This is a genomic window from Proteus hauseri, assembly GCF_040139125.1.
Classification (GTDB): Bacteria; Pseudomonadota; Gammaproteobacteria; order Enterobacterales; family Enterobacteriaceae; genus Proteus; species Proteus hauseri_B.
In genome coordinates this window covers 230686-288356 of record NZ_JBEEUB010000003.1, presented here as the reverse complement: position 1 = coordinate 288356, position 57671 = coordinate 230686, and the positions used below count along the sequence as shown (strand labels likewise).

The window sequence follows — 57671 nt, the reverse complement described above, 5'->3', positions numbered from 1 at the left end:
TGTGCTCTCATTTTTAGTTTTATTGATTATGCAAATAGCTAATTATCTGCAATAAAACACACCCCATCGTTAATTAACGTATGGGGTGCAATTCATTTTGCCGATTACTATCGTTTAAGTCTTACTCTTTGCTAGTCGAGTTAGAAAAACTTGGCATATTTCCTTGTTTATCTATCTTCGTCAGAATGCCATTACTGTCAAAAGTCAAAGTGAGCGTTTCTTGACGCACTTTTTCATGACCAGGCTCTTCACGGAAAACATAATACCAAATTTGGCTTCCGAAAGGATCTCTAAGCATTGGAGTGCCAAGGGCAAATTGAACTTGCTGCTGTGTCATTCCTTGCTGAACTTTTGCGACTTCAGCTGGCGTTAAATAATTTCCCTGATTGATATCTGGGTGATAAACCAGTCTCTCGAACATAGAGCAACCTGAAGTCATTACGACTAAAGATAAGGCGGCAACTTTTAACAGTTTAAAACGCATGGTTATTACATTCCTTTTAGGGTCATAGTGACGATGATAATCGACAACGCAGCAATTGAAAACCTTTCACGCTCTGCCTATGACCTTAAATATCAATAAAAGTTTGTTAATCGTTATGCCGCCAACAAATCTTTTGCATTTGCTAAGGTATTTTTTGTTACTTCGCTGCCCGCTAATAAACGTGCTAACTCTTGAAGACGCTCTTTTTTAGATAGTAGCTTCATCGAGGTTTCAGTTTCTTCGCCATTTGTCTCTTTATTGACAAAATAGTGTTGGTGACCGCAACCTGCGACTTGAGGTAAATGGGTTACACACATAACTTGTGTTGATTCACCAAGTTCACGTAGTAGTTTGCCAACAATAGCCGCAGTAGGACCACTAATACCAACATCAACTTCATCAAAAATAAGTGCTGGTGTATCCATTTTTTTAGCAGTAATAACTTGAATAGCTAATGCGATACGTGAAAGCTCACCACCAGACGCCACTTTTGAAAGCGCTTGATGTGGCTGTCCTGGGTTTGTTGTGACATTAAATTCAACTTTAGTTGCACCATCAATTTGCAGCGATGTGTCATCAAAAAGCGTATCGACGGTAAAATAACCATGAGGCATTGATAGTTGGTGCATACTACTAGTAATTAATTGACTTAATTCATTGGCATATTGTTGGCGTACTTGGTGTAGTTCTTTAGCAACTTCTAGTGCCGCAAGATGATCTTGTTTTACTTGCTCAATTAATGTTTCACAATCATCGTGCTGACGTAATAGTGCATTTTTTTCTTCAATAAGTTGCTGATGAAGTTCATATAGCTCTTCTGGTGTGACTCTATGTTTACGAGACAAACTAATATATTTGGCAATACGTTTTTCAAGTTCAAATAAGCGATTAGGATCCATTTCTAATTTATCACTGTAATGGCGTAACTCATCGCTTACTTCGCTAATTTGAATAGTGGCATCTTCTAACATATCAAGTAGAGAACTGAACTGACTCTCCATTGAAGTAAGTTCTGTTATTTCGTGTTTAACGAGATTAAGCATACTAAGAATATTTTGATCTTCATTTTCGCTTAAAATTTGTAAGCTATTTTGGCTTAAACTCAAGAATTGCCCACAGTTGGATAAGCGTTTGTACTCTTGGTCTAATTCTGGGTATTCACCTTGAATAGGCTGAAATTCATTAAGCTCTTTTAAATGGTAATCAATAAGCTGTTGTCTGGCTTCTCGCTCTAATGACTGTTGTTGAAATGCAGCTAACGTTTGGCAACTTTGGTGCCACGTTTGGTAAGCCGCTTTCATTTTTTTCAGCAATGCGGGTTCATGGGCATAAATATCAAGAAGATGTTTTTGATAACGAGGCTCTAATAGTTGTTGATGCGCATGTTGACCATGAATTTGAATAAGTAATGAACCGAGCTCTCGTAATTGAGATAGTGGCACGGATGTACCATTAATAAAACCACGAGAGCGACCATCAGTAGAGATAGTTCGTCTTAGTAGGCATTCGTTATGATCATCAAGATGATGTTCTTCTAGCCACTGCTGGGCGGATGGCGTATCGGAGAGTGAAAAACGTGCGCATAAATCGGCTCTAGTCGCACCAGAACGCACCATATTGGCATCACCACGGTTTCCTAGACATAAACCTAACGCATCGATAGCAATAGACTTACCTGCGCCAGTTTCACCTGTAATAGTGGTCATTCCACCAGAGAAATCGATTTCAAGTTCACGGACTATGGCAAAATGACTAATGGTTAGTTGAGTCAGCATAGTGCCTCTCCTGTGTATAAAAACATAACTGTGATTGCATACAGTATAAACTGGTTTTTTATACAGTAAAGTAGTGAGGCACAAAAATCAGAACATTTTTTTCGACCAACCTAATTTTGAACTGAGTGTATTAAAATAGTTATAGTCATTAGGGTGTACTAAATTTAATTTTTGTCGGCTACGTTTAATAATCACTTCATCGCCTTCTTTTATAGGCAAAACTAATTGACTGTCGCAGCTGACTTCATAATCAATATTGGTTTGTGAAAATTTCAACTTAATTTGGCTATCGCTGCTAATGACTAAAGGACGCGCTGATAAGGTATGCGGAAACATCGGTACTAAGGCAATGGCATCGAGATTTGGTGTAAGAATTGGACCACCCGCTGAAAGAGAGTAGGCAGTGGAACCCGTTGGTGTGGCAATAATTAAGCCATCCGAGCGTTGTGAAAAGGCAAAGCGGTCATCAATATAGACCTCAAACTCAATCATATGAGCGACTTTTCCTGGATGAAGAACAACTTCGTTGATCGCGGTACCAATGCGCGTTCTTTCACCTGATGCACAAACGCGGGCCTCAAGTAAAAAGCGTTTTTCCTCACGGTAATGACCCGCTAAAACATTAGTGAGTTGCTGTAGTGCATTATCAGGATCGAGATCAGTAAGAAACCCTAAATTACCACGGTTAACACCAATAACTTTGATATTATAGCGTGACAATACGCGAGCAGCGCCTAACATATTGCCATCACCACCAACAACGATAACGAGGTCTGCGGCTTTGCCAACTTGAGTTAAGTCGCCCATCAATGCATTTTCAAGTTTTAGCTCTTGAGCAACTTGAGTATCGATAATGACTTCATAGCCTTTATCTTTTAGCCAATGATAAAGCATTTCATGAGTTGAAAGTGCTTCAGGATGGCGGGGATGTCCGACAATGCCAATGCATTTAAATTGTTTTTCTTCCGTTACGGTATTATCTGGCATTTTTTTACCCTCGTTTTTGCGCCAATTCCTTGAAACCCGTTTATTGATCCCCATAATAAACTAAATATGAAGATGAATACTAAAACTACGCGGAGATGTTCATGAGTAGTAAAGAACAAAATGTACATGAAGAGCAAGTCTCAAAAGAAAAAGAAGGAATGGAATCTGCAATGAATGAGCCTAAAGAGCAAGTAACAACAGAAGAAACTCAGGCAGACTTTGATGCTCAAGCTGAGTTAGTTGTAGCGTTAGCGCGAGTTGCTGAGTTAGAAGAGCAACTACAACAATCGCAAAAAACAGAACGTGAAGCGATGATCCGTGCTCAAGCTGAAGTAGAAAATATTCGTCGCCGTACACTACTGGATGTTGAAAAAGCACATAAATTTGCGCTTGAGAAGTTTTCTAATGAGTTACTGCCAGTACTAGACAACTTAGAGCGTGCTTTATCAGCAGCAGATCATGAGAATGAACAGTTAAAACCGATGATTGAAGGTTTAGAATTAACCTTAAAATCATTCTTAGATGCTGTTCATAAGTTTGGCATTGAAGTGGTTGATGAAAAAAATGTAGTCTTCAACCCGGAAGTTCACCAAGCCATGACATTAATTGATAGCCCGGCTCATGATGCTAATCATGTTGTTGATGTAATGCAGAAAGGATATACCCTAAACGGTCGTTTATTACGTCCAGCGATGGTTATTGTTTCTAAATAATATCAATGAGTAAAGCCGCGTAATATTGATGATGTAAATATTGCGCGGCTTATCGCTATTAAGCGATAGGATCTAAATACCAATTAATGGGTGTTCGCCCCTGTTGCTGCAAAATGTCATTTGTTTGTTTAAAATGACCGCACCCTAAAAAACCTCGATGAGCTGATAATGGCGACGGATGTGGTGCTTTTAAGACAAAATGTTTGTCTGTATCAATAAAGCGACCTTTTTTCTGCGCATGAGCACCCCAAAGTAAGAAAATAACACCTTCTCTGCGCTGATTTATCTGTTCAATAACCGCATCGGTAAAGATTTCCCAACCAAAATTAGCATGTGAATGAGCTTGACCTTTCTCAACGGTTAATACGGTATTGAGTAACAAAACACCTTGCTGTGCCCAACTTTCTAAATAACCGTGGTTAGGGCGTTTGAAATCGGGATATTCTTTTTCTAACTCTTTATACATATTGACTAATGAAGGCGGTGCCGGCACGCCAGGGCGTACAGAAAAAGAGAGCCCATGAGCTTGATTAGGACCATGGTAAGGATCTTGTCCTAAAATAACCACATTAACGTTATCAAAAGGTGTGAAACGAAAAGCGTTAAAAATATCTTCTTGTGGTGGATAAACAATCTTTCCAGCATCTCGTTGTTGTGAGACCTGTGCCAATATTTGTAGGAAATACGGTTTTTCTTTTTCTGTTCCTATAACATCGTGCCAGGTTAGTGGTGTAGTCATAATATAAAGTCCTTATTGATATCTTACTGCTAAGCTTACCGACTTCAGAAGTGGAAAGAAAATAATCCCGCATAAAAATTGAAACTTATTGGTTTTTCAACTTTTCTTTAGAAATTTACAAAAAAAATTGCAAATACACAGAAAGTGATTGTTGATTTAAAACAAGCCTTTGCACCAATAGGATGAAAACACTTATGAATTTTATTGATATTTATCAAAGAATGACGCCATTTATACTGGTATATAAGTAAGCAGAAACATTGGTTAGACCAAATACCCAAGTTCTGATACAAGATCGGAATTTGATTTTGTGCCCATGATGGAGGTCGAAATGATTACTGGTATCCAAATTACTAAAGCAGATAACGATGATTTATTACATTCTTTCTGGTTATTAGACGATGAAAACGGCGAAGCTCGTTGCATCTGTGCTAAAAAAGGCTTTGAAGAAGGTCAAGTCATTAACCGTAAAGAGTTAGGTGATATCGAGTACCGTGAAGTGCCGGTTGAATCTAAACCTGTTGTACGTGTAGAAGGTGGTCAGCACCTTAACGTTAACGTATTAAGCCGTGAAACACTGGAAGATGCAGTTAATAATCCTGAGAAATATCCTCAGTTAACTATTCGTGTTTCTGGTTACGCAGTACGTTTTAACTCACTGACTCCAGAACAACAACGTGATGTAATTACTCGTACTTTCACTGAAAGTCTGTAATTTACAACACTAAAATAGTAAATAACTAATCAGTCGATAGTGAAACCCGATATGAATAATATCGGGTTTTTTACGTTTGAAATAGGTTAGCTAATTAATTTAGTTTTAATTTTATTAAAATTATTTTTTTAATAAAAAGTAATAAAAAAGCCGTAGCTAGTAAAATAGTTACGGCTTTTAACGTTTAATATGAGGTGATCAATCTCTTGGTCGCAAATTACTCTTTTTCACTATTTTGAGTAGTGACGACTGAAACTTCTTTTGCTGCACCTTCGTTGACTGCTTTACGGCGCTTACCAACATTTTTACGATCACGAGTACGTACTTTAACTTTAGGGGCTTTTTTCTCTTCGTCTTTTTTCGCTTTACGTTTTGCAAGTACTTTTTTAGACGGTTTGAACGTTGACTTTTCAGCCGGTGCTTTAGTTTCTGGACGTAACTCTGCTACAACACGGTATTTAATTGGCTCTTGAACATAGCGACCAATCTTACCAAGTAATGGATGGTCGTGAGCTTCTACTAACGAAATTGCAATACCTTTACGTCCTGCACGTGCTGTTCGACCGATACGGTGCAAATAAACATCGGCTGTACGTGGTAAGTCGAAGTTGAATACGTGGGTGATATCGTCTAAGTCTAATCCACGGGATGCAACATCGGTTGCAACAAGTACATTCATTTGACCAGATTCTAAACGCTTAATGGCATCATTACGTTGAGTTTGTGCCATTTCACCTTCAAGGTAGCTTGATTTAATACCTTGTTTTTCTAACGCAGTAACAAGTTCTCTTACACGCTCTCTTTTACGAACAAAAACGATGGATTTTTTTACATCTTCTTGTTTGAGTAAGTGAGCAAGTAATGCTGTTTTATGTTCAACGTTATCAGCATGATAATAGAACTGTTGAATTTTTTTACGTTCACGACGTGATGGATCAGCGTTTAATTCAATCGGCTCATTAAGAATGCGTTGTGCAAAATCAACAATCGCATTACCTTCAAGCGTTGCTGAAAACAGTAATGTTTGTTTACGCCAGCGAGTTTCACCCGCGATAGTTTCAATATCGTTAGCAAAACCCATATCTAGCATACGGTCTGCTTCATCTAAAATCAGCATTTCGACAGCGCGGCAATCAAAGTTTTCTTCTTTGATGTATTGCAATAAACGCCCCGTTGTCGCAACAACGATATCTTGGTTTTCGCTAAATACTTCTGCGTGATTCATATAAGCAACACCGCCAGTAATAGTGGCAATGTCTAAATGTGTATGCGCACATAACTCTTTTGCCTGAGTGGCAACTTGCATTGCAAGTTCGCGTGTTGGCGTCAAAATAAGAATTCGTGGCGGGCCTGATTTCTTACGAGGATAATCAAGCAAGTGTTGAATTGCTGGTAGTAAAAATGCCGCAGTTTTGCCTGTACCTGTTGGTGCAGAACCTAAAATATCACGACCGTCCATTGCTGCTGGAATAGCACTTGCCTGAATTACGGTAGGACGGTGATATCCTTTTTCTTCTAGTGCGGTCAATAAACTCTCATCAAGTTCAAGACTGGAAAATGTAGTGGCTGTCATTGTATACCTCTGTTTAGGGCGCGGATTTTGACATTATCCCCCGCTAAAAGCCAGAGGATTTACCGCTATCACATTATATAATAGAGATTGCTAATGGTATTCGATGTTTTTTGGCTTAATGTAAATAACCTGACACGTATACAAAAATATTAATGTTAAGATAGCGACAACATAAAGGGCTATCTTACCATATATCTCTTTTCCAATAACATGGAATGACAAGGAAGGATAAAGAGATGGTTATAGGATTAAACAGAGCAAATAGATGAATCATAAGAAAGTAAAGAAAGCAGGGCTACGCAAAGGTGGTTTTACCTTTAAACAATTTTTTGTTGCTCATGATAAATGTGCCATGAAAGTGGGCACTGATGGTGTTTTGCTAGGTACATGGGCACCTGTTGAAAGCGTAAAATCAATATTGGATATTGGAACAGGTAGTGGGCTTATTGCCTTGATGCTTGCTCAACGAGCTGTTCCACCAGTACTTATCGACGCAATTGAACTTGATGAACAAGCCGCTTTGCAGGCGACTGAAAATGCACAGGGATCATCGTGGCATTCTCTTATTCATATTCATCATTGTGATATTCATCATTATGCTCTGCAAACAGAGAGAAGTTATGATTTAATAGTAAGTAATCCTCCTTATTTTGAACCGGCGGTTGCTTGTCGTGATGATATACGAGAGCAAGCTCGTTATACCAAAACATTGACTCATGAAGGATTGCTCGACAGCGCTCAAGTACTTATTGCCGAAAATGGCGTTTTTTGTGTGGTGTTACCGTATTTTATTGGTGAGCAATTTATTGAAATCGCACAAGAAAAAGAGTGGGTTTTAGTTAATCGAGTAAATGTTAAAGATAGTGCGGATAAACCTTATCATCGTATCTTGTTAGCATTTCAGCGACAAAACCAAGAGACAGTAAACTGTAATGTTGATGAACTTATTATCCGTAATAGTGAAGGTCATTACACTGATAAGTTTCAATTATTGGTAACAGATTTTTATTTATATTACTAAACTGTACTGAATATTACATTGCTTAAGATTTTATATATTGTTGTAAATAAAAGTATATTTTTAAATTATATCATTGTGTTGTCGTGTTTTTATTGGCAAATTGGATTTTGGTTGGTGATTACAACAACGATTTTTTTGTGATTCATCTCTTATAATTATGATTGGATTGAACTTCATACTATTTTCATGCTCTAAGTCTTGTAGCTCATAAAAACGAGAAGGAATAACGAGAGTAACATGACGGAGTCATCAATAAATAGTACGAAGCTTGACTTCGGGAGAGTCCATCTCTAATGAGCGAGCAGTTAACGGACCAAATGTTGGTTGAACGGGTACAAAAAGGTGACCAAAATTCATTTAATTTGTTGGTTATCCGCTATCAGCACAAGGTAGCAAGCCTGATTTCTCGTTATGTACCTCAGGGTGATGTACCAGACGTTTCGCAAGAAGCCTTTATTAAAGCCTATCGCGCTATTGGTTCTTTTCGTGGCGACAGTGCTTTTTATACATGGCTTTATCGTATTGCAGTAAATACGGCAAAAAATTATCTGGTCGCACAAGGGCGTCGTCCGCCTTCAAATGATCTCGATGCGAGTGATGTTGAAAATTTTGAAACATCGAATGCATTAAAAGAAATTTCGAACCCTGAGAACTTAATGTTGTCTGAAGAGTTACGGAGAGTAGTTTTTCACACCATAGAGTCATTACCTGAAGATTTACGGGTTGCTATAACACTTCGGGAACTTGACGGACTGAGCTATGAAGAGATAGCCGTCATTATGGATTGCCCTGTAGGAACAGTACGTTCGCGTATCTTTAGGGCGAGAGAAGCTATTGATAATAAGGTTCAACCATTGATACAAGATTTATAATCATGGGTGAACCATCATTGACTGAAGGGTACTTTTACATGCAAAAAGAGAAACTTTCTGCATTTATGGATGGCGAAGTTCTTGATAAAGAATTAATAGGTTCGATTGCTCATGATGATTCAATGCAAGAGACATGGCAACGCTACCATTTAGTTCGAGACACAATGCGTGGTGATGTCGGTGAAGTTATCCACTTTGATATTGCAAGTCGCGTTGCTTTAGCGCTTGAAAATGAGCCTGTCCGCATAAGTCCTGAACAACCGCGAGAGCAGCAACCTGCGCCGTCACAATGGCGTCAGCACTCTTTCTTACAGACGTTACGTCCTTGGGCAAGTCAGTTGACCCAAATTGGGGTCGCAGCTTGTGTATCATTGGCTGTTATTGTTGGGGTTCAGCAATATAACGGAAATAGTAGCTCTGAAGATTTCCAAGTTGATTCGCCAGTATTTAACACTCAACCTATCATGGGTGCTGGTGCGCCAGTGAGTTTAAATCTGCAAAATGATAACCTTGGTCGTGAGCAACAAGCACGTTTACAAGAGCGTAATCAACGCCTTGGTTTGATGTTGCAACAATATGAGTTGGATCGTCGTATTTATAATGCACCACAAGATGAAGCGACAGCAGAAGTGCCTGCATCTACTCAGCAACAGCAGTAAAAATAACAGTGTGAATAAATCCTAACGCGTAGGAATTGAACAGTCGTAATGAAAATATCATGGTTATCCACCACATTGCTGGTGGGCAGCCTATCGATGTCGATACAAGCCTTGGCTCAACCTCAAACAGGTAGTGTCGAGGCTTTGTTGCAAAAGATGGGTAATACAGCTCAAACCTCTACCTATGAATTATCTTTTATCAATATCAATTCTCAAGGTATTGTTCCAATCCGTTATCGTCATACATTGCTTGATGGCAAACCCCTTGCACAATTAATGCAAATGGATAGCACTCGACGTGAGATAGTTCAGCGTGGCGATGAAATCAGCTATTTTGAACCAGGCTTAGATGCTTTTAGTTTAAGAAATGATCATATTGTTGATTATATTCCGGCAATTATTTATCAAAATTTTAATGAGCTATCTGAATATTATAATTTTATCGATGCAGGTAGAACTCATATTGGCGATATTTCTAGTCGGGTTGTGCGAGTACTCTCAAAAAATAATGATCGTTATGACTATGTTTTATTTATTGATGAAACCAGATACCTACCACTTCGAATTGATTTGCTAGATAAAAATAATGATGTTATTGAACAGTTTAGAGTGATTACTGCCAATCAAAATAATAAAGATATTGCAACAGCACTAAGTTCACTACGCACGGTTAATATGCCACCATTACTTCTTGTGCCTAAAGCAAAAGAAGTCACTTATAGCTGGTCTGTCACTATGTTGCCTGAAGGGTTTAAAGAGGTGAAACGCAGCAATCACCAAATTTCTGAAACTGAATTTAGCGAGTCAATTTTATATAGTGATGGCTTATTTGATTTCTCAATTTATGTGAATAAAAACGGGCAACAAGCAAATTCCCCCGAACGTGATAAATTATTAAGGTATGGTCGTAATACTATTTATACCTATGACAAAGAAGGTAAGGAAATAACCTTTATTGGTCAACTACCGTTCGCTACAGCGCAAAATATAGTCAATAGCGTTGTTTTTACGAAAAAGTAAAGGGTATAAATTATGGTTAAAGAGTGGGCAACCGTCATACATTGGCATGAAGGAAGGGCTTTATTACGCTATGGTTCTTCTTCGGGCTGCGGTAGTTGTCAGGCTCGCGCTGCTTGCGGCTCCTATTTACTTAATAAAATTGGACCTGAAACTGTTCATCAACTAGAACTTCCCGTAGAACAACCTTTAGTTGAAGGTCAAAAAGTAGAAGTCGGTATTCCTGAAAATAATTTATTACTCTCTGCAATGTTAGTTTATTTAACGCCATTAATTGGATTGTTTATTGTTGCAGGAATTTCAACGTTTTGGTTTTCTAGTGAATTTGCTATTTTTTGTAGTGGGCTTGTTGGTGGTGTCATTGGCTTTTTGCTTGCAAAGAGAGTGGCAACATTGTGGAGTAAAGATGAAGGCTTTGAACCTGTTATTCTACAAATAGGGCTTCCACCAAATGAGTTAAGAATTCAATTTCAAGAATCATAATCGTTTTTTAATATAAAATGAAAAGCGGGGCTGTTGCCCCTTTTTTATTTGGTTTTCTACTATTTCTTATAAAGTAACCATTCTTTATATCAATAAAACACACACAAAAAACTACAAATTAATGTAACTCTTAGCGTAAATGTTTGTGTTTGATGAACGTTTCTTTGAGTATAATGTCTCTAGTGTGTAGAATGCGTCATCAATCATAACTCATCTGCAATATAGAGTTTTCGCTTTGTGTTCATGAATGTGTCCAAAGCTAGATTTATAGAGCAAGGCAACAGAGAAAAATAATTTCAGAATGAAAAACATACGTAACTTTTCCATTATCGCACATATTGACCACGGTAAATCGACATTATCAGATCGAATTATTCAAATTTGTGGTGGCTTAACAGATCGTGAAATGGCTGCGCAGGTTCTTGATTCTATGGATCTTGAGCGTGAACGTGGTATCACTATTAAAGCGCAAAGTGTCACACTGAATTTTACAGCTGAAGACGGCGAAGTTTATCAACTTAACTTTATCGATACCCCAGGCCACGTTGACTTCTCTTATGAAGTTTCTCGTTCTCTTGCTGCTTGTGAAGGCGCTTTACTGGTTGTTGATGCAGGGCAAGGGGTTGAAGCTCAAACCTTAGCTAACTGTTATACAGCGATGGATATGGATTTAACTGTTGTACCAGTATTAAACAAAATTGACTTACCTGCTGCAGAGCCTGAACGTGTCGCTGAAGAAATCGAAGATATCGTTGGTATTGATGCAACAGATGCTGTGCGTTGCTCGGCAAAAACGGGTGTTGGTGTTAAAGAAGTTATTGAACGCCTAGTTAAAGAGATCCCTGCACCAGAAGGTGATCCTGACGGACCATTACAAGCACTGATTATTGACTCTTGGTTTGATAACTATCTTGGTGTTGTTTCACTTATCCGTATTAAAAACGGTAAAGTTGCCAAAGGTGATAAAATCAAAGTGATGAGTACTGGTCAAGTTTACAATATTGACCGTATTGGTATTTTCACACCAAAACAAGTGGATACCACAGCATTAAATTGTGGCGAAGTTGGTTGGGTTGTATGTGGTATTAAAGATATTTTAGGGGCACCAGTTGGTGACACTTTAACTTCCGCACTAAAATCAGCAGATAAACCGCTGCCAGGCTTTAAAAAAGTAAAACCTCAGGTTTATGCAGGATTGTTCCCGATTAGTTCTGATGACTATGAATCTTTCCGTGATGCATTAGGTAAATTAAGTCTTAACGATGCATCACTGTTTTATGAGCCAGAAAGCTCTACAGCACTAGGATTTGGTTTCCGTTGTGGTTTCTTGGGTCTCTTACATATGGAGATCATTCAAGAACGTTTAGAGCGTGAATATGATCTCGATCTTATTACAACCGCACCAACGGTCGTTTATGAAGTTGAACTGACCAGTGGCGAAATTGTATTAGTAGATAGCCCATCTAAGCTGCCACCACTGAATAATATTGAAGAGATCAGAGAACCTATTGCTGAGTGCCATATGTTACTGCCGCAAGAATACCTAGGTAATGTTATTACCTTATGTATCGAAAAACGCGGTATTCAAACAAATATGGTCTATCATGGTAATCAAGTTTCATTAACTTACGAAATTCCGATGGCTGAAGTGGTACTTGATTTCTTTGACCGCTTAAAATCAACCTCTCGTGGTTATGCTTCTTTAGACTATAACTTTATTCGTTTCCAAGGCTCAAACATGGTTCGTGTTGATGTCTTGATTAATGGTGATCGAGTTGATGCTTTAGCACTTATCACCCATAGCGATAACGCGCCTTATCGTGGTCGTGATTTAGTGGAAAAAATGAAAGAGTTTATTCCACGCCAGCAGTTTGATATCGCAATTCAAGCCGCTATTGGTAACCACATTATTGCTCGTTCGACGGTTAAGCAGTTACGTAAAAACGTATTAGCTAAATGTTATGGTGGTGATGTTAGCCGTAAGAAAAAACTATTACAGAAACAGAAAGATGGTAAAAAACGTATGAAGCAAATAGGTAACGTAGAGTTACCACAAGAAGCGTTTTTAGCCATTCTTCATGTTGGTAAAGATAAATAATTTAAGGAGAAAACATGGCTAACACGTTTGCCTTGATCCTAACACTGGCAACACTGATTACGGGTATTCTTTGGGGAATTGAGCGCTTTAAGCTTAAGCCTGCTCGTATAGCAAAATTGAAACATTTTCAAGAGATGGCCGCAGGCGGTGGGGATCAGCAAGAGTTAGCAAAATCAATCAATAAACCAAGCTGGATTGAGACACTTGCTTCTCTTTTCCCTGTGTTGATTATTGTTTTGATTCTGCGTTCATTTGTGTATGAGCCGTTTCAGATACCTTCTCGTTCAATGATGCCAACTCTATTGGTTGGCGATTTCATTTTGGTTGAAAAGTTTGCTTATGGGCTAAAAGATCCGATCACACAAACAACCTTAATTAATACAGGGAAGCCAAAACGTGGTGATATTGCTGTTTTCAAATATCCACGCGATCCTTCTACTGATTTTATTAAGCGTGTGATTGGTCTGCCGGGTGATAAAATTGTTTATGACATGATGTCTAAAAAAGTTCATATTTATCCAAACTGTGACAAAGCAATTTGTAACGATGAGATTTCAGTGACTTATGGCACTGCTTATCCAAGTGAGTGGACTCTGCTTTTACAAAATGTTCCTGGTGGTCAGCGTATTAATGGTATGAAGTCTATTCCAATTGAAGATCCTATTTCTACCGCAACTCAATTCCGTCAAGAAGAGCGAGTAGAAACCATTGGTAAAGTCTCACACCGTATTATGACTATTCCTGGCGATATGACGATGCCTGAATTTATTCAACCGGGCTTGCCAGTAGGAACTTGGATAGTACCAGATGGTCATTATTTTATGATGGGTGACAACCGAGATGGCAGTTCTGATAGCCGTTTTTGGGGATTTGTTCCTGAGCAAAACCTAGTAGGTAAAGCAACAACTATCTGGATGAGCTTTGAAAAACAAGAGAATGAATGGCCAACGGGTATTCGTTTTAGCCGTATCGGTGGCATAAAGTAATTATTAACAAAATAGCTACAGCATTCCGATTTATCTCAGTGTAGAATATGTCACTTCTTTAAACACGATTGGCTCCTGTAATAAACAGGGGCCAGTGCAAACGCAACAGTTCTGTTATCCAACCCGATAATTTCCCGTTGACTTAAACAGATTTGTTGCGTGTGCTTCAAATTAAGTAATGGAAATTTATCGCACATGAATACTTTATTAGTAAACCAGTTACAAAAAAAACTGGGTTATACTTTTACGCAAAATGAATTATTACTACAGGCATTAACGCATCGTAGTGCTAGCAGTAAACATAATGAACGTTTAGAATTTTTAGGTGATTCAATTCTAAGCTATGTTATTGCAAATGCGCTCTATCATCGTTTTCCTCGCGTTGATGAAGGTGATATGAGCCGTATGAGAGCAACCCTTGTTCGTGGAAATACACTTGCTGAATTAGCGCGTGAATTTGAACTGGGTGAATGTTTACGTTTAGGCCCTGGTGAATTAAAAAGCGGTGGTTATCGCCGTGAATCAATTCTTGCTGATACGGTTGAAGCATTAATTGGTGCAATTTTCCTCGATAGTGATATTCAAAACATCGAAAATATCATTTTACAATGGTATGAGAATCGCTTGGCTGAAATCAGCCCAGGCGATAAGCAAAAAGATCCTAAAACTCGTTTGCAGGAATACCTGCAAGGGCGTCACTTACCATTACCTGCCTATATTGTGGTACAGGTTCGTGGTGAAGCCCATGATCAAGAGTTTACGATCCATTGTCAGATAAGCGGTATCGAGCAACCTGTAAAGGGGATGGGTACAAGCCGTCGTAAAGCTGAGCAAGCCGCTGCTGAACAGGCATTAATACAACTGGAGCTTGAATGAGCGAAGAACAAACCTATTGCGGATTTATTGCGATAGTTGGTCGCCCAAATGTGGGAAAATCAACACTACTGAACCAATTATTGGGGCAGAAAGTTTCTATTACGTCACGTAAACCTCAAACCACACGTCACCGTATCATGGGTATTGATACCGATGGCGCGTATCAGGCAATTTACGTTGATACACCGGGATTGCACATTGAAGAGAAGCGTGCAATTAACCGTTTAATGAATCGTGCGGCAAGTAGCTCCATCGGTGATGTGGAACTGGTTATCTTTGTTGTTGAAGGAACTAACTGGACTGCTGACGATGAGATGGTAGTAAACAAGCTGAAATCATTACGTTGTCCTGTTTTATTGGCTATCAATAAAGTTGATAACGTGGTTGATAAAACCAAGTTACTTCCACATATTGGCTTTTTAAGTCAACAGATGGATTTTCTTGATGTAGTACCAATCAGTGCCGAAAAAGATATGAACGTTGATACTATTGCAAAAATAGTACGTAAATGTCTTCCTGAAGCGGCACATCATTTTCCTGAAGATTATATTACTGATCGTTCTCAGCGTTTTATGGCATCAGAAATTATTCGTGAAAAACTGATGCGCTTTTTAGGTGAAGAATTACCTTATTCTGTCACTGTTGAGATTGAACAATTTGTTACCAATGCTCGTGGTGGCTATGATATTCATGGATTAATTCTGGTTGAACGTGAAGGCCAGAAAAAAATGGTTATCGGTAATAAAGGCGTTAAAATCAAGAAAATCGGTACTGAAGCCCGTATGGATATGGAAAATTTATTTGAAAACAAAGTGCATTTAGAACTTTGGGTGAAAGTAAAAGCGGGCTGGGCTGATGATGAACGTGCGTTACGTAGCCTTGGCTATGTGGACGACTTAAAATAGGTAACTGAAGTGGATGGCTGGCAACGTGCATTTGTTATCCATGCTCGTCCTTACAGTGAAACCAGTCTGTTACTGGATTTTTTTACTGAAAATGAAGGGCGAGTTCGCATTTTGTCAAAAGGTGCGCGTGGTAAACGTTCACCTTTAAAAGGCGCACTTCAACCTTTTACTCCTTTGCTCATTCGTTGGAGTGGGCGAGGAGAAGTAAAAACCCTGCGTGATGCAGAGCCAATCTCTTTAGCATTACCACTATCAGGCACTGTACTCTACAGTGGTCTGTATCTTAATGAGTTACTCTCTCGCGTATTAGAAAATGGCACTTCTTATAGTGTCCTTTTTTTTGAATATCTCTCTTGCTTACAAATTCTTGCTGCCAGTGAAATCACCCCTGAAGCCGCGTTAAGGCGTTTTGAACTCGCATTACTTGCACAACTTGGTTATGGTCTAGATTTTCTTCATTGTGCCGGAAGTGGTGAGGCTGTTGCCGATACCATGACGTATCGTTATCGCGAAGAGAAAGGTTTTATTGCGAGTTTAGTGGTTGATCATAATAGTTTTACTGGATTTGAATTAAAATCCTTGGCAAGTCGTGAATTTCCAACTCCAGGCACATTAAAAGCGGCTAAACGATTTACACGTATGGCATTAAAGCCTTATTTAGGTGGAAAACCATTAAAAAGTAGAGAACTTTTTAGACAATTTGCCATTAAAAAAACAGCGAAAAAAAAGGTGTAGATCGCGGTTCAATAATATTGTCTTTTTCTTCTCTATAGAATGTGTAAACTATGGTAATGCAACGTTATTTTTCAGGAGAAGAGCATGTCTGATATTCTACTTGGCGTTAATATAGACCATATCGCCACCCTTCGTAATGCCCGTGGCACAACGTATCCCGATCCAGTACAAGCGGCTTTTATTGCGGAACAAGCGGGTGCAGATGGTATCACTATTCACTTACGTGAAGACAGACGCCACATCACCGATCGTGACTTAATGTTGATAAGCCAAACTGTTCAGACAAGATTAAATCTAGAAATGGCAGTAACAGAAGAGATGATCGAAATTGCTTGTCAAACGCAACCTGATTTTTGCTGCTTAGTGCCCGAAAAACGTCAAGAAGTCACAACGGAAGGTGGTTTAGATGTTGTGGGCAATGAAGCTAAAATTGCTGATGCTATTAAACGTTTATCACTTGCAGAAATCAAAGTTTCTCTTTTTATCGATCCTGACCACGAACAAATCAATGCGGCTTCTCGCGTTGGTGCACCTTTTATTGAGATCCATACTGGTGCTTATGCAGATGCAGAAGATGAAATGGAACAAGAAAAAGAGTTTATGCGTATTCGTGACGCCGTGGCTTATGCTGCATCTAAAGGCTTAAAAGTAAATGCAGGGCATGGTTTGCACTATCATAACGTACAGCGTATTGCCGCATTACCAGAACTTTATGAATTGAATATTGGTCATGCCATTATTGCGAGAGCGGTATTTAGTGGGTTAGCACCTGCAGTTGAAGAGATGAAACGCTTAATGCGAGAAGCGCGTCGTTAATGGCTATTGTTGGCATTGGTATGGATATTGTTGAGATATCCCGTATTGAAGAGATAATAGGGCGTTCAGGTGAACGCCTTGCTCGCCGTATTCTGACTAAAAGTGAATGGGATATTTATCAGTCGCATAAGCAACCCACTCGTTTTCTTGCTAAGCGTTTTGCAGTTAAAGAAGCCGCGGCAAAGGCATTAGGTACAGGAATTCGCTTAGGTTTAGCCTTTAATCATTTTGAAGTGCGTAATGATGAATTAGGAAAACCCACACTGCATTTTTTAGCGGTAGCGAAAGAGATGGCAGATAAAGCGGGGATAAATTCTATTCACGTAACGCTTGCTGATGAACAACGTTATGCTTGTGCAACGGTTATTTTAGAAAAATAACACTCTTAAATTTATCACCCATAATTATCATTTGTATATATGACGGGTTAGATTTTGTCTGCGTGATGAATTAAAACAAACTTCTCCCATAGCTCATCTTGAGTTTCAGTATGAGTAGGATCAGTAATAATTGTATTGGTAATCGGGCAAACTGATTGGCAAGTCGGTTTATCGTAATGACCTACACATTCTGTGCAAAGATCAGGATTAATTTCATAAATCTCATCACCCATTGAAATGGCATCATTAGGACACTCGGGTTCACACATATCGCAGTTGATACATTTCTTCGTAATTAGTAAAGCCATATCAGTCACTCAGTATATAAATTATTAAATTTCAGTAACTTATATCTTGCACTTATATGTTACTCTTAATCTGTTGCTTGTGTTATCTATGTTGTATAACGACTCTCTCTATAGAGAATAGAGTATTTACATATAAAATAAATACACAATCATATACAAAAGAAAGTGAGACTATCATATACACCGAATATTCTAAACATATGGATTTAAAAGTTCGAAAATTAAATTTTATTTTGAGGAACAAAATATTCCACCTTTACTTGGTTAAGCAAAAGGTGGAATAAATTTAGTTTGAAATAAGCTCGTGACGTGCGGCTTCTGCAATAAAATGGCTACGGTCGCGGTACTTAGATGGATGTTCTTTCACTTGATTGTCAATTCGTTTAATTAATGTATCTGGTAATGCGATATTGATCCTCTGCTGTTTACCTTCAAAATTAGATAAATCGATATCAATGACAAACCAAGTATCAAAGTCTGAATATTCAGGATTCATTGAATATACAAGATGACCTGCATCTTGGATCTGTTCTACTGAAAAATTGCCACTCAGTACCATATCTTCAACAGTCAGCATAATGGCTTCACGAACCATTGAAGAAATTTCTTTTTGGGTGTCTGCAGCAGAAAAACAACTATAACCGTATGCTTCAAAAGCCGGAATGACCATGCCATATGCTGTATTTTCATTATGTGGTGTTTCTACACCAACTGAAAAAAACATATAAACCTCCGTTAAGTGGCGGGGAGATTATATCCCCGCCGATTTTTTTATGGATTTAACAGTGCCAATCGGTAAGTCTTTTTTAGGATGAGGAACAGGAAATGTTTTTCCTGTTATTGGAGACCACCAGATCTGATGACTTCCTCCATTATGCCGTTTTAACTCGCAATTTGCGGCTATTAACTCCTTTATCAGGTCAGCTGATCTCATATAACCTCCTAACCTGAAACTCATTATACACACGCATACACACAGATAAAGTTTTTTGTGATGGATTATCAATTAAAAAATTAACAAAAGATATTTATTCTCTACCTGCGATATCTATAAAAAATAATGTATTTTGTGGTAGAAAACACACATATAACTCTGTTATTGATGTTAAATAATGGCAATAACATAAGGGGATATCTATGCCAACACTGTTTAATATGTGGGCTTTTGCGTTGTTATCATTGGGATTGGTGCTAACACCAGGTCCAAATATGATTTACTTGATCTCTCGTTCAATATCGCAAGGGAAAAAGGCGGGGTTTATCTCTTTATTGGGTGTCGCTGTTGGCTACGTCTTCTATATGTTATTGGCGGCATTTGGTATTACTGCAATTTTTATGGCGGTACCTTATGCTTATGACACATTAAAAATTTGTGGTGCTATTTATCTACTTTATATTGCTTGGCAATCTATTAAGCCCGGCGGTCGTTCTATCTTCCATCCTAAACAGTTACTTTCTGGCAATACAACCAAACTCTTTGTTATGGGATTCGTTACTAACTTACTGAATCCTAAAATCGCACTTATGTATTTATCATTACTGCCTCAATTTATTACTATTGGCAATGATAGTGTATTAAATCAATCACTTATACTAGGCAGTATTCAAATTGTTATCAGTATTGCTGTGAATGCGTTGATTGTTGTTGCCGCTGGTTCTATTGCGAGTTTCTTTATTCAAAGACCTCGCTGGGCGCTAATTCAACGCTGGTTTATGGCAACTATTTTAGGCGGATTGGCAATTAAATTAGCCACAGAATCTAGGGTGAGTTAAGGTTAAATAGTCGTATCATCACAATAAAGAAATCAATGTGATATCTTTAGTTATCAATAGAAAACAGGGTACAATACGCTGCTATACGATAATAAAGAGATATCCTTGTGAAAGAAATTAAAGATGATATTTATTGGATGAATAAAGCGATTGAGCAAGCCCAAAAAGCCCAAGAGATAGGCGAGATCCCGGTTGGTGCTGTATTAGTCGTTGATAATAAAATCATTGCTAAAGGATGGAATCGCTCGATAGTGGATAACGACCCTACGGCACATGCCGAAATCATGGCATTGCGTAAGGGTGGAAAACATTTAGAAAATTATCGCTTACTTGATGCAACACTTTATATTACGTTAGAACCTTGTGTTATGTGTGCTGGTGCAATTATACATAGTCGAGTAAAAAGAGTGGTTTATGGTGCCTCAGATTTAAAAACAGGTGCGGCAGGTTCATTTATTGATATTCTACAGCATCCGGGAATGAACCATAAGGTTGAGATAACATCTGGTGTATTAGCTGAACAATGTTCTCAACAATTAAGCCAATTTTTCAAGATGAGAAGAGCACAAAATAAACAGCTGAAATCACAAAAAACAGTAGCACCAATTTTTAGTATTAAAGATAAAATATCGCAAGAAGATAAGTAAGCTGGTTTTAGTGTTTATTATTGATAATTCAAAGTATAGGTTGCTTGTGCTTGAAAAGGTCCCGTTAAGACAGTCTGATTTTTAATCGCGCTGGGTGAGGCTTCAACGTAAGCCATAAAGTTAAATTGAATACGCTGGTGATTAAGAAGTCGAGTTGAACTCGGCTTTTTTAATTGGATGATATTGCGATAAGCATCAGTAAATACAATACCAATACTTTTGGGATCTTCAGATCCTGTTCCCACTACCGCTAAATGGTTTGACATTGTTGAATGTTCTTTGCCATCGAGTGTAATAGTCACACTTTTATAAATATCTTGGCTGCAATTTTCTAGGCTAATGCTAAAAGGTATTGGTTCTGATTTTTTAAAAGAATAAAGTTCACTGGCTGAAATCTGTTTGAAATCTACCATTTTATTTTCATCGCCAGCAACAATAGTGCACCCATGAGCGACAACCACACCTTTAAATTCCATATCACCACCAATTAATTCTGTTGCAGAATAGGTTGATGGGGATAACAGTAATAGAAACGATGTAATAGTACTTGTTATTGATATTCTTATTGTTTTTTTCATCACATAAATTCCGCAACAAGTGTGGCATGAGCAGAAAACTCACCTTCAGTAATTTTGCTGCCGGCTTTTGCAATTGGTGCCGCAGTCACTTCCCAATTACCTGTAAAATTATTTAATTTTCCCACAGAAAAATATTTATTAGGCGCAACAATAGCACCTGATTTATCTCTTAAAACAATACCTAGGTTTGTTCTATCTACAGGACCCGTTGTGCCTAAATAATCAGCGTTAAAACTGGCAACGCCAGAACTTCCGGTTTGAACTTTAAACATAATTCGGCTGTTTGGGTTGGTAAAACTACCCCCTTCGCACTTTATTGGAATATTTCGGGTAATTTTGTAGTTTTGACCATTTAAATACTCAGAAGTATTACCCACATTGCCAAAATCAAAAGTAATAGGTGAGCCGTTATTAAAGGTACATTTATCTTCAGTCGTTAATATGCCTGAACTAATCACTAATTTTGATATGGGTTCTGGACCATATTCTTGATACAAACCATTACCTACACGGGCATACATCTGTGCAACGGCTTGACCAGTTAAAGAAACCCCATTAATAATCGGTTTTTTCAAACGAAAGACTAAAACACCACTACCACCAGAGTACATATTGGGTTTTGGTGATTCAGGCACTCGGCACCCTTGTTGCCAGTTTACGTGGTTGGGTTTTTCAATAAATGGAACGGTAGGAAGAGAGTCAGGCCCCCAAATCGAAAATTTAATTTGCACATCAACATATTCGTTGAGTTCATAAAAATTTCGACCTAAATAACGCAGATCTGAATCTGCTTTAAAGTATGTTCTTGATTGAGGGACTAAAGGATCTTTAGGGCAATAAACCGTTGCAACATAAAGTTCATTCAAAGAAAACTTCACCGTAGCGGTTTCGCCAGGACGATTACGTGGAAATGTCGTGTTATCTAAGTGAACTTGAAAAATATTAGGTCCTCCTATTGTGCGTACTTCACCATGAATATATGCATAAGCCGCAAGAGGGGGACACAACAGCGCGCCAGTAAAAAATATTTTTAGTGTATTGAAATAAAAATTACAGTGATTTGATTTCATTTTATTCCTACCGGCGTTGAGTTAATTAATATTTAGGTTGCTGTTCTTTTGGTGCCACTTTACAGCTGTCTTGCTGACATAAAAATTTCAATTCAGGGTGTCCACCGTAGTCGTTTACATACATCATATAAAATTGATTAACGTTACTGGTTTTAACCGGAATATCTAATGAAGCTTTAGGTGCAACCATTAAGCCAGGAAAAGTGGTTAATTTATCGTTATCTTCACCATTTAACTTATTAGAAAGACCAATAATGGTGATGTAATAAGGTGTTGGGTTTTCAGCAACAAACTTATTACCTTGTTTTTTAAATATTAATTGATCTTGCCAAACCATACCCGGTTTTTCAGGCGTTATAGCCGTTGGGCGATAAAAGAGTTTTATGCGTGATTGCATCGCCATCTGTAATACGTTGGCTTGTTTTGGTGCCGGTGGAATTTCACGAACATTAAGATAAAACAGTGATTCTCTATCTTGTGGTAACAGACCAATTTCTGCTGTTTTAGTTATCCTTACTACACCTTTTTGATCGCCATCAAGACGTTGTAAAGGAGGTAAAGCAACTAAAGGTGATGAAATCTTTTGTCCATTCTCATTTTCAACCCATGATTGAGCTAAAAAAGGAATATCTGGACTGGTGTTTTTTAGGTTTACACTTGCCGAGTTTTCATTACCCGTTAAAACAATACGCGTTCTGTCTAATGACACTCCCGCTTGAGTAGCGCTAACCACACTTAATGCGAATAGTGATCCACAAAATAAAGTTTTCAGTATATTGAATGAGTTCATACAATTATCTCTGTTATTCATTTTATTCATTAATGTCCCTGACATAAAAGTGATTCACGTTTCAGTGGATCTGTAATTTGAGCTGGCATCGTAATCGAGCATTGAGTTTTACCATCCCAAATTACGTTTAATGATTCATTTAAGCTAACACCTGCAATATAAACTAAGCCATCTTCCATCACCATGCCCATATTTTCACCCTCTGTATTGGTTACTTCAGCACCAAATGGTGGATATTTATGGTCTGTGGTTTGTAAAATCGCCATTAAACGTTCACCTTTACGAACAGGGAAAACGTAATAACCAATGGCACCTTCGGTTAACGTTGCTGATGTTATTGCTTTACGTGTTTCAATATCTGAATCCATTTTATCAACATCGATTCGAGCATCAATATTGTTATAACTTGTTAGGTCAGTTAACACACCAATTCCAAATAAGTTGGTAGTGGTACTACGATTATTAAATGGCACACCAGCTACACCATCAGTATCAACCATCATGCGAGCAGTACTTGATGTCATACTACTACTGTGTAACGCAGCACCATGGCGAGTTGCTGTAAATCCACCCTTGATGGTTGCACCAACTGCCGTATAGTTATCTTGTTGATAGCTGGCATTAGCATTAATTTCTGCATATTGGGAACGATGCTGATAATAACCATCAGTACTGGCTTTATTATCAGAACTTAGCCCAGCACGTACACGCCATAAATTATTATAATTGCTATTATCGGAATAAGACGCCATCTGGCTCACTTTTCCATTACTGTCTTGTAGGTTGTAACCTAAGCTTTTTCCACCGCCTAATGGCAGTGAAATATTAAATGAAATATTGTCGTCGGTATCGCCTTTATGTTGAGTTCGAAATGCGGATAAACTCGTATTAATTTGGTCAATACCCATAATAGAAAAGTTGCGACTAATGGTAGCGCCAAATTGCTCTTGTGTATTTTTATCCCAATAGTTTTGATGGCGATAAGAGAGGTAAAGGGTTGTCGATTTTTCAATGTCATCAGCCCAAAAAGTTTTATTACCTGTTATGGTATACATCTCTTTTTCGTAGCCATTATTATTAATATCGTTATAACGTTCATCAATATATTGAGAGAAAGATCGGAATGTTTTTTCTGAAAAACGATAGCCTGCAAAGGTAATGGTACTGTGGTACTCATCGAATGTTTTTGCATAGTTGAGTTTAAATGACATCCCGTTAATATTTTCACTATTAAGTGTCTTACTGTAAGACTGTGTCATATCACCTGATAATGTGCCAAATCTGCCCATATCATGCCCTAACCCCATAGACCAAGCATTATAGTCTTTTGCTGTTAATAACATACCACCATAAAGTGACCATGTATTATTCATCCCCCATGAGAAATCCCCTTGATAAAAAAGAGGACCTTCCATTTTATGGTTTATCAGAGATGATTGACCAATGGATGTATTGAAACGAATAGCTCCTGGTCGAGTCATATAAGGTAAATTTGCGGTTTGTACTTGAAACTCATTTACTTTGCCGTTTTGCTCTTCAACTCTAACATCTAGTTGACCTTGCACTGTATCTTGTAGGTGTTTGATAGTAAAAGGTCCAGCAGGTACTGTGGTTTCGTAAATCAAACGACCATTTTGGGTAACGGTTACTTTGGCGTTGGTATTGGCAATACCATGAATTTCAGGTGCATAACCTTGTAACGAAGGCGGCAACATACGCTCATCACTTTGCAAATTAATCCCTGTAAAGCGAAAACTATCAAAAATCTGAGAGTTCAGATAAGTTTCCCCTAACGTCAGTTTTGCTGCGTAATCAGGTAGCGGTCTATAAGCGTAGATTTGATTCCAGTCGAAACTATTATTTGATGAATACTCAGAAGAGTAATTTCCCTGATATTCAGCGCGTAAGCGCCAATTTCCAAGATTGATACCTGTTTGGCCATAGCCTGTTAGCGAATTATTGTTATTGCCTTGATTTGGATGTGTTGAAGTCCCCGTGATAGTGTAATCAATCAGCAATCCTGAAATACCAGAATCCCAAAGTTCTGGTGGTGTCCAGTCTGTATCTTCATATTTCATTAAAGAGCGAGGAAGTGTTATGTCTAAAACACCACCATCATTCTTCACAGAGATACCCGGTAATTGGCTAATATCAAAACAATCCGGCGTTATTTCTTTGATATATTTTTGATTTTCTTCTGAAATAGTTAATTTATTTAACAATGCAGGGTCTATACAGACAGTCGAAAGATTTTTACCAACTTCAATATAATTGATGTTTTGTCTCGGGAAGTCTCTGCCATTTAGACGAATATCTAAATAGTACATACCAGGAATAACGTAATTAGAGGTAGCAAAACGAGAGAGATCAACGTTATCTCTATCTTCGGCGTCTAGCATATGAATGTTAAATTCCACAGAGTCGTCTTGCTCTGCTTGAGCGAAAAACGCTAAGCAAAATAGCAAAAGGGCACAACTGTATTTCCATATTGTGCTATGTGAAAAAGAAATTAACATAAACAAACGCCTAATTTATTATTTTTAATAAAAAGTAATTAAATAATAAATATTTATTTAATTACTTTTTCATTTTTATATTTAATTAATTTAAGAGTTTTATTGAATTTAACGCAGAGGGATCCCTCTGCGTTATTGCAGTAATTAATCTTTATTTATTTAATTAAATAAAAGTATTACTGATAATCAACTTGGAAGTTAATTACGGCTTGGAATTCACCTGGTGTTACAGCGGCATCAGCTGCTTCTGCTTGTACGTAAGCAACGAATGGAATTTTAGAAACACCATTAACTAATTGTACAGGTGTTGTTGCTGTATTCCATTTTACCGCTTTGCTTGATGCATCCATTAAACCGATACCCGCGCCAGAAGCTGAGCCTGATACAAAAGAAGCTAAGTCTTTATTCGCTGGGTTTACAACACTTGGGGTGTAGCTAACAGTAGCGGTTTTTGCTACGGTAGTATCACAGTCTTGTAATTCGATATCTTTTTTGATGTTACCCGCTTTTTGCATATTTGCTAATGCAGACGTTGGTATTTCACTGAAGTCAACAATAACTGGGCTTGATGATGCTGCTAATCCACAAGCTGAATTAACAATTTCACCTTTTAATTGAATTTCGCCTTTAGTAGCACCAACTTTTGGCGCAGGAGTTTCAGCTGTTGCAACAGAATTAATACCAAAAACTAAAGCCGCAGCTAAAGCAATTTTACTCAGTTTCATTATAGATAATCCCTTGAAGATCGTATGTGTTATTATTAATAAGCAATAATATTTGTTACTGAATACAAAAATTGATTTGCATTATATTTCGAGTTGTTTCGAATAATGACTGGTTTATATGATATCAATAAACTCATCTGATTTGATATAACGTTTTGTCAGTTTCCTCAATTTTCATATTTAATCTTGCCTATTCCATATTAATAGAGTTTTCTATAAGTTTATTCTTTTTATTACTCAATTTATGGGTGAAAAAGTTCATCGGGCAGATAAACTTAATAGATATAATAATTAACATTATATTAACTTTACAAAGAGTAATGTTATTAACATAACGTTAAGAAAATTAATAAAACAAATAATAGAATATCATAAAGTATATATTTCAATAATTTAGATGTTAATAGTATAGTGGCTAGGTTAATTTTTACTTTGAAATAAGTTTTTCATAGAAAAGCAATCATAAAAGGAACAATAACAGATGAGATAATTCCTACGTATTTAAGTTCATTTTTTCTTATATATTGCTTATTCTGATGCTCTTAAAAAGACTTGTTAGGTGATTTTTAGTCCATGTTACTCATAGGATGAGTGATTTTAAGCAAAAAATGTTACATTTTTTAACATGACTTTTGGCACTAACATATAAAATAAAAGATAAAAAATGTAACAAATTTTGACTTGAAAATAGTGTAACGGTGTCTATTCAACAAAAGGTTTTTTGATAGAAAAAAGGGAACAGTTTGGATTGAAAATTAGATTGATAAATAGCCTCTATAAAAGAGGCTCTTATACTAAGGATTACTTGCGGCAGTTTCTTGTACTAACGAAGATACGGTTTCTGTTTGTTCTTCGTTTTCATCTTTATTTTTATCTTTAGATAGAATTTTATTTTTACTCTCTTTAGCCTGTAAATAACCCACAAGACTAAGTTGGTAGCGACGAATATTTTCTACATAGCGGTAAGCTTCGTGTCCTCTTGCGTAACCATAAGGAAGATCAACGTAATATTTCTTTTGGCTAAGTAATGGTAAGCGAGATTTAACATCCAACCAGCTATTAGGATCGGCACCTTGTTGCTCGGTAAGCCGTCTAGCATCCAACATATGACCAAAACCAATATTATATGCAGCGAGCGCAAACCAGATTTTTTCGTCTTCAGGTATTGTTTCAGGTAGGCGTGATAACAGATATTTAAGGTATTGTGCTCCACCTCGAACACTCTCTTCAGGATCTAGCCTATCACTTACTCCCATGCTTGATGCTGTTGGTCGTGTTAGCATCATTAAGCCTCTAACGCCTGTTGGAGAGGTTGCGTGAGGATCCCAATGTGATTCTTGCCAAGCAATAGCAGCGAGTAATCGCCAATCAAATGTATCAGCATATTTTTCAAATAATGGTTGATAATTTGGTAAAACGGAATCAATTGCAGTGATAAAAGAGATAGTATCAAAATAATCAAATGAGCCAACATGACCAAAGTATTTCTCTTCAAGCCTTGCGAGTACATCTTCTTGAGAAAGCTGATTGAAGTAATCTAACATAGCTGCATATAGGCTATTATCATCGCTATCAGGAAGATACCACGTTAAAGGTTGACTCTCTGTGACTTCAAATCCAACAGCCACATTGGGGTGGATCCGTTGTTGAACAGCAACACTGATAGAATCAGCTAATACATAGGTAATTTTACCTTCAGAGAGCGCTTCTAAAAGCTGAGAGGTCGTTTGTGTTTGTGACTCTTCCCATTCGAGTTCAGGATATTGTGTCTCTTTTAGCGTTCGTAATAAGCTGGCATGAGCGGATCCCGCACTGACAACGAGTCGACCATTTAAAGTATCAAAACTTCGTGGTCGTAATGTGCCTTTACGGTAAATAAGTTGTTGAGAGACAGAAAAATAAGCCGGACCGCTTCGAGTCGTGTCTAATCTCTCCTTATTATAAAGTAATCCGGCTGCAATAAAGTCGGCTTTGTTATTCTCCAGATCATCAAAGATTTGGTTGATATTTGTCCGCATATTAACGACAAGCTTCACGCCTAAGTAATCAGCAAAGCGTTTCACTAATTCATAATCGAAACCTACGGGGTCCTTTTTGTCATTCATCGTTATCAATGGTGAAGGCATAGTACTAATTCGCAGCTCACCACGAGATAAAATCTTATTTATCTGCGCTTTTTGCCTATCAGGCCATGTGATGTTCAGGGCGATAATTGCCGCTGAAAAAAGCGCGATGATAACGATAACGAAATAGTTAATCCTTATATTATTCAATAGGTTGTTTCTCGTTAACGTTGTTTATTATTGTGTGTAAAGTAGTCATTTTAACATGGATAAATTTCCAGTAATTGAGCATTCTGCTTAACATATTGCTAAGACGCAACTTGATTACACCAATTAATCATTAAAACACTCTAAGTTAAATGCCGTTATTTTGTTCACGCAAACGGTTTCGTCTGAGCGGTTATTCTATTATACTAGGCGCGTTTCCCCTGAATGACCGTTCAGATTAGCTGCTAAAAGAGAGAACTCAATACTATGGAAATCCTGCGTGGCTCCCCGGCTTTGTCCGCATTTCGTATTAATAAACTATTAACACAATGTCAGGAAAATCATCTTCCTGTCCGAGGTATTTATGCGGAGTTTGTCCATTTCGCCAAAGTGGAAGGGCAGTTATCTGAAGATGACCAAATTAAATTAAGCCAATTATTGCATTATGGACCTTCATTAACAGAGCATGAACTTGTTGGGGAAATGCGAGTGGTTACGCCTCGCCCTGGAACTATTTCACCATGGTCTTCTAAAGCGACAGATATTGCGCATAACTGCGGATTAGCAAGTATTGTTAGAATTGAACGAGGCATGGCTTACTTTATTGATTGCGATGCAATGACTGAAGCACAGTGGCAGCTGTTTTATGGTTTGATTCATGACCGTATGATGGAAACCATCTTCTTAAATTATCAAGATGCACACGCACTTTTTTCAGTGCAAACCCCCGCGCCATTCAAAACGATTGATGTTTTGGCAAAAGGTAAAGAAGCACTGGTACGTGCAAATATAGCAATGGGGCTCGCACTTGCTGACGACGAAGTCGATTATTTAGTCGATGCTTTTAAGCGATTACAACGCAACCCAACAGATGTTGAGCTTTATATGTTTGCACAAGCCAACTCAGAGCATTGCCGCCATAAAATATTCAATGCTGATTGGATTATCGATGGTCAATCGCAAGAAAAATCATTATTCAAAATGATTAAGAATACCTTTGAGCAGACACCTGATTATGTTATGTCTGCTTATAAAGATAATGCCGCTGTTATGGAAGGCTCTGTTGCTGGTCGCTTCTATCCTGATGCAAAAAAAGGGCATTATCATTATCACCAAGAGCCCGTCCATATTTTGATGAAAGTTGAAACTCACAACCATCCAACAGCAATTTCTCCTTGGCCAGGAGCAGCAACAGGTTCTGGTGGAGAGATTCGTGATGAAGGCGCAACTGGTCGTGGTGCAAAACCAAAAGCTGGACTTGTGGGTTTTTCTGTCTCTAACTTACGTATTCCGGGTTTTGAACAGCCATGGGAAGAAGATTTTGGCAAACCAGAGCGTATCGTTAATGCTTTAGACATTATGACCGAAGGACCTCTTGGTGGCGCGGCATTTAATAATGAATTTGGTCGCCCAGCCTTACTTGGTTATTTCAGAACGTATGAAGAACAAGTTAATAGCCATAATGGCATTGAAATTCGTGGTTACCATAAACCGATTATGCTCGCTGGTGGTATTGGTAATATTCGTGAAGACCACGTGCAGAAAGGGGAAATCACTGTTGGCGCTAAGTTAATTGTACTTGGTGGACCATCAATGAATATCGGTCTTGGTGGCGGTGCTGCATCTTCAATGACATCAGGTCAATCTGATGCTGATTTAGACTTTGCTTCTGTTCAACGTGATAACCCTGAAATGGAACGTCGTTGCCAAGAAGTTATCGACCGTTGTTGGCAGTTAGGGAGTGATAACCCGATTCTATTTATTCATGATGTGGGTGCTGGTGGTCTTTCGAATGCAATGCCTGAATTAGTGAATGATGGTGGTCGAGGTGGTCGTTTTGAACTGCGTGATGTATTAAATGACGAACCAGGCATGAGCCCACTTGAGATTTGGTGTAACGAATCTCAAGAGCGCTATGTATTAGCTGTATCACCAGAAAAAATGCCTCTATTTGATGCGTTATGTCAACGTGAAAGAGCGCCTTATGCGGTTATTGGTGAAGCAACACAAGAGCGTGATCTGGTATTAAACGATGCGCATTTTGATAATCAGCCAATCGATATGCCTTTAGATATTCTATTAGGTAAAGCGCCAAAAATGTTGCGAGATGTTAAAACACTCAAAACAGCTGGCGACTATTTAGAACGCAAAGAAATTGATTTAAAAGATGCGGTATATCGTGTTCTACATCTTCCTGCTGTAGCTGAAAAAACCTTTTTAATCACCATTGGTGACCGTACTGTTACAGGTATGGTTGCACGGGATCAAATGGTTGGACCTTGGCAAATACCTGTTGCTAACTGCGCTGTCACTACTGCTACACTAGATAGCTATTATGGTGAAGTGATGTCGATAGGTGAAAGAGCACCTATCGCACTGTTAGATTTTGCGGCATCGGCGCGTATGGCGGTTGGCGAAGCGTTAACCAATATGGCTGGTGCTGATGTTCAAGCATTAAAACGCATTAAACTATCAGCTAACTGGATGTCAGCAGCAGGTCATCCTGGTGAAGATGCGGGTCTATATGATGCAGTAAAAGCCGTGGGGGAAGAGCTATGTCCTGAACTGGAAATCACTATTCCAGTCGGTAAAGATTCGATGTCGATGAAAACACGTTGGCAAGACGACAATGGTGAAACAAAAGAAGTTACTTCACCGCTCTCTTTAGTGATAACCGCATTTTCACGAGTTGAAGATGTACGCAAAACAGTAACACCAGAATTATCTACTCAAGCAGGAAACCGCTTATACCTAATTGATTTAGGTAATGGGCATAATGCATTAGGTGCAACCGCATTAGCTCAGGTTTATCGCCAATTAGGTCAAAAGGCGGCTGATATTCGTAATGTTGAACAATTAAAACAGTTCTTCAATGCAATGCAGCAACTAGTAAATGAAGGCAAGTTACTCGCTTATCATGACCGTTCTGATGGTGGTCTATTTGTTACATTAGCAGAGATGGCATTTGCAGGGCATTGTGGTTTAAATGTTGATATTAGCGCTTATGATGAAGATATTCTTGCTGGGTTATTTAATGAAGAACTTGGCGGTGTTATTCAAATCAGTGAACAACATCAAGAAGCAGTAGAAGCACTGTTTACTGAGGTAGGTTTATCCGATTGCTTACACTATTTAGGTCAAGCAACACAAAGTGATGACATTGTTATCCATAGCCGCGAAACCGAAGTTTATCATGAAAAACGCAGTACATTACGCATGTGGTGGGCTGAAACAACATGGCAAATGCAACGTCTGCGTGATAATCCTGAATGTGCAGATGAAGAACATAATGCGAAGCAAGATCGTAATGATCCGGGATTAAATGTTCACCTTACTTTTGATCCAACTGAAGATATCGCAGCACCTTATATAGCAACAGGAAGTCGTCCTCGCATTGCGGTATTAAGAGAACAAGGTGTTAACTCTCATGTAGAAATGGCTGCGGCATTTGATAGAGCAGGTTTTGATGCTATCGATGTGCATATGAGTGATTTACATTCAGCGCAGCGTTCATTAGCTGACTTTGATGTGCTGGTGGCATGTGGTGGTTTCTCTTATGGTGACGTGTTAGGGGCAGGTGAAGGTTGGGCGAAATCTATTTTATTCAATTCGCGTTTACGTGATGAGTTTGCTCAATTCTTTGAGCGCCAAGATACTTTATCTCTTGGCGTCTGTAATGGTTGCCAGATGATGTCTACATTATCTGAACTTATTCCGGGTGCTGATTTATGGCCTCGTTTTGTTCGTAACCGTTCAGAGCGTTTTGAAGCACGCTTTAGCTTAGTTAAAGTGACTGAAAGCCCATCATTACTGTTACAAGGCATGGTAGGTTCACAAATGCCAATTGCGGTTTCTCATGGTGAAGGTTTTGCTGAATTCCGCTCTGCGAAACAAGTTGCTCAATTAGAAGCACAAAACTTAGTTGGGTTACGTTTTGTTGACCATTATGGTAAGCCGACAGAACAATATCCATTAAACCCAAATGGTTCAGTAAAAGGGATAACCGCAGTAACAACGCCTGATGGTCGTTCAACTATAATGATGCCACATCCAGAACGTGTATTTAGAACCGTGAGTAACTCATGGCACCCTGAGAATTGGGGAGAAGATAGTCCATGGATGCGTTTATTCCGTAATGCGAGAAAGCAGTTTGATTAATTAACAGTATGATGAGTTAACTGTCTGATTAGTTATAAATAGAAAAACCTCTACTTAAGTAGGGGTTTTATTTTATTGATAATTAAGCATTATTTTTATGTTGTATAAAAACAACGACATTTAACATTCTTACTGTCTCTATTTGGCGACATTTAATTAATTGAATTATAATGATTAATTAAATTTAGTATAACTCTGTCTGCATATAGAGACAGCTTGTTTGTTTTTTGACTGAATAAAAAAAGGTATTAAGTAATAAATTAAGAGGGTGTTTTTATTTTCTCTTTAAAAACATGACGTTGTTGGTTTACTTTAAAAGTTGGCATGCATTGTGCATTATAGTAATCAGTTGCTCATTCAACTTTTTATGTCGGTCCACAATATGGGTGGGAACATACCACATAAGCCAGGAATGACGCCAGAGTAAGGTGCCTACCGTCCAACATCATGATACTCGTCTTCGGACCTTATCAAACACAGGGCGACACGTGGAGTGAGGCACCACCTTCATTCTCTTTTAAAGAAAAAAGAGATGAAATATTGATGAGCGGAGTATCTTGATAAGATATTCCGCTCTCCCTCTTAAAGAGCCTGTCAAATTTCCCATCTTATGTTCGTTTATCTTACCTAATTTTCAAAGTCGGACTTTTTTCTTGTTTTCAAGTCATGTAGCATCGCATTACTCTAATAGGTGTTGAGATGATTTCATTGAAAAAGTGGCGTATTTTTCCCCGTTCTTTAAGACAGCTTGTCATCATGGCATTTTGGATGGTGCTATTACCTCTGTTGGTACTGGCTTATCAGGCTTATCAAAGTCTTGATCAACTCAGTAATCAAGCGGCTATTACTAATAAAAATGCACTCGCTGATACTGAGCGTAGTGAAGTAATGCGAAATTTAGCCATAGAAATGGAAGGAAACTACCGACGATATTGTGTGTTACGCGATAAAACTGATGAAAATATGTATCAGCAGCGCTATCAGCAATATGCCAAAATGTTCTCTACACTCCAACAAACTATTATCTCACTCTCTGCCTCTAAAGAAGCTGAAGTGCTTAATTCCTCACTGGCAAAACTCAAACTCATTCAATGTGAAAACAGCGAACCAACGCAAGAGATGCAGCAAGCGTTAGAACAGTTCTCTTATGCTAATAACCGTATTGTTGTTTTAACAAAAGAAATTATTTTTAATCGCGGTGAGCAACTGCAAATGGCGATAGCGGAGAAAGGGCGTTATTTCGGTTGGCAAAGTCTGATTGTATTTGTTTTTAGTCTTATTTTAATTGCGTTATTTACCCGAATGATTATTGGTCCTGTAAAACGAATCGAAAAAATGATCAATCGATTAGGCGAAGGGCGAACATTAAGTAATAATCTTGATGCTTTTCAAGGTCCAAGAGAGTTACGTTCTTTAGCTCAGCGAATTATTTGGTTAAGCGAACGCTTGGCTTGGCTAGAGTCGCAACGCCATGAGTTTTTACGACATATCTCACATGAATTGAAAACACCTTTAGCAAGTATGCGTGAAGGTACAGAATTATTAGCTGATGAGGTTGCAGGACCTTTAACGCTTGATCAAAAAGAAGTGGTGTCAATCCTTGATAACAGTAGTAAACAACTTCAATTGTTGATTGAGCAATTATTAGATTATAACCGTAAGCTTTCTGAAGTTCCTCAACAAATAGAAGAAGTCAATCTTACTGATTTGATAAATGATGTAGTATTAGCGCACAGCTTACCTGCCAGAGCGAAAGATATTAAGACGATAATTTCGTTAAATCTGACAAAATGTCGTGCAGAAGCCACATTATTATCTAGAGTTATCGACAATCTCTACTCGAATGCGGTGCACTATGGCGCTGAATCGGGTAATATCTGGATCTCTAGTTATCAAGTTGAACAGAAAATAGTTATTGATATAGCCAACAAAGGCACACCTATTCCAGAATCAGAACAAAAAATGATTTTTGAGCCGTTTTTCCAAGGTACGCTACTGCGTAAAGGGGCGGTAAAAGGAAGTGGTTTAGGATTGAGCATTGCTCATGATTGTATCAAAAGAATGGATGGTGAATTAAACGTCGTTCCTTCTGACTATGCTGATGTCTGTTTTCGTATTGAACTACCGCTACTTTCTGAGAATAAATAATGCAAATCAGGTCACAATTACAAGTGTCTGCTCATCATGGGCATATAAAAATAAACAAAAAGACGCTTAGTGCTGAAAAATTAACTATGGCCCCTGCATCGACTAGAAAAATCGCATCAAATTGGCACTTATATCTATTGCCAATTCTACTTCCTTTTGTCCTTTCTGGATGTGTGACTAAATCACTTTCTGAAACACTAAATCCAGAACCAGAACCCCCGGTTGTTAAACAAAAAACGATAGATTATCGCTGGGCTGAATGTAAAACCTTAAGCGCATTTTATGATGAAGGGATTAATAATGCTCTCTATTGGTTGCGTACCATAGAGTGTACCAACCGCATCATGACGACAGAAGCGCAGCGCCAAGCAAGTCGTGTTGTAGTAACGGGGTGGGACAATGCTTTTTATAAGAGCATTCTATTAGAACGCGCAGGAATGACTATTGCTGAGCGTCGAACTCAATTGGTGCTACTCGAAAGTTATAAGTTACAATTTCCTAGCTCTATGCGTGTTCTTTTATCCACTTGGATTGAAAATCAGACATTAATTTTATCTTTAGCGGAAGAAAAAAATCGCTATCGTCGTTTTTCTACCGAAACTGAAAATAGAATAGAGTTACTGAAAAAAGAGAATGTAGCGCTAGAACATGAATTAAAAATCACCTTGAAGAAGCTGGAAAATCTGACACAAATTGAGCGTCAATTATCAAGTCGAAAACAAGGAACATCGGTTGATACATTATCGTCAGACAGTACACTTTCTGAAGCCGCTTCAACATCAGCTGAAAACAACAGTGTAGAAAATCCGACAACAACGCCACCAACTACAGCGGAAACTACCGTTGAAAAGAGCGCAGAGGCAGCAAGTTCTACGCAATCGATAACTGTGGATCCTCAAAACAGTAAGCCACAAGCAGATAAACCCGATACAGTGACAACGGCAGCAAAACCTGAACCAAGTAAACCTGAACAAGTTAAAACAGAACCGGCTAAAGTCGGTACTGATAAACCAGCGACAGAAAAACCAACTGAAGCAGGATCTAAATAAGGAGAACGTGCATGGCTGGCCATAAATCAGCAAATCTTTTGCTTGTAGATGATGATCCCGGGTTATTAAAATTACTGGGTATGCGATTAACAAGTGAAGGTTTTCATATCTTTACCGCTGAAAGTGGGCAAGAAGCACTAAAACTTCTATTAAAAGAAAAAATAGACCTTGTTATCAGCGATTTACGTATGGATGAGATGGACGGAATGGCGTTGTTTGCTGAAATTCAGCGTCAACAACCCGGAATGCCCGTGATTATTCTAACTGCACATGGTTCTATTCCTGATGCTGTTGCTGCAACACAACAAGGTGTATTTAGCTTTTTAACCAAACCAGTAGACCGAGATGCGCTGTATAAAGCAATTGATGAGGCTTTAGAGTTAGTCACAACGGTTTCAGATGAAGAGTGGTCAAAAGATATTGTCACTCGTAGCCCACAAATGCTGCGCTTATTAGAACAAGCTAAACTTGTCGCTCAATCAGATGTTAGTGTATTGATTAATGGGCAAAGTGGAACAGGTAAAGAGGTACTTGCTCAAGCTATTCATCGAGCAAGTCCAAGAGCTAAAAAATCATTTATTGCAATTAACTGCGGTGCTTTACCTGAACAATTACTTGAATCTGAACTTTTTGGTCATGCTAAAGGTGCCTTTACTGGTGCTGTAAGTAGTCGTGAAGGGTTATTTCAAGCCGCAGAAGGTGGTACGCTCTTTTTAGATGAAATTGGTGATATGCCAATGCCACTGCAAGTTAAATTATTGCGAGTACTGCAAGAGCGTAAAGTACGTCCTTTGGGAAGTAATCGTGATATTGATATTGATGTTCGTATTCTTTCTGCTACGCATCGTGATTTACCAAAAGCGATGGAACGCAATGAATTTCGTGAAGATCTATTCTACCGTTTAAATGTAGTGAGTTTGCGTATTCCTACATTGAATGAAAGAGCGGAAGACATACCTGTTTTAGCTAATCATCTATTGCGAGAGTCGGCTAAACGTCATAAGCCTTTTGTCAGAAGTTTTTCAACAGATGCGATGAAATGCTTAATGGCGGCAAGTTGGCCTGGTAATGTGCGTCAGCTGGTTAACGTGATTGAACAGTGTGTTGCATTAACAACAGCACCTGTTATTAGCGAAGCGCTTGTTACTCAGGCATTGCAGGGTGAAAATACGGCGTTGCCAACCTTTGCAGAAGCAAGGGGGCATTTTGAAATGACTTATTTAAGAAAATTATTACAAATGACAAAAGGCAATGTAACTCAAGCTGCACGTATGGCTGGGCGTAATCGAACAGAATTTTATAAATTGTTATCTCGCCATGAGCTGGATCCTAATGATTTTAAAGAATAAGCTTTTCAGATAACGAATATATTTTTAAACTAACTTTCTTTTAATTAGAAAGATAGCCAGAGAGACTAATTTCTATGAGTCGTAAATTAAAGCTCGCACTTGCACAGCTAAACTGGGTTGTCGGTGATATCGAAGGCAACTGTGAACGCATGTTATCCACAGTAAAAGAGCAAGAAGACGCCGATTTAGTGCTGTTTTCTGAACTCGCTTTATGTGGCTATTCTCCTGAAGATCTTCTCTTTCGTCCTGATTTCCAACAACGGTGCGAAAAACAACTAACTCGTTTAGAACAAGCAAGTAAAAAGATAGCGATAGTAGTTGGGCATCCTTGGTGGCAAAACGGCAATATTTATAATGCATTGTCGTTTTTCTATAAGGGTGAATTACAGGCGCGTTATTTTAAACAGCAGTTACCTAATTACGGTGTATTTGATGAAAAAAGATATTTTCAGCCGGGTAATGAACGTTGTGTTGTCCCTTTCAAAGGCTATCACTTAGGTTTATTGATTTGTGAAGATATCTGGATTAATGAACCTATTGATGCGCTAAAACAAGCAGGCGCTGATTTAGTATTATCCATTAATGCGTCTCCTTATAGTCGTGAAAAACCCCATATTCGTACTCAACTGATAAAAGAGCATTGCCAAAGAACACACCTTCCGGTGGTTTATCTTAACCAAATTGGTGGTCAAGATGAGTTAGTTTTTGATGGTTGTTCTAAAGTATTTGATGAACGCGGTGCTATTACGCATCGTTTAGCCGCATTTGATGAACAAACCACCACCGTTGAATTTGACGAATTGACTATTATTCCGATGGTAGATCTTGCTCCGGAACTTTCACCGTTAGCACAAGTTTATCAAGCATTGGTGTTGGCGACGCGAGACTACGTAACTAAAAATGGTTTTAATGGCGCTATTTTAGGTTTATCAGGTGGAATTGACTCAGGTTTAACCGTTGCAATCGCTACTGATGCATTAGGTAAAGAGCATGTTCAAGCAGTAATGATGCCATTTCGCTATACGTCCGAAATGAGTATTCATGATGCGAAAGAACAGGCTGATTTATTAGATGTTGAGTTTGATACCGTCTCGATAGAACCTATGTTTGATGCTTTTATGGCGCAGTTAGCACCTATGTTTAAAGATACGGCAGTAGATACGACAGAAGAAAATCTGCAAGCACGTTGCCGAGCGGTTATCTTAATGGCGATGTCAAATAAGCGTCGTCGTTTAGTATTAACAACCAGTAATAAAAGTGAATCAGCAGTTGGCTATTCTACGCTTTATGGTGATATGGCGGGTGGCTTTGATGTGTTAAAAGACGTGCCTAAAACCTTAGTTTTTGCACTTTCTCAATATCGCAATACAATTTCTCCGGCTATACCACAACGTGTAATTGATAGACCACCTTCAGCAGAATTAGCACCAGGACAAACCGACCAAGATAATTTACCACCTTATGATATTCTTGATGCAATTCTTGAAGGTTATGTTGAGCAGGATAAATCCGTATCTGAGTTAGTTGCCGCTGGATTTGATGAAGATACAGTCCGAAAAGTGATAAAATTAGTCGATATTAACGAATATAAACGACGTCAAGCACCGGTAGGACCGCGTATTACGAGTCGTAATTTCGGTAAAGATCGCCGATACCCCATTACATGCGGTTTTGGTCGCAACAACTGGTAATAGCAGGATAATACGATGAAAAAGATTGAAGCGATAATTAAACCGTTTAAATTGGATGATGTTAGAGAAGCACTAGCAGAAGTTGGTATAACGGGAATGACAGTGACCGAGGTAAAAGGTTTTGGTCGCCAAAAAGGGCATACCGAGCTTTATCGTGGTGCTGAATACATGGTTGATTTTTTACCTAAAGTAAAAATTGAAATTGTCGTTTCTGATGAAATTGTTGAAAGCTGTGTTGATACTATTATGACAACAGCTCAAACAGGTAAAATTGGCGATGGTAAAATTTTTGTTTTTGATGTGAGTCGAGTTATTCGTATTCGGACGGGTGAACAAGACGAGGAAGCCATCTAAACGTTAAATAATCTACTGCTATTTTAATTATTGTCTTTTTCTAAAAAAACCGAGCGCCATATTTGGGCTCGGTTTTTTTTATTTAATTTATTATGCCTAATATTTTAGCTGTTTTTTGTATATTCATTCTTCTCTGTTTTATGTTTTACTTATTGTGCTGTTTATTTTGTTAATCATTCAGAAAATGATTTATTGTAATTTATTTGACTGATAAATATTTATTTAATGGCACAAAATGTTATTTAGTAAATCAACCAAATCGTTATTATCTACATTAAGTTTAGATTAAAAATATGGACGAAAATAATAGTGTTTAATTATTTATTGAAGCGTTTAGCGTTATTTTTATGTGCAGCAATGCTTGTAGCATTAACGACGGGATTTATTTTTATTGATATTTTGATACTGGATAATGGTATTTCAGAAACCTCTGTTACTGAGCTTGGGCAAGAGATAATCGTTGCTATTATTTGCCTCTGCTTTTTTATTAAAGCATACCTAGATAGTGAAATGCGCGGTAGTTTTACACTAATTATGGGCTTTTTCTTATGTGTTTTGATCCGTGAATTAGATGGCGTATTTGACCAATTAGCACATGGTTCGTGGATTTGGTTCGCACTAACAGTAACCTTTATTTGTATTGCTATTGCAATAAGAGAAGGTAAGAAAACCTTAAAAGGATTAATCCATTTTATCACGCACCCAAGTCATGGCATGTTGGTATCTGGTTTATTGTGTGTACTGCTTTTTTCTCGTCTATTTGGTATGGGAGAGTTATGGCGAGAACTCTTAGGCAAAGATTACAATCGAGCAGTTAAAAATATGGTAGAAGAGGGCACCGAATTATTTGGTTATACACTGTGCTTAATTAGTGTTATTTGGTATGGATTTTCGGCTAAAGATCATACTATTCCGGTCTCAATTGAGAAAAATATCATTAAATATTAATTTTCGTGAAGTTAAATAATTCTAAAAGCACTGATACATTATTCAGTGCTTTTTATTTATATCTAATTCTAATATCTATTATTAATAAATAAAAAGTTGGTGCTACTTATTCTGTAACAACAGCATGGGGACCAAAATAGTCATAATGCCGTTTGTTCTTCTCAATACCAACGTCATTGTTCCTGAATTCTTTTCATTTGGTTGTGAAATTTTATAACATATATTTTACATGCAATTTATTTTTTTTTGATTTAGTCATAAATAGTCATTTTTATTTTTTTTAAGAAAAGTTGTAATTCTTAGAGAATGATGTGGAGGGTTTGCATAATTTAGCGATATCACCCTCAAAAACAGGATTATGCACAGGATAAAATGAGGTTGTTAAAAAGTAATAAAGGTCTGTTATAATTGGTTGGCAATCGATTGCGTATTTTTTCTTTTGGGGCTATCTCAATTAGGAAAAAGAGTTTACACTGTATGCCATTCTTTCTCCCGCAAGGGAGTTTGTCTTTAGTGAAGTTAGCTGAGTCAGGAGATGTGAATGTTAAAACGTGAAATGAATATTGCTGATTACGATCCAGAATTATGGAACGCGATGGAAGGTGAAGTTGTTCGTCAAGAAGAACATATCGAATTAATTGCTTCCGAAAACTATACCAGCCCTCGTGTTATGCAGGCGCAGGGATCTCAGCTGACAAATAAATACGCAGAAGGCTACCCGGGTAAACGTTACTACGGTGGTTGTGAATATGTTGACGTTGTAGAGCAACTGGCAATTGATCGTGCTAAAGCGCTATTTGGTGCCGATTACGCTAACGTTCAACCACATTCAGGCTCTCAAGCTAATGCTGCTGTTTATATGGCACTGTTACAACCGGGTGATACTGTATTAGGTATGAACTTGGCGCAAGGTGGTCACTTAACTCACGGTTCACCAGTTAACTTCTCTGGTAAACTGTATAACATCGTACCTTATGGTATTGATGAAGCAGGTAAAATCGACTACGAAGATATCGCTATTCAAGCTAAAAAACATCAGCCAAAAATGATTATTGGTGGTTTTTCTGCTTATTCTGGTCTGGTTGATTGGGCTAAAATGCGCGAAATTGCAGACAGCATTGGTGCTTTCCTGTTTGTTGATATGGCTCACGTTGCAGGTATGGTTGCAGCAGGCGTTTATCCTAACCCTGTTCCACATGCTCACGTAGTGACAACAACAACCCACAAAACGTTAGCAGGTCCACGTGGTGGTCTTATTCTTTCTAAAGGTGGTAGCGAAGAGTTTTATAAAAAGCTCAATTCTGCTGTATTCCCAGGCTCTCAAGGTGGTCCTTTAATGCACGTTATCGCAGGTAAAGCGGTAGCATTAAAAGAAGCAATGGAGCCAGAGTTTAAAGTTTATCAGCAACAAGTGGCTAAAAACGCTAAAGCAATGGTAGAAGTTTTCTTAGAACGCGGTTATAAAGTAGTGTCTGGCGGAACTGAAAATCACCTGTTCTTATTAGATTTAGTTGATAAAGACATTACAGGTAAAGATGCAGACGCAGCTTTAGGTCGTGCAAATATCACTGTTAACAAGAATAGCGTACCAAATGATCCTCGTAGCCCATTTGTTACTTCAGGTGTTCGTATCGGTTCTCCAGCTATTACTCGTCGTGGTTTTAAAGAAGCGCAAGCGCGTGAATTAGCCGGTTGGATGTGTGATATCCTCGATAACATCAATGATGAAGCGAACATTGAAAAAGTTAAACAGAAAGTCTTGGGTATCTGCGCTAAATTCCCGGTTTACGCATAAGTTTGTAACGTTATAATAAAACCCGTTATACAAGCCCGCTACGAGAACATGTTCTTGGCGGGTTTTTTTGCATTTTTAAAATGGGGGATTGGATGGTAATTCCATCAACATTGTGGCTTGCCTTAGATTATTTTACATATTTCTTCTCATATGGCATTTTTCTACCATTTTGGTCAATTTGGCTAAAAGGCGAAGGTGTCGATCCTGCAATGATAGGTTTATTATTAGGGGTAGGTTTAACCGCGCGTTTTGTTGGTAGCCTAGTTTTAACTCCTGCGGTAAAGGATCCATCTAAACTTATTACTGCGCTACGACTACTTGCTTTTCTCTCATTACTCTTCACCGTTGCATTTATGTTTGGAACTCACTGGGCATGGCTCTTTTTTGTTATGACTGGTTTCAACGTATTCTTTTCGCCAATGGTGCCATTGGGGGACTCTTTAGCAGGGACTTGGCAGAAACAGTTTCCATTTGATTATGGAAAAATCCGTGTTTGGGGTTCGGTAGCATTTATTATTAGTTCATCATTACTAGGAATATTAATTGATGCTTATGGACATCCCATTATTCTTTATGGATTAATTGCAAGTACATTGGCACTATTTTTAACCTCAATGCTGCGCCCTAAAGTTATGCCGCAAGGTAAGGTGAAAAAAGCAGAACATAGCAATATCACCTTTATGCAGTTAGTTTCAGATGCTCCTGTTTGGCGTTTTTTATTATGCGTATCTTTATTACAAGGTGCACATGCTGCTTATTACGGTTTTAGTGCTCTTTATTGGGAAAAAGCGGGCTATGATACCGCCACAATAGGCTATTTATGGTCATTGGGCGTTGTTGCAGAAGTTGTTGTTTTTATGCTGAGCCATCGCTTATTTCGTCGTTGGAGTGCAAGAAATCTATTATTGCTTTCTGCATTTTGTGGGCTTTTACGCTGGGGATTAATGGGCAGTTTTACCGCATTACCAGCACTGATTGTTGTTCAAATATTACACAGCGGAACATTTACGGTTTGTCACCTAGCTGCAATGCGTTTTATTAGCGCGCGTCAAGAGCATGAAATTATTCGCTTACAAGCGGTTTATTCTGCATTAGCAATGGGTGGAAGTATTGCTGTAATGACGATTATTTCAGGTTGGCTATATGAAAAATTACCCGGACAAGAGGGGGCTATTTTTTGGCTAATGGCTGCATTAACTATTCCAGCAATGTTTATTAGACCTAAGGTTAGACCGCAAAAAAGCTAATATTAGCTCTAAATAATAAAAATTCGTCATATTGAAAGATAGGGCGGATTTTTTTATTTATTAAATCCCAATAAGATCATTATGTTACTTATAAGCGCATTTTTTGATCAATCAAATGATTGACGATTATTTTTTTTCGATCTAAATTTAATTCATTCAAATGAATGAATATCGAAAAGGATAATATAATGACCGAGAAATTAGTTATTCCAGCAAGTTTCTCTTTACAAGAGAGAGACCGACGTTGGCAACTCGCTAGAGATATAATGAAAGATAATCAATTAGATACACTGATTGTCTATGGTGATAGAGAATCTGCAGCACCTGCACCGTTTTGTATCGACCACTATTTTACTAATGATCGATTAGGTTCTGTGGTTATCTTTCATGAAAATCAAAAACCTCTGATTGTGACTTTTGCTCCAATGATGATAGCGGATCATATGCAAGCCAAGTTACGAGGTGATTTGCAATGGATTGATGAAGATAACTTAGTTGTAGGTAAAACGGGGCGTAATATTGCCCAACTTCTAAAAGAAATGGGTGTACAGCAAAATGCTCATATTGGTGTCATTGGTTTAGAGCCTTATCCACCGTTTTATTTCGATGGTGCAATGCCATTTAATACGCTTAATGGCATTAAAGATGCTTTTCCTCATGCTAAGTTTAGTTGTGTATATCGTGACTTTTTTAAACGAGCTTCAGTAAAAAGTGAAGAAGAGTTGCAGCATGTAAGATATGCCGCAGCGATTGGTGAAGCGATGAGTGAAGCGATGCGCGTCACAACTAAACCCGGCGCAACAGAAGCCGATTTAGCGGCAGCAATTACGGCAACATGCTTGTCTCGAGGTGGTTTTACCGCTGAAATTTTATTAGGTTCAGGCTCTGAATATATTGGTTGGGGACCTCCAGCTTGGCAATATCGCTCTCAAGCTCCTCGTGAAATTCAAACCGGTGATATTGTTTTATCAGAGATTTTCGCGTTATATGGTATGTATGAAACACAACACCAAGCGGCAGTTGCAGTAGGCAAAATTCACGAAAATCTAGAAAAAGCGGCATTAGTTGCACGAGAATGTTATGAAATTGGAGTGGATTGCTTGAAAGCTGGAGTCACTTTTGGTGAAGTGGTTGATTTAATGGAAAAACCGCTTTTAAAATCAGGTGGCTGGCATGTTCATCCTCTGATCCATAGCATTAATCCTTATGGACCCATTGGTTTTGGCACGGCACCAGGTATTGAATCACTTCCTTTAGCGAGTCGTTACAAACAAATTGAGCGATTACCAAATCCTGGTCGAGAATTAGTGTTACAAGAGGGAATGACATTTGCATTTGAACCCAATTGTGGCTTTGGCTATCATCTTTGTAACTTAGGCGGCACCGTTGTTGTGGGTAAAAATAGAGGGATTGAATTAAATTCAAACTCAACACAATTGATGCGTGCTGATTTATAACCTGATAATAAGTAACTATTAATAATGAAAAACACCAGCAAAACCTCCGTAAGTGCAGAGCAAACACAACAGCGATTAGTGGAAGAAGGAATAAAACTTTTTGCATTACATGGCATTAGTGGACTAAGAACGCGACAACTTGCGCAGGATGCTGGTGTTAATCAATCAGCTATTCCTTATCATTTTGGTGGAAAGCTAGGTGTATATACCGCAGTTATTCAGCATATTGCTACAGAATTAGCTGCAGAGATCCATTTTGAACAATTTGACCTTCAATTTCAGCCACTGTTAGAAGCACCAAAGCCAAATAAAGAGTCCATTGCTCAGCTTATTACTTTATTAGCTACAGGTCTTTGTCGTGCATTATTAGCACCGGAACGAAAATATTACAGCCAATTGATTTTACGTGAGCAACTAGAACCAACAGAAAATTATGAATTAATCTATCGTAACCTTATTGAACCTTTTCATTATCGGCTTTCGAATATTATTATGCTGATAGATAAAAACAGTACTACATCCACAATAACTATTCGTGCACATGCAGTAATAGGGCAGATTTTAGGTTTTGTAATTGCTAGAAAAGCATTTTTATTGCGGCTTGATAAGCAAGAAATATCAAATTCACTCTTAACAGATATAGCCCAAGAAATAAGCCAACTCTCTGTAAATGCATTACTGACAGTAAAATAATTATCAATAAGAATATCGATAAGAAAAAAGACCACGACATTATCTGCCATGGTCTTTTATTTTATTCTTTAGCGCGTATTCGCATTAACAAAATTAACGTTTTAATGCGTCTGTTAATTCGCTACGAATTTCTGCTAATAATGCTCTTACTACACGTGGATTACCTGCAACAATATTACCAGTTTGAAGGTAACCGTGGTTGCCAGTAAAGTCAGAAACAATTGCGCCTGCTTCACGAGCAATTAATTCGCCCGCTAAGAAATCCCATGGTTTTAAACCAATTTCAAAATAGCCATCAACACGACCTGCAGCAACATAAGCTAAATCTAATGCAGCAGACCCTGAGCGACGGAAATCAGCACAAGGAACAAATAATTTACTTAGCATATTAATATAAGCGGCTGAGTGCTGTTTACATTTAAATGGAAAACCAGTTGCCAGTACAACACCTTCTAAATCGCGCGCATTTGAACCACGTAGACGATAACCATTTAGCTGTGCACCTTGACCACGAACGGATGAGAATAGCTCATTACGCATAGGATCGTAGACAACAGCCACTTCAGTACGGCCTTTAATGCGTACAGCAATAGAAACAGAGAAGTGTGGAAGACGTTTGATAAAGTTAGTAGTGCCATCTAGCGGATCAATAACCCATTGTATATCGTAATCTTCACCGATTAACTCGCCACTTTCTTCTGTAATAATGGTGTGTTTTGGATAAGATTTACGAATAATTTCAATGATTGCTTGTTCAGCTTCACGATCAACGTTAGTGACAAAATCATTGCTGCCTTTCTGGCTCGCTTCAACAGAAGCAGGATTTTCGTAACTTTTGGCGATTAAATTACCAGCCTTACGCGCAGCGCGTATGGCAATATTCAGCATCGGATGCATGGTTATCTTCCACAAGATGTTAAAGAACGGGGATAAAAAACGTGCCAGAGTATAACAGGCATTCGTGTTTCTGGCTACATTTGTGATAAAATAGATGGATCACCAAGCAAACAATTAGATATCAATGTTAGAAAATATTCGTATTATCCTGGTAGAAACCTCTCATACAGGCAATATGGGCTCTGCAGCCCGAGCGATGAAAACGATGGGATTAACTAATCTCTATTTTGTTAATCCAAAAGAAAAACCGGATTCACATTCTATTGCACTTTCTGCAGGTGCAAGTGATGTTATTGGCAATGCACATATTGTTGAGTCTATCGATGAAGCAATTGAAGGTTGTGGATTAGTTATCGGCACCAGTGCTCGTAGCCGTACCCTTTCTTGGCCAATGTTAGCACCACGCGAATGTGGTGAGCGTTGTGTTGTTGAAGCGGCAAACAAACCGGTTGCCGTTATTTTTGGTCGTGAACGTACAGGTTTAACTAACGAAGAATTACAAAAATGTGATTTTCATCTGTATGTTCCAACTAACCCAGAATATGGTTCTTTAAATTTAGCGATGGCTGTTCAGCTTGTTTGTTATGAAATTCGCATGGCAGCACTTGCTCAAGAAGGGAAACAAGAGGAAAATAGTCCATCAGAGACTGAGTATCCGCCAGCAGAAGATATTGAACGCTTTTATGTTCACTTAGAGCAGGTACTTAATGAGTCTGGATTTATTCGTCCTAAACATCCAGGACAAATCATGAGCCGTTTACGCCGTCTATTTACGCGTGCTCGCCCAGAAACACAAGAGCTTCATATCTTACGTGGCATTCTGACTTCTGTTGAGAAATGGGCTAAGAAATAGAGGGCAAAGTTGATTAACAAAAGCGACTAATTCTCTGAACTGAATACTTGACTAAAACACTCAGATAAATAGTTGACTAAAATACTCAGGAATGACACAATTTGATTATTGTTCACCACGGAGTATTTGTTATGAGACTGACATCAAAAGGGCGTTATGCCGTTACTGCGATGCTTGATGTTGCATTGCACTCACAGCAAGGCCCTGTCCCCCTCGCTGATATTTCTGAGCGTCAAGGGATTTCCCTTTCTTATCTTGAGCAGCTTTTTTCACGTTTGCGCAGAAACGAGCTAGTTGCAAGTGTTCGCGGCCCTGGCGGCGGATATCTACTAGGTCGTGAAGCTGGGCAAATTTTTATTGCTCAAGTTATTTCTGCGGTTGATGAATCTGTCGATGCTACCCGTTGTCAGGGTAACAAAGAAGGCTGTCAAGGTGGCGACCGTTGCCTGACTCATACTTTGTGGCGTGATTTAAGTGATCGTATTACCAGTTTTCTTAGCAGTATCAGCCTTGAAGAGTTAGTGAATAACGAAGAGGTTATGGATGTTGCCGACCGTCAAGACAATGAAAAACGTCGGACGCTCAATGGCCGTGTACAAGAAACCATTATTAATATGCGTGTGTAACGGCGATTTTTGAGTAGGCAAAAAACAAAATTATTAAAGAAGATTCGTCGTCTTTGGAGTTAGTGAGCAATGAAATTACCCATTTATTTAGATTATTCAGCAACCACTCCTGTTGATCCACGAGTTGCTGAAAAAATGATGCAATGTCTGACAATGGACGGTATTTTTGGTAACCCAGCCTCGCGTTCACATCGCTTTGGTTGGCAAGCAGAAGAAGCGGTTGATATTGCCCGTAATCAGATTGCTGATTTAATTGGTGCAGATCCTCGCGAAATCGTTTTCACATCAGGCGCAACTGAAGCTGATAACCTTGCATTAAAAGGTGTTGCTAACTTTTATCAAAAGAAAGGCAAACACATCATCACGTCTAAAACTGAACATAAAGCTATCTTAGATACTTGCCGTCAATTAGAACGTGAAGGTTTTGAAGTTACTTATTTAGCACCAAAACGTGATGGTCTTATCGACCTGAAAGAGCTTGAAGAAGCTATGCGTGAAGATACTATTTTAGTTTCTATTATGCATGTAAATAACGAAATTGGTGTGGTTCAAGATATTGCTGCTATCGGTGAATTATGCCGTAGCAAAGGTATTATTTACCATGTAGATGCGACACAAAGCGTTGGTAAATTACCTATCGATCTTTCTAAATTAAAAGTCGATTTACTCTCTCTTTCTGCACATAAAGTATACGGACCTATGGGTATTGGTGCGCTTTATGTTCGCCGTAAACCACGTATTCGCTTAGAAGCACAAATGCATGGTGGTGGACACGAGCGTGGTATGCGTTCAGGCACATTAGCCGTTCACCAAATTGTGGGTATGGGTGAAGCTTACCGTATTTTGAAAGAAGAAATGGCTGATGAAACTAAACGTTTGAATGAATTACGCTTACGTTTATGGAATGGTATTAAAGATATTGAAGAAGTTTATATCAACGGCTCTTTAGAACACACCGCGCCAAATATCCTTAATGTGAGCTTCAACTATGTTGAAGGTGAATCATTAATGATGGCACTGAAAGACCTTGCTGTTTCTTCCGGTTCGGCATGTACTTCAGCAAGTTTAGAGCCTTCTTATGTTCTGCGTGCTTTGGGTCTTACTGATGAATTAGCACACAGTTCTATTCGCTTCTCTTTAGGTCGTTTCACTACAGAAGAAGAAATAGATTATGCAATTGAACAAATCCATAGTGCAATTGGTCGCTTACGTGATCTTTCACCACTTTGGGATATGCATAAACAAGGTGTTGATATCAACAGTATCGAATGGTCTCACCATTAATCAGACGTTTTCAGGAGTTAAATCATGGCTTATAGCGATAAAGTAATTGATCATTATGAAAATCCTCGTAACGTGGGATCATTTGATAACAACGATCCTACAGTAGGTAGTGGTATGGTTGGCGCACCCGCTTGTGGTGACGTAATGAAGCTACAAATCAAAGTTGATGATAATGGCGTAATTGAAGATGCGCGTTTTAAAACTTATGGTTGTGGTTCAGCAATTGCTTCAAGTTCATTAGTGACTGAATGGATGAAAGGCAAGACATTAGACGAAGCAGAATCTATTAAGAATACCGCTATTGCAGAAGAACTCGAATTGCCACCAGTGAAAATTCACTGTTCAATTCTTGCAGAAGATGCGATAAAGGCAGCGATTGCAGACTATAAAAGCAAACGCCAAGGCAAGTAATTGTCTTTTATAATAAAAAAATAAAATATTGGCGGATGCTGAAGATAACTTTTCAGTATCCGCTTTCGTTCTTTATGAGTGAGGTGTGCCATGTCAATTTCCCTTACAGAATCCGCTGCGAATCGAGTTCGCTCTTTCTTGTCTAATCGTGGTAAAGGCGAAGGTTTGCGTTTAGGTGTTAGAACATCAGGCTGTTCAGGAATGGCTTATGTTCTTGAGTTTGCTGATATCATCAATGACGAAGATACCGTTTTTGAAGACAAAGGTGTGAAAGTTATCATTGATGGGAAAAGCATTGTCTATTTAGATGGAACAGAGCTTGATTTTGTCAAGGAAGGATTAAACGAAGGCTTTAAGTTTAACAACCCTAACGTTTCAAATGAGTGCGGTTGTGGTGAAAGCTTTACTGTGTAATTTGTGTTAAAACACGGTATTAACGTTAATTAATCCAAGAGTAGATGTATGGACTATTTCACACTATTAGGCATGCCTAATCGTTTTGATATTGATAAACAGCAACTTGCGTCACGTTATCAGGATATGCAACGTCAATATCATCCTGATCGTTTTGCTGGTAAATCAGAAAAAGAACAGACTCAAGCTATTTCCCTTGCTTCAACAATCAATCAGGCTTATCAGACCTTAAAAAATCCTCTCTCTAGAGCAGAGTATATGCTTTCGTTGCAAGGCATTGATATTGCAAATGAGCAGCAAACTATGCACGACACTGCATTTCTAATGGAGCAACTCATGCTTCGTGAAGAGTTGGATAATATTGAACACAGTATTGATGCTGAGAATTTACTGGCTGATTTTACCTCTCGTCTAGAAAAAATGTACACAATACGTCATGACGAAATGGTGAAAACGCTAGATAGCCAAAATTGGGATGCTGCTGCTGATAATGTTAGAAAATTACGTTTTCTAGCTAAGTTGAAAGAGCAAGTAGAGCATTTAGAAGAACGCCTGTTTGATGGTTTTTAAGGGAAATTGTTATGTCATTATTACAAATTAGCGAACCAGGTCTAACTCCTGCGCCACATCAGCGTAGACTTGCTGCGGGTATCGATTTAGGAACGACACACTCGTTAGTTGCCACTGTACGTAGTGGGCAAGCCGAAGCGCTTTCTGATAACGAAGGTCGCTATTTATTGCCATCTGTTGTGCAGTATCAGGTTGATAATATTAATGTAGGTTGGAAGGCAAAAAAAGAAGCTGAAAAAGACCCTGCAAATACTATTAGCTCGATAAAACGTATGTTAGGCCGTTCATTAAGTGATGTGACTAGCCGTTATCCAAATTTACCTTACCACTTTCATGATAATGAAAATGGCTTACCGCTGATTAAAACACCCGCAGGTATTGTTGATCCTATCCAAGTCTCCTCTGACATCCTTAAAGCGCTTGCTGATCGTGCAGTCCAATCACTCGGTGGTGAACTTGATGGTGTTGTTGTTACGGTGCCTGCTTATTTTGATGATGCACAGCGTCAAGGTACTAAAGAAGCAGCACGCCGCGCTGGATTACATGTTTTGCGCCTACTTAATGAGCCTACTGCTGCTGCAATAGCTTATGGTTTAGATTCAGGAAAAGAAGGCACCATCGTGGTTTATGACTTAGGTGGTGGTACTTTTGATATCTCTGTTTTACGCTTAACCAAAGGTGTTTTTGAAGTTTTAGCTACAGGTGGTGATACCGCTTTAGGTGGTGACGACTTTGATATGATGCTTGCTGATTGGATAAGAGAGCGTGCAGGCTTTGGTCATCAAAAAAATGCCATATTACAACGCCAATTGCTGGATATTGCATCAGAAACAAAAATTGCCTTAAGTGATAATGATGTCGCTGCTATCAATATTAATGGTTGGAAAGGTGAGATCACCCGCGCTGAATTTGAATCGCTGATCCACTCATTAGTTAAACGTACACTACTATCTGTTCGTCGAGCACTGAAAGATGCTGATATTGAAATTGATGATGTGCTAGAAGTCGTTATGGTTGGTGGTTCTACTCGTGTTCCTTTAGTTCGTCAAATGGTTGGTGACTATTTTAAGCGTGAACCGCTTACTTCGATTGATCCTGATAAAGTCGTTGCGATAGGCGCTTCAATCCAAGCTGATATTTTAGTGGGAAATAAACCTGATAGCGATATGCTACTTCTTGATGTTATTCCACTTTCTCTTGGTTTAGAAACCATGGGTGGATTAGTCGAGAAGGTTATTCCTCGTAATACCACTATTCCTGTTGCAAGAGCACAAGAATTTACCACGTTTAAAGATGGTCAAACGGCAATGAGTGTTCATGTCGTGCAAGGTGAACGTGAAATGGTAAGCGATTGCCGATCTCTGGCTCGTTTTACATTGCGAGGTATTCCTCCAATGGCGGCAGGTGGTGCGCATATTCGTGTGACTTTCCAAGTTGATGCTGACGGCTTATTGAGCGTGAGTGCTATGGAAAAATCAACGGGTGTTGAAGCCTCTGTACAAGTTAAACCGTCTTATGGTCTTAGTGATACTGAAATCGCTAAGATGATCCAATCTTCGATGGAAAATGCCCAAGAAGATTTACAAGCTCGTCGCCTTGCTGAGCAAAAAGTTGAAGCAGCTCGTGTGTTAGAAAGTTTAACCGCAGCATTAGAAGAAGATGCTCATCTCTTAAATGAAGATGAGAAAACTGCTATCGACAAAATGGTAGATACCTTAATAGAAAGCGTTGAAGGGACAGATCCTGTCGCGATTGAAAACGCTATTAAACAACTGGATAAGCAAACTCAGGATTTTGCAGCGCGCCGTATGGATAGCTCCATTCGCCAAGCGTTGGCAGGTCATTCTGTGGATGAGATATAACTATGCCTAAAATTGTATTTTTACCCCATAGCACACTTTGCCCGGAAGGTGCCGTTGTTGAAGCCACTGAAGGTGAATCTATTCTTGATGTCGCGTTACGTAATGGCATTGAGATAGAACATGCTTGTGAAATGTCATGTGCATGTACCACTTGCCACTGTGTTGTCCGTGAAGGTTTTGATTCTCTTGAAGAGAGCTCAGAGCTTGAAGACGATATGCTAGATAAAGCATGGGGATTAGAACCCGAAAGCCGTCTAAGTTGTCAGGCAAAAGTGACAGATGAAGATTTAGTCGTTGAGATACCTAAATATACGATTAACCATGCTAGAGAACACTGATTTTAGGAGATAAATATGAAATGGAGTGATACCCGAGAAATAGGGGAAGCCTTATTTGATCTCTATCCTGATACTGATCCTAAAACGGTTCGCTTTACTGATATGCACCAATGGATTTGTGAACTAGATGATTTTGATGATGATCCACAAAAATCAAATGAAAAAGTTCTCGAAGCGATCCTTTTAGTGTGGTTGGACGAATTTGAGTAAGTAGTGCAGCAATAATTGCATTCTAAAGACTGGCTGATGCCAGTCTTTTTATTTATGGCTATGATAATAACTCGCTATTTACCAAGATAAAATAACTAGAACTAGGGAAGTAATTGAATCTTGTTTTGCGATATTGTACGTAGAACATAATGCAAGCCTCCGAGAAGCCCTGATAGATATAGTGTCCTTTCTATTTTTGCCGTAAATTAATAACTCTGAAAGGTAAATATCTGCTAGTCTGGGTGGGTTAACTGCCACCAGTAATAATAAGTGAGATAATAAATGAACAAACAAATAATGCCTATCATGCTGTCTAATGAACCTGCATCAGCATGTTGGGGTGAAAAAGCACTAATTAGCACTAACGAAACTGGCATGACTGTCCATTTAACTGAAGAAAATCGATTAGGCGCAATTCAGCGTGGTGGACGTAAAATCGATAGCCAAGGCATTCGCAATGTTGCTCTTGTTGGTGATGGTTGGGATTTAGAACGTAGCTGGGCATTTTGGTTAGGATTTAGAGCACCAAAAGGGGCACGCTCAATAGAGTGGCCACAATTAGACGACGCGGATAAACACGAATTAGAATCACGTATTCGCATTGTTGATTGGGTTAGAGATACCATTAATACACCAGCAGAAGAGTTAGGGCCTGAACAATTAGCACAACGCACGGTTGATCTATTCTGCGGTCTTGATAAAGACGAAATTAGTTACAAAATCACTAAAGGCGCTGATCTACGAGATCAAAACTATGCTGGTATCTACACAGTAGGTCGTGGTTCTTCACGTGATCCTGTCTATTTATCGCTAGATTTTAATCCTACCCAAGATCCTAATGCACCTGTATTTGCTTGCCTTGTAGGTAAAGGCATCACTTTTGATTCAGGTGGTTATAGCATCAAACCTTCATCATCCATGAACTCAATGAAAGCAGATATGGGCGGTGCAGCAACATTAGCAGGTGCTTTAGCATTAGCGATGACTCGTGGTTTAAACAAACGTGTAAAATTACTGCTATGTATTGCTGATAACATGGTAAGTGGTAATGCCTTTAAACTAGGCGATATCATTCGTTATCGTAATGGTAAATCTGTTGAAATAATGAATACAGATGCTGAAGGTCGCTTAGTACTGGCTGATGGTCTTATTGATGCAAGCAATATTGCTCCTGAATTAATTATTGATGCAGCAACCTTAACAGGTGCAGCAAAGGTAGCGGTAGGTAATGACTATCACTCTATTTTAAGCTTCGATGATAATCTTGCTGCTGAATTACTAAATAGTGCTGACCAAGAAAATGAGCTGTTTTGGCGCTTACCATTAGCTGATTTCCATCGTAGTCAGCTACCTTCAAGCTTTGCAGATCTGAATAATATTGCAGCACCTTCTCATACTGCGGGTGCAAGTACAGCTGCGGCATTCTTATCGCATTTTGTAACTAACTATAAAAAAGGTTGGGTACATATCGATTGTTCTGCAACTTACAGAAAATCTTCTGTAGAGCAATGGGCGGCAGGTGCAACAGGTTATGGTGTTCGTTCTATCGCTAACTTGTTATTAGCAAAAGCAAAATAAAAATAAACGTTATTTGATTTGGAGTTTGTTATGGCTGTATCTGAGCAATTTGAGACACAAGAAATTGTTGCTGTTGAAGGTTCTTCTTTAAAATTAAGTGTTCTAGAACCACAACCTGAAAAATTGGCAAATGCATTAAGTGAGTTTTTTATTCAGCATAAGCCTATTCGCAGAGCGTTTATTGTTAATGCGCAGGAAGTTGGAGATGAAGAATCATTTTATCTCATTGGATTAGAGATCACCGGAGAAGAAGAGATTATTGCTGAGTTACTTCCACAAGCTGCTGAATCTGCTTTTGAGCACTTAGAAGAAGGTCAATCAATTGATTTTTGCTTTGTAAACAAAGATGAAAAAGGTGTGAGTCATTTTATGATCCACCATGTATCACCTTTTTATCAACGCAAACTTGGTGGCTTCTTACGTAAGGGCATTCCAATAGTTAATCTTTAAGATTAGCACATTAAATTTAGGCGATATCTCATCAGATATCGCTTTTTTTTACCCTATAATGGGGAAATGATTAAACCAGCAAATTGTTTGCATTTATATGTAACACGTTGTTTTTAGATGGTCTTTGCTAAAAAAGTGAAAATAAATCTATATTGGGTACTTAGTAAGCCTATATTATCCGATAAAATGTAATAGATATTGTCACTTTTTATCTTATTAGAAGCGCCATTTTTATATATTATCTCAGCCTGCATAAAACATCGCATTATTCAGGGTTTGAATTAAAGGAAAAGGGTATGAATCAAAGTCAATTTAGACAGTACACGGAAAAAAGAGGCTACCGTTGGTGCTCTCTAGCCGTTGTATTGGCGTCTGCACTTGCTCTGGCAGGATGTGATGACAAAGATACAAATGAATCATCTGCATCAGATAAAGCAACAAACTCGCAAGTATCAGAGCAAAAAAATACTGAACAGCAAGCGACAAATAGTACGACTCAAAATGGTGAAGATACGTCAGTAACAACCAAAACTAAAAATGAGACTGCGTTAACGAGCCAAGAAGTACGTAATCAATTAGCAACACGTTTTGCTGGCAAAGATGTCACCGTATTAGATGCTTCTGAATTACAACGTGATGGTGCTAGCACTATGGTGGTGACTTTCTCTGTACCACTCGATCCTGATCAAAAATTTGATGATGTTATTCATCTTGTTGATACTAAAAAAGGTAAACTTGAAGGTGCGTGGGAATTATCAGATAACTTAATGGAGTTACGTTTCCGCCATTTACCACCTTCGACTGAACTGAATTTAACCATTGATGATAAAATCAAAGGTATTAACGAACGCGTTTTAGCGACAGCATTTAGCCAAAAATTTACGACAGAAGAGATTTTTCCTTCTGTTGGTTTTACAAGTAAAGGCTCATTACTACCATTAGAGGCTGCTGAAGGCTTACCGATTACGGCATTAAATGTTAGTCAAGTGGATGTTAACTTCTTTCGTGTTAAAGAAGACAAACTAGCGCAATTTTTAACGCAGTGGGAAAACCGTTCTAATATTAACTATTGGGAATCAGACGAGTTTCTTGCTCAGGCAGATTTAGTCTATACAGGGCGTTTTGAGTTAAATACAGAAAAAAACACTCGCGAAAATGTATTGCTGCCACTGAGATCTATCGATGCATTGAAAAAAGAGGGTGCTTATATTGCTGTCATGCAGCAAGCAGGCAAATACTCTTACACCGTACCTGCCACCGTATTCACGTTTAGTGATATTGGGCTGTCGATGCACAGCTATCTCAATACTATTGATATCTTTACTCAATCACTAAAAAATGGTTCAGCTTTAAGTAAAGTTGAGATCCGTCTATTAGATGAAAAAGGTAATTTAATTTCTAAAGCCCAAACGGATAACCAAGGTCATGCAACACTTGAAAAAAGTGATGAAGCCCGTTTATTAATGGCTATTCGTGATGGGCAAACCAGTATGATTGATTTGCGTAAACCTGCGCTTGATCTGTCAGAATTCGATATTGGTGGACCTCAAGGTTATAACAAACAGTTTTTTGCATTTGGTCCTCGTGATTTATATCGCCCAGGCGAAACCTTAATCGTTAACGCATTATTGCGTGATGGTGATGGTAATCCGATAAAAGAACAACCTGTTAAAGTTGATTTTCTAAAAACAGACGGTCAAATTTCACGTAGTCTGGTTTGGCAACCTGAAAACGGATTATATCAATTAAAATTGGTTATTCCTGAAGATGAAAACACGGGTACTCGCACACTTCGTTTTGATGTAGGCGATGGCACACCTCGTTTTTATGAGTTTCAGGTTGAAGATTTTATGCCAGAACGTATGGCATTAGAGATAACGGGTAAAAAAGGTATCTTATTAAGCGGTAATGATGCTTATTTTGATTTCCAAGGGCGTTATCTTTATGGTGCTCCAGCTGCAGATAACCGACTGCAAGGACAAGTGTTCTTAAAATCATCTCGTGAAGCGGTAAGTAAATTACCAGGTTATGAATTTGGTGAGGTTAAAGATGAGAACTTTAGTCGTCTTTTAGATGAATTCGAACTTAATCTTGATAGTGACGGTGTCAGCGAATTAAGCGTTGATAGTGAACGTTATGCTGAATTGAAATCACCAATTAATATTATCTTACAAGCCAGTTTACTTGAAGCTGGTGGACGACCGGTTACACGCCGTTATCAGCAAGCAGTATGGCCTGCGACACATCTTGCTGGTATTCGTCCTATCTTCCCTAAAAAAGAAGTATATGACTATCGTACCGATAAATATAAAGCCAGTTATAGTGTTGATGAAAACTCAATGGCTGAGTTTGAAATTGTTTACACGGATCAAGATGGTAAAAAATTGCCAGCCAACGATCTTAAAGTGAAATTTATTTACGAACGCCATGACTATTACTGGCGTTGGTCTAGTTCAAATGGTTGGGAGTCTGGCTATAACGAAAAAGATCTGCAAATGGATGAGCAGACTATCAAAATAGCTAAAGATGGTACTGCTAAAGTTGCATTCCCTGTGGAGTGGGGCTCTTATCGAATTGAAGTGGTTGATCCTAAAACCGAACTTGTAAGTAGTTTACGTTTTTGGGCGGGTTATTCATGGATGGACAACACAGGTGGTACTGGTGCTGTAAGACCTGACCAAGTAAAACTGTCTCTTGATAAAGAAGGCTACTTACCGGGTGAAAAAGTTAAGTTAAATATCGTTGCACCGCATTCAGGTAAAGGCTATGTATTACTAG

Annotated in this window: 54 protein-coding genes (1 of these 54 running past the window's edge); 39 read left to right on the top strand and 15 right to left on the bottom strand. The window is 38.5% G+C overall.

Annotation, left to right across the window (positions count from 1 at the left end):
- Positions 1–121: 121 nt before the first annotated feature.
- From bamE to nadK, 3 genes are all read right to left on the bottom strand, one after another.
- On the bottom strand, positions 122–484 hold the full coding sequence (gene bamE / locus ABN099_RS07220) for an outer membrane protein assembly factor BamE (RefSeq protein WP_349462969.1): 363 nt from the start codon (positions 482–484) through the stop codon (positions 122–124).
- Positions 485–597: 113 nt separating this feature from the next.
- Positions 598–2259, bottom strand: coding sequence for a DNA repair protein RecN (recN, locus tag ABN099_RS07215; RefSeq protein ID WP_349462968.1), 1662 nt, complete (start codon positions 2257–2259; stop codon positions 598–600).
- Between the two features lie 87 nt (positions 2260–2346).
- A complete protein-coding gene (nadK, locus tag ABN099_RS07210; RefSeq protein ID WP_349462967.1) occupies positions 2347–3246 on the bottom strand; it encodes an NAD(+) kinase in 900 nt (299 codons plus the stop codon).
- A gap of 101 nt (positions 3247–3347) precedes the next feature.
- Here nadK and grpE point away from each other — a divergent pair, with 101 nt between their 5' ends.
- A complete protein-coding gene (gene grpE, locus ABN099_RS07205) occupies positions 3348–3959 on the top strand; it encodes a nucleotide exchange factor GrpE (protein ID WP_349462966.1) in 612 nt (203 codons plus the stop codon).
- Positions 3960–4017: 58 nt separating this feature from the next.
- Here grpE and ung read toward each other — a convergent pair whose 3' ends face one another.
- A complete protein-coding gene (gene ung / locus ABN099_RS07200) occupies positions 4018–4698 on the bottom strand; it encodes a uracil-DNA glycosylase (protein ID WP_349462965.1) in 681 nt (226 codons plus the stop codon).
- A 331-nt stretch (positions 4699–5029) separates the two neighbouring features.
- Here ung and grcA point away from each other — a divergent pair, with 331 nt between their 5' ends.
- Positions 5030–5413 carry an autonomous glycyl radical cofactor GrcA gene (gene grcA, locus ABN099_RS07195; protein WP_064720620.1) on the top strand — a complete coding sequence of 128 codons (384 nt, stop codon included), beginning with the start codon at positions 5030–5032 and terminating at the stop codon, positions 5411–5413.
- A 217-nt stretch (positions 5414–5630) separates the two neighbouring features.
- Here grcA and srmB read toward each other — a convergent pair whose 3' ends face one another.
- The gene (gene srmB / locus ABN099_RS07190; protein WP_349462964.1) at positions 5631–6986 is read right to left on the bottom strand and encodes an ATP-dependent RNA helicase SrmB; all 1356 of its coding nucleotides are present in this window, start codon (positions 6984–6986) and stop codon (positions 5631–5633) included.
- Positions 6987–7251: 265 nt separating this feature from the next.
- On the opposite strand from srmB, the gene trmN reads away from it, so the two are divergent.
- The 12 genes from trmN to acpS all read left to right on the top strand — a co-directional run bounded on the left by trmN (position 7252) and on the right by acpS (position 17834).
- Positions 7252–8007 carry a tRNA(1)(Val) (adenine(37)-N(6))-methyltransferase TrmN gene (trmN, locus tag ABN099_RS07185; RefSeq protein WP_349462963.1) on the top strand — a complete coding sequence of 252 codons (756 nt, stop codon included), beginning with the start codon at positions 7252–7254 and terminating at the stop codon, positions 8005–8007.
- 293 nt (positions 8008–8300) lie between these two features.
- The gene (rpoE, locus tag ABN099_RS07180; RefSeq protein WP_064720617.1) at positions 8301–8879 is read left to right on the top strand and encodes an RNA polymerase sigma factor RpoE; all 579 of its coding nucleotides are present in this window, start codon (positions 8301–8303) and stop codon (positions 8877–8879) included.
- Between the two features lie 38 nt (positions 8880–8917).
- Positions 8918–9538, top strand: coding sequence for an anti-sigma-E factor RseA (gene rseA, locus ABN099_RS07175; RefSeq protein WP_349462962.1), 621 nt, complete (start codon positions 8918–8920; stop codon positions 9536–9538).
- A 48-nt stretch (positions 9539–9586) separates the two neighbouring features.
- Positions 9587–10558, top strand: coding sequence for a sigma-E factor regulatory protein RseB (rseB, locus tag ABN099_RS07170; protein ID WP_349462961.1), 972 nt, complete (start codon positions 9587–9589; stop codon positions 10556–10558).
- A 12-nt stretch (positions 10559–10570) separates the two neighbouring features.
- Entirely contained in the window at positions 10571–11038 is a 468-nt protein-coding gene (gene rseC / locus ABN099_RS07165; protein ID WP_349462960.1) for a SoxR-reducing system protein RseC, read from the top strand.
- A 301-nt stretch (positions 11039–11339) separates the two neighbouring features.
- Positions 11340–13136 (top strand): translation elongation factor 4, encoded by a 1797-nt coding sequence (gene lepA, locus ABN099_RS07160; RefSeq protein WP_349462959.1) that lies wholly within the window; start codon positions 11340–11342, stop codon positions 13134–13136.
- 14 nt (positions 13137–13150) lie between these two features.
- Entirely contained in the window at positions 13151–14122 is a 972-nt protein-coding gene (gene lepB, locus ABN099_RS07155) for a signal peptidase I (RefSeq protein ID WP_349462958.1), read from the top strand.
- 195 nt (positions 14123–14317) lie between these two features.
- A complete protein-coding gene (rnc, locus tag ABN099_RS07150) occupies positions 14318–14998 on the top strand; it encodes a ribonuclease III (RefSeq protein WP_349462957.1) in 681 nt (226 codons plus the stop codon).
- Complete coding sequence (era, locus tag ABN099_RS07145) at positions 14995–15903, top strand: GTPase Era (protein WP_349462956.1); 909 nt, start codon at positions 14995–14997, stop codon at positions 15901–15903. The genes rnc and era overlap by 4 nt, the downstream gene beginning before the upstream one ends.
- Positions 15904–15912: 9 nt before the next feature.
- On the top strand, positions 15913–16638 hold the full coding sequence (gene recO, locus ABN099_RS07140; protein WP_349462955.1) for a DNA repair protein RecO: 726 nt from the start codon (positions 15913–15915) through the stop codon (positions 16636–16638).
- Positions 16639–16722: 84 nt separating this feature from the next.
- Positions 16723–17454: a pyridoxine 5'-phosphate synthase gene (gene pdxJ, locus ABN099_RS07135; RefSeq protein ID WP_349462954.1), complete on the top strand. Its 732-nt coding sequence runs from the start codon at positions 16723–16725 to the stop codon at positions 17452–17454.
- Positions 17454–17834, top strand: a complete 381-nt coding sequence (gene acpS, locus ABN099_RS07130; protein WP_349462953.1) for a holo-ACP synthase — start codon at positions 17454–17456, stop codon at positions 17832–17834. Before pdxJ ends, acpS begins: the two co-directional genes overlap by 1 nt.
- 47 nt (positions 17835–17881) lie before the next feature.
- Here the strand turns inward: acpS and ABN099_RS07125 are convergent, their stop codons facing one another.
- From ABN099_RS07125 to ABN099_RS07115, 3 genes are all read right to left on the bottom strand, one after another.
- Positions 17882–18142, bottom strand: a complete 261-nt coding sequence (locus ABN099_RS07125) for a YfhL family 4Fe-4S dicluster ferredoxin (protein WP_349462952.1) — start codon at positions 18140–18142, stop codon at positions 17882–17884.
- Positions 18143–18428: 286 nt separating this feature from the next.
- A complete protein-coding gene (locus ABN099_RS07120; RefSeq protein ID WP_349462951.1) occupies positions 18429–18866 on the bottom strand; it encodes a type II toxin-antitoxin system HicB family antitoxin in 438 nt (145 codons plus the stop codon).
- A gap of 27 nt (positions 18867–18893) precedes the next feature.
- Positions 18894–19076, bottom strand: coding sequence for a type II toxin-antitoxin system HicA family toxin (locus tag ABN099_RS07115; protein WP_196534126.1), 183 nt, complete (start codon positions 19074–19076; stop codon positions 18894–18896).
- 203 nt (positions 19077–19279) lie between these two features.
- Between ABN099_RS07115 and ABN099_RS07110 the strand changes: the two genes are divergently transcribed.
- Both ABN099_RS07110 and tadA read left to right on the top strand, forming a co-directional pair.
- Positions 19280–19915 carry a LysE family translocator gene (locus ABN099_RS07110; RefSeq protein WP_349462950.1) on the top strand — a complete coding sequence of 212 codons (636 nt, stop codon included), beginning with the start codon at positions 19280–19282 and terminating at the stop codon, positions 19913–19915.
- Positions 19916–20022: 107 nt separating this feature from the next.
- Entirely contained in the window at positions 20023–20562 is a 540-nt protein-coding gene (gene tadA, locus ABN099_RS07105) for a tRNA adenosine(34) deaminase TadA (RefSeq protein WP_349462949.1), read from the top strand.
- Positions 20563–20579: 17 nt separating this feature from the next.
- Here tadA and ABN099_RS07100 read toward each other — a convergent pair whose 3' ends face one another.
- The 6 genes from ABN099_RS07100 to mltF form a co-directional block, all read right to left on the bottom strand.
- A complete protein-coding gene (locus ABN099_RS07100; RefSeq protein ID WP_349462948.1) occupies positions 20580–21140 on the bottom strand; it encodes a fimbrial protein in 561 nt (186 codons plus the stop codon).
- Positions 21140–22210 carry a fimbrial protein gene (locus ABN099_RS07095; RefSeq protein WP_349462947.1) on the bottom strand — a complete coding sequence of 357 codons (1071 nt, stop codon included), beginning with the start codon at positions 22208–22210 and terminating at the stop codon, positions 21140–21142. Before ABN099_RS07095 ends, ABN099_RS07100 begins: the two co-directional genes overlap by 1 nt.
- A gap of 25 nt (positions 22211–22235) precedes the next feature.
- On the bottom strand, positions 22236–23000 hold the full coding sequence (locus ABN099_RS07090; protein WP_349462946.1) for a fimbrial biogenesis chaperone: 765 nt from the start codon (positions 22998–23000) through the stop codon (positions 22236–22238).
- 29 nt (positions 23001–23029) lie between these two features.
- A complete protein-coding gene (locus ABN099_RS07085; protein WP_349462945.1) occupies positions 23030–25516 on the bottom strand; it encodes a fimbria/pilus outer membrane usher protein in 2487 nt (828 codons plus the stop codon).
- Between the two features lie 176 nt (positions 25517–25692).
- Complete coding sequence (locus ABN099_RS07080; RefSeq protein WP_349462944.1) at positions 25693–26241, bottom strand: fimbrial protein; 549 nt, start codon at positions 26239–26241, stop codon at positions 25693–25695.
- A 794-nt stretch (positions 26242–27035) separates the two neighbouring features.
- Positions 27036–28514: a membrane-bound lytic murein transglycosylase MltF gene (gene mltF, locus ABN099_RS07075; protein ID WP_349462943.1), complete on the bottom strand. Its 1479-nt coding sequence runs from the start codon at positions 28512–28514 to the stop codon at positions 27036–27038.
- Between the two features lie 264 nt (positions 28515–28778).
- Between mltF and purL the strand changes: the two genes are divergently transcribed.
- The 11 genes from purL to ABN099_RS07020 all read left to right on the top strand — a co-directional run bounded on the left by purL (position 28779) and on the right by ABN099_RS07020 (position 45400).
- Positions 28779–32669 (top strand): phosphoribosylformylglycinamidine synthase, encoded by a 3891-nt coding sequence (gene purL / locus ABN099_RS07070; RefSeq protein ID WP_349462942.1) that lies wholly within the window; start codon positions 28779–28781, stop codon positions 32667–32669.
- A gap of 699 nt (positions 32670–33368) precedes the next feature.
- The gene (locus ABN099_RS07065; RefSeq protein ID WP_349462941.1) at positions 33369–34817 is read left to right on the top strand and encodes a sensor histidine kinase; all 1449 of its coding nucleotides are present in this window, start codon (positions 33369–33371) and stop codon (positions 34815–34817) included.
- Positions 34817–35866 (top strand): two-component system QseEF-associated lipoprotein QseG, encoded by a 1050-nt coding sequence (gene qseG / locus ABN099_RS07060; RefSeq protein ID WP_349462940.1) that lies wholly within the window; start codon positions 34817–34819, stop codon positions 35864–35866. Before ABN099_RS07065 ends, qseG begins: the two co-directional genes overlap by 1 nt.
- Before the next feature lie 11 nt (positions 35867–35877).
- Positions 35878–37215: a two-component system response regulator GlrR gene (gene glrR, locus ABN099_RS07055; protein WP_349462939.1), complete on the top strand. Its 1338-nt coding sequence runs from the start codon at positions 35878–35880 to the stop codon at positions 37213–37215.
- A 74-nt stretch (positions 37216–37289) separates the two neighbouring features.
- Entirely contained in the window at positions 37290–38906 is a 1617-nt protein-coding gene (locus tag ABN099_RS07050; RefSeq protein ID WP_349462938.1) for an NAD+ synthase, read from the top strand.
- Positions 38907–38921: 15 nt separating this feature from the next.
- On the top strand, positions 38922–39260 hold the full coding sequence (gene glnB / locus ABN099_RS07045; protein ID WP_129037242.1) for a nitrogen regulatory protein P-II: 339 nt from the start codon (positions 38922–38924) through the stop codon (positions 39258–39260).
- Positions 39261–39617: 357 nt separating this feature from the next.
- Positions 39618–40208 (top strand): hypothetical protein, encoded by a 591-nt coding sequence (locus ABN099_RS07040; protein ID WP_349463124.1) that lies wholly within the window; start codon positions 39618–39620, stop codon positions 40206–40208.
- A gap of 541 nt (positions 40209–40749) precedes the next feature.
- Complete coding sequence (gene glyA / locus ABN099_RS07035) at positions 40750–42003, top strand: serine hydroxymethyltransferase (RefSeq protein WP_349462937.1); 1254 nt, start codon at positions 40750–40752, stop codon at positions 42001–42003.
- 92 nt (positions 42004–42095) lie between these two features.
- Entirely contained in the window at positions 42096–43250 is a 1155-nt protein-coding gene (locus ABN099_RS07030) for a 3-phenylpropionate MFS transporter (protein WP_349462936.1), read from the top strand.
- Between the two features lie 188 nt (positions 43251–43438).
- On the top strand, positions 43439–44707 hold the full coding sequence (locus tag ABN099_RS07025) for a M24 family metallopeptidase (RefSeq protein ID WP_349462935.1): 1269 nt from the start codon (positions 43439–43441) through the stop codon (positions 44705–44707).
- 24 nt (positions 44708–44731) lie between these two features.
- Positions 44732–45400, top strand: coding sequence for a CerR family C-terminal domain-containing protein (locus ABN099_RS07020; protein ID WP_349462934.1), 669 nt, complete (start codon positions 44732–44734; stop codon positions 45398–45400).
- Between the two features lie 93 nt (positions 45401–45493).
- Here the strand turns inward: ABN099_RS07020 and suhB are convergent, their stop codons facing one another.
- Entirely contained in the window at positions 45494–46297 is an 804-nt protein-coding gene (gene suhB / locus ABN099_RS07015; RefSeq protein ID WP_349462933.1) for an inositol-1-monophosphatase, read from the bottom strand.
- 124 nt (positions 46298–46421) lie between these two features.
- Between suhB and trmJ the strand changes: the two genes are divergently transcribed.
- From trmJ to ABN099_RS06955, 12 genes are all read left to right on the top strand, one after another.
- Complete coding sequence (gene trmJ, locus ABN099_RS07010) at positions 46422–47150, top strand: tRNA (cytosine(32)/uridine(32)-2'-O)-methyltransferase TrmJ (protein ID WP_349462932.1); 729 nt, start codon at positions 46422–46424, stop codon at positions 47148–47150.
- A gap of 131 nt (positions 47151–47281) precedes the next feature.
- The gene (iscR, locus tag ABN099_RS07005) at positions 47282–47776 is read left to right on the top strand and encodes a Fe-S cluster assembly transcriptional regulator IscR (protein ID WP_349462931.1); all 495 of its coding nucleotides are present in this window, start codon (positions 47282–47284) and stop codon (positions 47774–47776) included.
- A gap of 69 nt (positions 47777–47845) precedes the next feature.
- Positions 47846–49060 carry an IscS subfamily cysteine desulfurase gene (locus ABN099_RS07000; RefSeq protein WP_349462930.1) on the top strand — a complete coding sequence of 405 codons (1215 nt, stop codon included), beginning with the start codon at positions 47846–47848 and terminating at the stop codon, positions 49058–49060.
- Between the two features lie 24 nt (positions 49061–49084).
- On the top strand, positions 49085–49471 hold the full coding sequence (iscU, locus tag ABN099_RS06995) for a Fe-S cluster assembly scaffold IscU (RefSeq protein ID WP_023581622.1): 387 nt from the start codon (positions 49085–49087) through the stop codon (positions 49469–49471).
- Between the two features lie 90 nt (positions 49472–49561).
- Positions 49562–49885, top strand: coding sequence for an iron-sulfur cluster assembly protein IscA (gene iscA / locus ABN099_RS06990; protein ID WP_349462929.1), 324 nt, complete (start codon positions 49562–49564; stop codon positions 49883–49885).
- A 48-nt stretch (positions 49886–49933) separates the two neighbouring features.
- Positions 49934–50455, top strand: a complete 522-nt coding sequence (hscB, locus tag ABN099_RS06985) for a co-chaperone HscB (protein WP_349462928.1) — start codon at positions 49934–49936, stop codon at positions 50453–50455.
- A gap of 11 nt (positions 50456–50466) precedes the next feature.
- The gene (gene hscA, locus ABN099_RS06980) at positions 50467–52317 is read left to right on the top strand and encodes a Fe-S protein assembly chaperone HscA (protein ID WP_349462927.1); all 1851 of its coding nucleotides are present in this window, start codon (positions 50467–50469) and stop codon (positions 52315–52317) included.
- Between the two features lie 2 nt (positions 52318–52319).
- Positions 52320–52655 (top strand): ISC system 2Fe-2S type ferredoxin, encoded by a 336-nt coding sequence (gene fdx / locus ABN099_RS06975; protein ID WP_349462926.1) that lies wholly within the window; start codon positions 52320–52322, stop codon positions 52653–52655.
- A gap of 15 nt (positions 52656–52670) precedes the next feature.
- Positions 52671–52865, top strand: a complete 195-nt coding sequence (gene iscX, locus ABN099_RS06970) for a Fe-S cluster assembly protein IscX (RefSeq protein WP_432807485.1) — start codon at positions 52671–52673, stop codon at positions 52863–52865.
- Positions 52866–53147: 282 nt separating this feature from the next.
- Entirely contained in the window at positions 53148–54443 is a 1296-nt protein-coding gene (gene pepB, locus ABN099_RS06965; protein WP_349462925.1) for an aminopeptidase PepB, read from the top strand.
- A 30-nt stretch (positions 54444–54473) separates the two neighbouring features.
- A complete protein-coding gene (locus ABN099_RS06960) occupies positions 54474–54893 on the top strand; it encodes an enhanced serine sensitivity protein SseB C-terminal domain-containing protein (RefSeq protein ID WP_349462924.1) in 420 nt (139 codons plus the stop codon).
- A gap of 296 nt (positions 54894–55189) precedes the next feature.
- Positions 55190–57671: the 5' end (the start) of an alpha-2-macroglobulin family protein gene (locus tag ABN099_RS06955; RefSeq protein ID WP_349462923.1), read on the top strand. The gene runs 2606 nt beyond the window's last position; 2482 of the gene's 5088 nt are visible here — the first part of the coding sequence; the start codon lies at positions 55190–55192; its stop codon lies off the right edge, out of view.

Bases quoted from the DNA above. Each gene is read 5' to 3' on its own strand.
- bamE (WP_349462969.1), bottom strand. From the start codon at position 484: ATGCGTTTTAAACTGTTAAAAGTTGCCGCCTTATCTTTAGTCGTAATG.
- recN (WP_349462968.1), bottom strand. From the start codon at position 2,259: ATGCTGACTCAACTAACCATTAGTCATTTTGCCATAGTCCGTGAACTT.
- nadK (WP_349462967.1), bottom strand. From the start codon at position 3,246: ATGCCAGATAATACCGTAACGGAAGAAAAACAATTTAAATGCATTGGC.
- grpE (WP_349462966.1), top strand. From the start codon at position 3,348: ATGAGTAGTAAAGAACAAAATGTACATGAAGAGCAAGTCTCAAAAGAA.
- ung (WP_349462965.1), bottom strand. From the start codon at position 4,698: ATGACTACACCACTAACCTGGCACGATGTTATAGGAACAGAAAAAGAA.
- grcA (WP_064720620.1), top strand. From the start codon at position 5,030: ATGATTACTGGTATCCAAATTACTAAAGCAGATAACGATGATTTATTA.
- srmB (WP_349462964.1), bottom strand. From the start codon at position 6,986: ATGACAGCCACTACATTTTCCAGTCTTGAACTTGATGAGAGTTTATTG.
- trmN (WP_349462963.1), top strand. From the start codon at position 7,252: ATGAATCATAAGAAAGTAAAGAAAGCAGGGCTACGCAAAGGTGGTTTT.
- rpoE (WP_064720617.1), top strand. From the start codon at position 8,301: ATGAGCGAGCAGTTAACGGACCAAATGTTGGTTGAACGGGTACAAAAA.
- rseA (WP_349462962.1), top strand. From the start codon at position 8,918: ATGCAAAAAGAGAAACTTTCTGCATTTATGGATGGCGAAGTTCTTGAT.
- rseB (WP_349462961.1), top strand. From the start codon at position 9,587: ATGAAAATATCATGGTTATCCACCACATTGCTGGTGGGCAGCCTATCG.
- rseC (WP_349462960.1), top strand. From the start codon at position 10,571: ATGGTTAAAGAGTGGGCAACCGTCATACATTGGCATGAAGGAAGGGCT.
- lepA (WP_349462959.1), top strand. From the start codon at position 11,340: ATGAAAAACATACGTAACTTTTCCATTATCGCACATATTGACCACGGT.
- lepB (WP_349462958.1), top strand. From the start codon at position 13,151: ATGGCTAACACGTTTGCCTTGATCCTAACACTGGCAACACTGATTACG.
- rnc (WP_349462957.1), top strand. From the start codon at position 14,318: ATGAATACTTTATTAGTAAACCAGTTACAAAAAAAACTGGGTTATACT.
- era (WP_349462956.1), top strand. From the start codon at position 14,995: ATGAGCGAAGAACAAACCTATTGCGGATTTATTGCGATAGTTGGTCGC.
- pdxJ (WP_349462954.1), top strand. From the start codon at position 16,723: ATGTCTGATATTCTACTTGGCGTTAATATAGACCATATCGCCACCCTT.
- acpS (WP_349462953.1), top strand. From the start codon at position 17,454: ATGGCTATTGTTGGCATTGGTATGGATATTGTTGAGATATCCCGTATT.
- ABN099_RS07125 (WP_349462952.1), bottom strand. From the start codon at position 18,142: ATGGCTTTACTAATTACGAAGAAATGTATCAACTGCGATATGTGTGAA.
- ABN099_RS07120 (WP_349462951.1), bottom strand. From the start codon at position 18,866: ATGTTTTTTTCAGTTGGTGTAGAAACACCACATAATGAAAATACAGCA.
- ABN099_RS07115 (WP_196534126.1), bottom strand. From the start codon at position 19,076: ATGAGATCAGCTGACCTGATAAAGGAGTTAATAGCCGCAAATTGCGAG.
- ABN099_RS07110 (WP_349462950.1), top strand. From the start codon at position 19,280: ATGCCAACACTGTTTAATATGTGGGCTTTTGCGTTGTTATCATTGGGA.
- ABN099_RS07100 (WP_349462948.1), bottom strand. From the start codon at position 21,140: ATGAAAAAAACAATAAGAATATCAATAACAAGTACTATTACATCGTTT.
- ABN099_RS07095 (WP_349462947.1), bottom strand. From the start codon at position 22,210: ATGAAATCAAATCACTGTAATTTTTATTTCAATACACTAAAAATATTT.
- ABN099_RS07090 (WP_349462946.1), bottom strand. From the start codon at position 23,000: ATGAACTCATTCAATATACTGAAAACTTTATTTTGTGGATCACTATTC.
- ABN099_RS07085 (WP_349462945.1), bottom strand. From the start codon at position 25,516: ATGTTAATTTCTTTTTCACATAGCACAATATGGAAATACAGTTGTGCC.
- ABN099_RS07080 (WP_349462944.1), bottom strand. From the start codon at position 26,241: ATGAAACTGAGTAAAATTGCTTTAGCTGCGGCTTTAGTTTTTGGTATT.
- purL (WP_349462942.1), top strand. From the start codon at position 28,779: ATGGAAATCCTGCGTGGCTCCCCGGCTTTGTCCGCATTTCGTATTAAT.
- ABN099_RS07065 (WP_349462941.1), top strand. From the start codon at position 33,369: ATGATTTCATTGAAAAAGTGGCGTATTTTTCCCCGTTCTTTAAGACAG.
- qseG (WP_349462940.1), top strand. From the start codon at position 34,817: ATGCAAATCAGGTCACAATTACAAGTGTCTGCTCATCATGGGCATATA.
- glrR (WP_349462939.1), top strand. From the start codon at position 35,878: ATGGCTGGCCATAAATCAGCAAATCTTTTGCTTGTAGATGATGATCCC.
- ABN099_RS07050 (WP_349462938.1), top strand. From the start codon at position 37,290: ATGAGTCGTAAATTAAAGCTCGCACTTGCACAGCTAAACTGGGTTGTC.
- glnB (WP_129037242.1), top strand. From the start codon at position 38,922: ATGAAAAAGATTGAAGCGATAATTAAACCGTTTAAATTGGATGATGTT.
- ABN099_RS07040 (WP_349463124.1), top strand. From the start codon at position 39,618: ATGCTTGTAGCATTAACGACGGGATTTATTTTTATTGATATTTTGATA.
- glyA (WP_349462937.1), top strand. From the start codon at position 40,750: ATGTTAAAACGTGAAATGAATATTGCTGATTACGATCCAGAATTATGG.
- ABN099_RS07030 (WP_349462936.1), top strand. From the start codon at position 42,096: ATGGTAATTCCATCAACATTGTGGCTTGCCTTAGATTATTTTACATAT.
- ABN099_RS07025 (WP_349462935.1), top strand. From the start codon at position 43,439: ATGACCGAGAAATTAGTTATTCCAGCAAGTTTCTCTTTACAAGAGAGA.
- ABN099_RS07020 (WP_349462934.1), top strand. From the start codon at position 44,732: ATGAAAAACACCAGCAAAACCTCCGTAAGTGCAGAGCAAACACAACAG.
- suhB (WP_349462933.1), bottom strand. From the start codon at position 46,297: ATGCATCCGATGCTGAATATTGCCATACGCGCTGCGCGTAAGGCTGGT.
- trmJ (WP_349462932.1), top strand. From the start codon at position 46,422: ATGTTAGAAAATATTCGTATTATCCTGGTAGAAACCTCTCATACAGGC.
- iscR (WP_349462931.1), top strand. From the start codon at position 47,282: ATGAGACTGACATCAAAAGGGCGTTATGCCGTTACTGCGATGCTTGAT.
- ABN099_RS07000 (WP_349462930.1), top strand. From the start codon at position 47,846: ATGAAATTACCCATTTATTTAGATTATTCAGCAACCACTCCTGTTGAT.
- iscU (WP_023581622.1), top strand. From the start codon at position 49,085: ATGGCTTATAGCGATAAAGTAATTGATCATTATGAAAATCCTCGTAAC.
- iscA (WP_349462929.1), top strand. From the start codon at position 49,562: ATGTCAATTTCCCTTACAGAATCCGCTGCGAATCGAGTTCGCTCTTTC.
- hscB (WP_349462928.1), top strand. From the start codon at position 49,934: ATGGACTATTTCACACTATTAGGCATGCCTAATCGTTTTGATATTGAT.
- hscA (WP_349462927.1), top strand. From the start codon at position 50,467: ATGTCATTATTACAAATTAGCGAACCAGGTCTAACTCCTGCGCCACAT.
- fdx (WP_349462926.1), top strand. From the start codon at position 52,320: ATGCCTAAAATTGTATTTTTACCCCATAGCACACTTTGCCCGGAAGGT.
- iscX (WP_432807485.1), top strand. From the start codon at position 52,671: ATGAAATGGAGTGATACCCGAGAAATAGGGGAAGCCTTATTTGATCTC.
- pepB (WP_349462925.1), top strand. From the start codon at position 53,148: ATGAACAAACAAATAATGCCTATCATGCTGTCTAATGAACCTGCATCA.
- ABN099_RS06960 (WP_349462924.1), top strand. From the start codon at position 54,474: ATGGCTGTATCTGAGCAATTTGAGACACAAGAAATTGTTGCTGTTGAA.